The sequence below is a fragment of the Ruegeria sp. CE8 genome, assembly GCF_056537465.1.
The window spans coordinates 114,269-171,939 of the sequence record NZ_JBQFRP010000012.1 but is presented as its reverse complement, the minus strand read 5'-3'; the positions used below and the strand labels follow the sequence as shown (position 1 = coordinate 171,939).

The 57,671-nt window shown below is 52.9% G+C and carries 56 protein-coding genes (2 of these 56 running past the window's edge); 23 read left to right on the top strand and 33 right to left on the bottom strand.

The features are described from left to right. From ACR0AA_RS18595 to ACR0AA_RS18555, 9 genes are all read right to left on the bottom strand, one after another. Window positions 1-723, bottom strand: partial view of a hypothetical protein gene (locus ACR0AA_RS18595; protein WP_480756673.1) — the 5' portion only. 48 nt of this gene lie to the left of the window's left edge; only the first 723 of its 771 coding nucleotides appear in the window; the start codon lies at window positions 721-723; its stop codon lies beyond the left edge, outside the window. A 73-nt stretch (window positions 724-796) separates the two neighbouring features. After that, the gene (locus ACR0AA_RS18590) at window positions 797-1,312 is read right to left on the bottom strand and encodes a DUF805 domain-containing protein (protein WP_480756648.1); all 516 of its coding nucleotides are present in this window, start codon (window positions 1,310-1,312) and stop codon (window positions 797-799) included. A 730-nt stretch (window positions 1,313-2,042) separates the two neighbouring features. Further along, a complete protein-coding gene (locus ACR0AA_RS18585; protein ID WP_480756671.1) occupies window positions 2,043-2,627 on the bottom strand; it encodes a hypothetical protein in 585 nt (194 codons plus the stop codon). Window positions 2,628-2,889: 262 nt separating this feature from the next. Beyond that, the gene (locus ACR0AA_RS18580) at window positions 2,890-3,390 is read right to left on the bottom strand and encodes a CIA30 family protein (RefSeq protein ID WP_480665988.1); all 501 of its coding nucleotides are present in this window, start codon (window positions 3,388-3,390) and stop codon (window positions 2,890-2,892) included. Window positions 3,391-3,455: 65 nt separating this feature from the next. Next, window positions 3,456-3,908, bottom strand: coding sequence for a TspO/MBR family protein (locus tag ACR0AA_RS18575; RefSeq protein ID WP_480756669.1), 453 nt, complete (start codon window positions 3,906-3,908; stop codon window positions 3,456-3,458). 13 nt (window positions 3,909-3,921) lie between these two features. Further along, a complete protein-coding gene (locus ACR0AA_RS18570) occupies window positions 3,922-4,425 on the bottom strand; it encodes an aggregation factor core (RefSeq protein ID WP_480665986.1) in 504 nt (167 codons plus the stop codon). 136 nt (window positions 4,426-4,561) lie between these two features. After that, a complete protein-coding gene (locus tag ACR0AA_RS18565) occupies window positions 4,562-4,945 on the bottom strand; it encodes a nuclear transport factor 2 family protein (RefSeq protein ID WP_480665990.1) in 384 nt (127 codons plus the stop codon). 144 nt (window positions 4,946-5,089) lie between these two features. Next, window positions 5,090-5,470, bottom strand: coding sequence for a VOC family protein (locus ACR0AA_RS18560; protein WP_480665985.1), 381 nt, complete (start codon window positions 5,468-5,470; stop codon window positions 5,090-5,092). After that, window positions 5,471-5,701, bottom strand: coding sequence for a zinc-binding dehydrogenase (locus tag ACR0AA_RS18555; protein WP_480665984.1), 231 nt, complete (start codon window positions 5,699-5,701; stop codon window positions 5,471-5,473). Here ACR0AA_RS18555 and ACR0AA_RS18550 point away from each other — a divergent pair. Continuing rightward, window positions 5,633-5,821 (top strand): hypothetical protein, encoded by a 189-nt coding sequence (locus tag ACR0AA_RS18550; protein ID WP_480665991.1) that lies wholly within the window; start codon window positions 5,633-5,635, stop codon window positions 5,819-5,821. The genes ACR0AA_RS18555 and ACR0AA_RS18550 overlap by 69 nt on opposite strands. Window positions 5,822-5,919: 98 nt before the next feature. On the opposite strand, the gene ACR0AA_RS18545 is transcribed toward ACR0AA_RS18550, so the two are convergent. From ACR0AA_RS18545 to ACR0AA_RS18530, 4 genes are all read right to left on the bottom strand, one after another. Next, window positions 5,920-6,717: a transporter family protein gene (locus tag ACR0AA_RS18545; RefSeq protein WP_480756666.1), complete on the bottom strand. Its 798-nt coding sequence runs from the start codon at window positions 6,715-6,717 to the stop codon at window positions 5,920-5,922. A 165-nt stretch (window positions 6,718-6,882) separates the two neighbouring features. Continuing rightward, entirely contained in the window at window positions 6,883-7,863 is a 981-nt protein-coding gene (locus ACR0AA_RS18540; protein ID WP_480665982.1) for a CobW family GTP-binding protein, read from the bottom strand. A 14-nt stretch (window positions 7,864-7,877) separates the two neighbouring features. Beyond that, window positions 7,878-9,344 (bottom strand): guanitoxin biosynthesis MBL fold metallo-hydrolase GntH, encoded by a 1,467-nt coding sequence (gene gntH, locus ACR0AA_RS18535; RefSeq protein ID WP_480665981.1) that lies wholly within the window; start codon window positions 9,342-9,344, stop codon window positions 7,878-7,880. Between the two features lie 25 nt (window positions 9,345-9,369). Continuing rightward, window positions 9,370-9,588, bottom strand: a complete 219-nt coding sequence (locus ACR0AA_RS18530) for a hypothetical protein (RefSeq protein ID WP_480756662.1) — start codon at window positions 9,586-9,588, stop codon at window positions 9,370-9,372. Between the two features lie 99 nt (window positions 9,589-9,687). Between ACR0AA_RS18530 and ACR0AA_RS18525 the strand changes: the two genes are divergently transcribed. After that, window positions 9,688-11,022 (top strand): tetratricopeptide repeat protein, encoded by a 1,335-nt coding sequence (locus tag ACR0AA_RS18525; RefSeq protein WP_480756660.1) that lies wholly within the window; start codon window positions 9,688-9,690, stop codon window positions 11,020-11,022. Window positions 11,023-11,848: 826 nt separating this feature from the next. Here the strand turns inward: ACR0AA_RS18525 and ACR0AA_RS18520 are convergent. From ACR0AA_RS18520 to ACR0AA_RS18510, 3 genes are read right to left on the bottom strand one after another with little or no spacing between them, the layout of a single operon-like run. After that, complete coding sequence (locus tag ACR0AA_RS18520) at window positions 11,849-12,973, bottom strand: ABC transporter permease (RefSeq protein ID WP_480665978.1); 1,125 nt, start codon at window positions 12,971-12,973, stop codon at window positions 11,849-11,851. Further along, window positions 12,974-15,673 (bottom strand): ribosome-associated ATPase/putative transporter RbbA, encoded by a 2,700-nt coding sequence (gene rbbA / locus ACR0AA_RS18515; RefSeq protein ID WP_480665977.1) that lies wholly within the window; start codon window positions 15,671-15,673, stop codon window positions 12,974-12,976. After that, window positions 15,670-16,665 (bottom strand): HlyD family secretion protein, encoded by a 996-nt coding sequence (locus tag ACR0AA_RS18510; protein WP_170575335.1) that lies wholly within the window; start codon window positions 16,663-16,665, stop codon window positions 15,670-15,672. Before ACR0AA_RS18510 ends, rbbA begins: the two co-directional genes overlap by 4 nt. Window positions 16,666-17,030: 365 nt before the next feature. Here ACR0AA_RS18510 and ACR0AA_RS18505 point away from each other — a divergent pair, with 365 nt between their 5' ends. The 3 genes from ACR0AA_RS18505 (at window position 17,031) to ACR0AA_RS18495 (ending at window position 20,340) form a co-directional block, all read left to right on the top strand. Continuing rightward, entirely contained in the window at window positions 17,031-18,011 is a 981-nt protein-coding gene (locus ACR0AA_RS18505) for a nuclear transport factor 2 family protein (protein ID WP_480665976.1), read from the top strand. Window positions 18,012-18,154: 143 nt separating this feature from the next. Beyond that, on the top strand, window positions 18,155-19,108 hold the full coding sequence (locus ACR0AA_RS18500) for an ornithine cyclodeaminase family protein (RefSeq protein ID WP_480665975.1): 954 nt from the start codon (window positions 18,155-18,157) through the stop codon (window positions 19,106-19,108). A 182-nt stretch (window positions 19,109-19,290) separates the two neighbouring features. Then, window positions 19,291-20,340 (top strand): GFA family protein, encoded by a 1,050-nt coding sequence (locus ACR0AA_RS18495; RefSeq protein ID WP_170389671.1) that lies wholly within the window; start codon window positions 19,291-19,293, stop codon window positions 20,338-20,340. A 172-nt stretch (window positions 20,341-20,512) separates the two neighbouring features. Here ACR0AA_RS18495 and ACR0AA_RS18490 read toward each other — a convergent pair whose 3' ends face one another. Then, window positions 20,513-21,376 (bottom strand): alpha/beta fold hydrolase, encoded by an 864-nt coding sequence (locus ACR0AA_RS18490; RefSeq protein ID WP_480756656.1) that lies wholly within the window; start codon window positions 21,374-21,376, stop codon window positions 20,513-20,515. 208 nt (window positions 21,377-21,584) lie between these two features. On the opposite strand from ACR0AA_RS18490, the gene ACR0AA_RS18485 reads away from it, so the two are divergent. Beyond that, window positions 21,585-22,544 carry an alpha/beta fold hydrolase gene (locus ACR0AA_RS18485; RefSeq protein WP_480756654.1) on the top strand — a complete coding sequence of 320 codons (960 nt, stop codon included), beginning with the start codon at window positions 21,585-21,587 and terminating at the stop codon, window positions 22,542-22,544. Between the two features lie 227 nt (window positions 22,545-22,771). On the opposite strand, the gene ACR0AA_RS18480 is transcribed toward ACR0AA_RS18485, so the two are convergent. Beyond that, window positions 22,772-24,496, bottom strand: coding sequence for an adenylate/guanylate cyclase domain-containing protein (locus tag ACR0AA_RS18480; RefSeq protein WP_480665972.1), 1,725 nt, complete (start codon window positions 24,494-24,496; stop codon window positions 22,772-22,774). A 458-nt stretch (window positions 24,497-24,954) separates the two neighbouring features. Here ACR0AA_RS18480 and ACR0AA_RS18475 point away from each other — a divergent pair, with 458 nt between their 5' ends. Together ACR0AA_RS18475 and ACR0AA_RS18470 are read left to right on the top strand one after the other, a co-directional pair. Continuing rightward, window positions 24,955-25,782: a sulfotransferase domain-containing protein gene (locus ACR0AA_RS18475; RefSeq protein WP_480665971.1), complete on the top strand. Its 828-nt coding sequence runs from the start codon at window positions 24,955-24,957 to the stop codon at window positions 25,780-25,782. A 266-nt stretch (window positions 25,783-26,048) separates the two neighbouring features. Beyond that, window positions 26,049-26,537 carry a RidA family protein gene (locus ACR0AA_RS18470; protein ID WP_170389686.1) on the top strand — a complete coding sequence of 163 codons (489 nt, stop codon included), beginning with the start codon at window positions 26,049-26,051 and terminating at the stop codon, window positions 26,535-26,537. A 200-nt stretch (window positions 26,538-26,737) separates the two neighbouring features. Here the strand turns inward: ACR0AA_RS18470 and ACR0AA_RS18465 are convergent, their stop codons facing one another. Together ACR0AA_RS18465 and ACR0AA_RS18460 are read right to left on the bottom strand one after the other, a co-directional pair. Beyond that, the gene (locus ACR0AA_RS18465; protein ID WP_480756650.1) at window positions 26,738-27,100 is read right to left on the bottom strand and encodes a hypothetical protein; all 363 of its coding nucleotides are present in this window, start codon (window positions 27,098-27,100) and stop codon (window positions 26,738-26,740) included. A 73-nt stretch (window positions 27,101-27,173) separates the two neighbouring features. Then, window positions 27,174-27,689, bottom strand: coding sequence for a DUF805 domain-containing protein (locus ACR0AA_RS18460; protein ID WP_480756648.1), 516 nt, complete (start codon window positions 27,687-27,689; stop codon window positions 27,174-27,176). Window positions 27,690-28,254: 565 nt separating this feature from the next. On the opposite strand from ACR0AA_RS18460, the gene ACR0AA_RS18455 reads away from it, so the two are divergent. From ACR0AA_RS18455 to ACR0AA_RS18420, 8 genes are all read left to right on the top strand, one after another. Further along, window positions 28,255-28,554, top strand: a complete 300-nt coding sequence (locus ACR0AA_RS18455) for a hypothetical protein (protein ID WP_170337109.1) — start codon at window positions 28,255-28,257, stop codon at window positions 28,552-28,554. Window positions 28,555-28,854: 300 nt separating this feature from the next. Further along, on the top strand, window positions 28,855-29,217 hold the full coding sequence (locus ACR0AA_RS18450) for a hypothetical protein (protein WP_170470484.1): 363 nt from the start codon (window positions 28,855-28,857) through the stop codon (window positions 29,215-29,217). A 55-nt stretch (window positions 29,218-29,272) separates the two neighbouring features. After that, on the top strand, window positions 29,273-29,887 hold the full coding sequence (locus ACR0AA_RS18445) for a hypothetical protein (RefSeq protein WP_170408626.1): 615 nt from the start codon (window positions 29,273-29,275) through the stop codon (window positions 29,885-29,887). A gap of 52 nt (window positions 29,888-29,939) precedes the next feature. Beyond that, window positions 29,940-30,245, top strand: coding sequence for a hypothetical protein (locus ACR0AA_RS18440; RefSeq protein ID WP_170418736.1), 306 nt, complete (start codon window positions 29,940-29,942; stop codon window positions 30,243-30,245). A 42-nt stretch (window positions 30,246-30,287) separates the two neighbouring features. Next, entirely contained in the window at window positions 30,288-30,461 is a 174-nt protein-coding gene (locus ACR0AA_RS18435; protein ID WP_157054209.1) for a hypothetical protein, read from the top strand. Between the two features lie 120 nt (window positions 30,462-30,581). Then, a complete protein-coding gene (locus tag ACR0AA_RS18430) occupies window positions 30,582-31,226 on the top strand; it encodes a protein-tyrosine phosphatase family protein (RefSeq protein WP_480756644.1) in 645 nt (214 codons plus the stop codon). A 19-nt stretch (window positions 31,227-31,245) separates the two neighbouring features. Next, entirely contained in the window at window positions 31,246-32,679 is a 1,434-nt protein-coding gene (locus ACR0AA_RS18425) for a hypothetical protein (RefSeq protein WP_480756641.1), read from the top strand. A 61-nt stretch (window positions 32,680-32,740) separates the two neighbouring features. After that, the gene (locus ACR0AA_RS18420) at window positions 32,741-33,610 is read left to right on the top strand and encodes a metallophosphoesterase family protein (RefSeq protein WP_480756638.1); all 870 of its coding nucleotides are present in this window, start codon (window positions 32,741-32,743) and stop codon (window positions 33,608-33,610) included. On the opposite strand, the gene ACR0AA_RS18415 is transcribed toward ACR0AA_RS18420, so the two are convergent. Then, window positions 33,611-34,369 (bottom strand): DUF4956 domain-containing protein, encoded by a 759-nt coding sequence (locus ACR0AA_RS18415; RefSeq protein ID WP_010443773.1) that lies wholly within the window; start codon window positions 34,367-34,369, stop codon window positions 33,611-33,613. A 182-nt stretch (window positions 34,370-34,551) separates the two neighbouring features. On the opposite strand from ACR0AA_RS18415, the gene ACR0AA_RS18410 reads away from it, so the two are divergent. Beyond that, a complete protein-coding gene (locus ACR0AA_RS18410; protein ID WP_480756636.1) occupies window positions 34,552-35,484 on the top strand; it encodes an SdiA-regulated domain-containing protein in 933 nt (310 codons plus the stop codon). Window positions 35,485-35,572: 88 nt separating this feature from the next. On the opposite strand, the gene ACR0AA_RS18405 is transcribed toward ACR0AA_RS18410, so the two are convergent. Beyond that, the gene (locus ACR0AA_RS18405; protein WP_480756634.1) at window positions 35,573-37,651 is read right to left on the bottom strand and encodes an autotransporter family protein; all 2,079 of its coding nucleotides are present in this window, start codon (window positions 37,649-37,651) and stop codon (window positions 35,573-35,575) included. A 1,007-nt stretch (window positions 37,652-38,658) separates the two neighbouring features. Continuing rightward, the gene (locus ACR0AA_RS18400) at window positions 38,659-38,856 is read right to left on the bottom strand and encodes a DUF3955 domain-containing protein (RefSeq protein WP_170607917.1); all 198 of its coding nucleotides are present in this window, start codon (window positions 38,854-38,856) and stop codon (window positions 38,659-38,661) included. Between the two features lie 84 nt (window positions 38,857-38,940). Here ACR0AA_RS18400 and ACR0AA_RS18395 point away from each other — a divergent pair, with 84 nt between their 5' ends. Next, the gene (locus ACR0AA_RS18395) at window positions 38,941-39,756 is read left to right on the top strand and encodes a 2-keto-4-pentenoate hydratase (RefSeq protein WP_480756630.1); all 816 of its coding nucleotides are present in this window, start codon (window positions 38,941-38,943) and stop codon (window positions 39,754-39,756) included. Window positions 39,757-40,085: 329 nt separating this feature from the next. Here the strand turns inward: ACR0AA_RS18395 and ACR0AA_RS18390 are convergent, their stop codons facing one another. Next, window positions 40,086-41,042 carry a helix-turn-helix domain-containing protein gene (locus tag ACR0AA_RS18390; RefSeq protein ID WP_170483685.1) on the bottom strand — a complete coding sequence of 319 codons (957 nt, stop codon included), beginning with the start codon at window positions 41,040-41,042 and terminating at the stop codon, window positions 40,086-40,088. 276 nt (window positions 41,043-41,318) lie between these two features. Between ACR0AA_RS18390 and ACR0AA_RS18385 the strand changes: the two genes are divergently transcribed. Next, the gene (locus tag ACR0AA_RS18385) at window positions 41,319-42,992 is read left to right on the top strand and encodes a sulfatase-like hydrolase/transferase (RefSeq protein ID WP_170806690.1); all 1,674 of its coding nucleotides are present in this window, start codon (window positions 41,319-41,321) and stop codon (window positions 42,990-42,992) included. 46 nt (window positions 42,993-43,038) lie between these two features. Further along, window positions 43,039-43,815, top strand: coding sequence for a hypothetical protein (locus ACR0AA_RS18380; protein WP_480756625.1), 777 nt, complete (start codon window positions 43,039-43,041; stop codon window positions 43,813-43,815). Between the two features lie 663 nt (window positions 43,816-44,478). Here ACR0AA_RS18380 and ACR0AA_RS18375 read toward each other — a convergent pair. The 3 genes from ACR0AA_RS18375 to ACR0AA_RS18365 all read right to left on the bottom strand — a co-directional run bounded on the left by ACR0AA_RS18375 (window position 44,479) and on the right by ACR0AA_RS18365 (window position 48,029). After that, window positions 44,479-44,808, bottom strand: a complete 330-nt coding sequence (locus ACR0AA_RS18375; protein ID WP_480756706.1) for a GNAT family N-acetyltransferase — start codon at window positions 44,806-44,808, stop codon at window positions 44,479-44,481. A 105-nt stretch (window positions 44,809-44,913) separates the two neighbouring features. After that, the gene (gene gyrB / locus ACR0AA_RS18370; RefSeq protein WP_480665417.1) at window positions 44,914-47,331 is read right to left on the bottom strand and encodes a DNA topoisomerase (ATP-hydrolyzing) subunit B; all 2,418 of its coding nucleotides are present in this window, start codon (window positions 47,329-47,331) and stop codon (window positions 44,914-44,916) included. A gap of 125 nt (window positions 47,332-47,456) precedes the next feature. Beyond that, entirely contained in the window at window positions 47,457-48,029 is a 573-nt protein-coding gene (locus tag ACR0AA_RS18365; protein ID WP_480665418.1) for a TetR/AcrR family transcriptional regulator, read from the bottom strand. Between the two features lie 99 nt (window positions 48,030-48,128). Here ACR0AA_RS18365 and ACR0AA_RS18360 point away from each other — a divergent pair, with 99 nt between their 5' ends. After that, the gene (locus tag ACR0AA_RS18360; RefSeq protein ID WP_480665419.1) at window positions 48,129-48,695 is read left to right on the top strand and encodes a carboxymuconolactone decarboxylase family protein; all 567 of its coding nucleotides are present in this window, start codon (window positions 48,129-48,131) and stop codon (window positions 48,693-48,695) included. On the opposite strand, the gene recF is transcribed toward ACR0AA_RS18360, so the two are convergent. From recF to mutM, 6 genes are all read right to left on the bottom strand, one after another. Then, on the bottom strand, window positions 48,692-49,789 hold the full coding sequence (recF, locus tag ACR0AA_RS18355) for a DNA replication/repair protein RecF (protein ID WP_480665420.1): 1,098 nt from the start codon (window positions 49,787-49,789) through the stop codon (window positions 48,692-48,694). The genes ACR0AA_RS18360 and recF overlap by 4 nt on opposite strands. 59 nt (window positions 49,790-49,848) lie before the next feature. After that, on the bottom strand, window positions 49,849-50,970 hold the full coding sequence (gene dnaN, locus ACR0AA_RS18350) for a DNA polymerase III subunit beta (protein ID WP_480665421.1): 1,122 nt from the start codon (window positions 50,968-50,970) through the stop codon (window positions 49,849-49,851). Window positions 50,971-51,198: 228 nt separating this feature from the next. Next, window positions 51,199-52,584 carry a chromosomal replication initiator protein DnaA gene (gene dnaA, locus ACR0AA_RS18345; protein WP_480756621.1) on the bottom strand — a complete coding sequence of 462 codons (1,386 nt, stop codon included), beginning with the start codon at window positions 52,582-52,584 and terminating at the stop codon, window positions 51,199-51,201. Window positions 52,585-53,136: 552 nt separating this feature from the next. Next, window positions 53,137-53,400: a 30S ribosomal protein S20 gene (gene rpsT, locus ACR0AA_RS18340; protein ID WP_480756618.1), complete on the bottom strand. Its 264-nt coding sequence runs from the start codon at window positions 53,398-53,400 to the stop codon at window positions 53,137-53,139. A 230-nt stretch (window positions 53,401-53,630) separates the two neighbouring features. Beyond that, window positions 53,631-54,407: an enoyl-CoA hydratase gene (locus ACR0AA_RS18335; protein ID WP_480665424.1), complete on the bottom strand. Its 777-nt coding sequence runs from the start codon at window positions 54,405-54,407 to the stop codon at window positions 53,631-53,633. 66 nt (window positions 54,408-54,473) lie between these two features. Then, entirely contained in the window at window positions 54,474-55,325 is an 852-nt protein-coding gene (gene mutM / locus ACR0AA_RS18330) for a bifunctional DNA-formamidopyrimidine glycosylase/DNA-(apurinic or apyrimidinic site) lyase (RefSeq protein WP_480665425.1), read from the bottom strand. Window positions 55,326-55,411: 86 nt separating this feature from the next. Here mutM and ubiE point away from each other — a divergent pair, with 86 nt between their 5' ends. Together ubiE and ubiB are read left to right on the top strand one after the other, a co-directional pair. After that, window positions 55,412-56,164, top strand: coding sequence for a bifunctional demethylmenaquinone methyltransferase/2-methoxy-6-polyprenyl-1,4-benzoquinol methylase UbiE (gene ubiE, locus ACR0AA_RS18325; protein ID WP_480665426.1), 753 nt, complete (start codon window positions 55,412-55,414; stop codon window positions 56,162-56,164). Then, window positions 56,164-57,671, top strand: partial view of a 2-polyprenylphenol 6-hydroxylase gene (ubiB, locus tag ACR0AA_RS18320; protein WP_480665427.1) — the 5' portion only. 22 nt of this gene lie beyond the right edge of the window; 1,508 of the gene's 1,530 nt are visible here — the first part of the coding sequence; its start codon is at window positions 56,164-56,166; the stop codon falls past the right edge of the window. Before ubiE ends, ubiB begins: the two co-directional genes overlap by 1 nt.

The window sequence follows — 57,671 nt, the reverse complement described above, 5'->3', positions numbered from 1 at the left end:
CGAGCCTTCGCTAAAAATCAGAAACTCGGACCTGTCTTCCCCAAGCAGGGCGACGACAAATCCGGCCGGCGGCTCAGAGTTTCCGAAGTAGCTGTAGGCCGTCATGGCTCTGATCGACTCGCCGTTAACCGTTACTCTTGCGTCCCACTCTCCCTCCGGTTTTTCCAAAATTACAGGTTCGATCACGCGCTCTATCGCCCCGCCACCACAATAGACGATGCCTTCGGGCGCTTCGTAGGAAGCACCCTGGCTAGTATCTGAAGCGCAGGCGGAACGAAGGGATCGAATTGCCGCGCCGGAACCTTTCAAGTCAAAGATTCCATAGCTGATATCTTGATCAACCATCGACAGGTTTACCGATGCATTGGCCGAGAGCTGGTCTAGTACAAAACCATAGTCCTGCTGACTATTGAAACTGACCTCGACGGGATAATTGTCGACGATCTGCAAGGAAGCGTTTTCTGCGCCAACCTGAAATGCCCCAACTTCGGTGGTGCCGTTCTTCAAGAAACGAATGGAGAGCCCCTGCTTGTCCACAATGTCCTGGCTGTCCTCATATCCAGCCGGAGCAAAGCGCATACGTTTACACTGAAGTTCCAGCGTCATGTTTCCGGTTTGATTAAATGCATTGGGATTAGGCCCGGAGTTGAACGACCATTCCGCCGATGCTGTAGTTGCCATTGCCATCATTAGCGTTCCAATGGAAATCGTCTTGAAACTCATTTTTTCTCTCCATGGAGTTACGGTTCGCACTGTCGTTCAGCGGAGATTCCAACCAATTGCCCGGACAGCCAGGTCAAGAAACAGGTTCGCCGTATTCGTTTGCGCCTTCTTGGGAAGGTCGTGTCAGCCACCAGATCATCAGGACAGACAGAACCAATTGAAGAATTGAGACAACAACAATACCGGTTACGCCCAAGACTGCCGCGGGTCCTCGTAATGCATCGGGGTTTTCGGTCCCTTGCTCCAATACCGAGAAGAACGCCACCCCACCCAGCATAACAAAAAGCGTTGTAATGCTGAGCGCCATCGGCAGCAGCAAATACCAGCCAGGTCGTCCTGTATCATGCAGCCTCCGCCAACCGGCGGCCAGCATGGGTATGACAACGGCCAGTTGGAAAACAGAGGACAGAACCCGAGATCCCTGCCCTGTTTCGGGGTTGGTCCCGAATATGATCGTATCCAGCACAGCTAAAGCAGCGCTCGCGACAACCACAAACAAGAAGAACCACCAGTATTCTGAGCGTAAAGCCCGACCGGAGAACTGGAAGTATTTCGAGAAACACGTTTTAACTGCTTCGCCAAATCCCATATTTCACTCCATTCTTTCTTTGCGGCCTCAAATCGCTTCGCCGTTCAGGGGAACACACTCGCCCCTAAGGATGCTCCCTCTTACCTTTTTGTTTGAGCGCAGAGGCCTATCGTACGAGAGCGTAGAGAAATTTACGCGCGGAAAAAATATTGATTTATTAGAAATTAGATTCAAACATGCGAATTCGACACAACTTTATTTTACCTCCGTTATTGTCGTTGCTGCTCGCTGTGCCGAGCCCTTCCGACTGCTGGAGTGAGTGCTGGCGGTCGGAAGGCACTTTACAATGATTGAGCGCTGGGAGGACGCGATGCTCAGACTAAACGTACTCGCCCTCTGTCCAGAGTTTGCTCTAGCATTTGCTAGTGACGTCATTCGGCCTTCACACGTTATTGTCGGCCCCGATAGTCAACGACAAATCGTTCCGCCGACCAAGCCCCCCGCGGCAAGTTTTGGGAATGGTAGTCACAGGATCAAGGTATGTTCAATTGGCTGCCCAGAAACGAGAGCTTCAAACAAGCGCATCCAATTTGATTAATTTCAGCGAACCCAGAGGGAGAAGAAAATGACCAACAAGATGGTGATGGTTGCGGGCGCAACTTGTTTCGCACTGCTTGCGGCCTGCGACGATACGAGTACATCCAGTGCGTCCGCCGAACTCACACCCGCTCAGCAGGCGTGTTTGCGAGATGTAGCCAACACAACGAACAATTCGCAAGTCGTGGTGCTCTCATCCGCGTTTAGCGAGGCGGGAACACAAGTCACTGTAGGCGTTGGTGAGGATCGTGCTCCTTGGAATTGTATTGCCTACAGTGATGGAGCAACAGCTGGTATCGAGTTCCTGGGCGACGAAGGCGCATTGTGACCTGTCTTCTGCGTAGCCGAAACGGCTGCGCAGCACTGGCTCGCTCTTCGGATAGTTCGACTTGGTTTGTAGAACCACCATCATCGTATTCGCTATCCTGTACCTGTTGGCGTTGGTTGCGTTCTTAACGGGCACATTTGGCTGGTTGGGGCAGGAACGAGACCCTTTGTCCGGGGTGTTCCTTCTGCCGTTGGGACTACCTTGGATACTTGTAACGGACTTGATCTCGGAGTCGGCCAAACCGTGGTTCGCGGCGATTGCACCGGTTCTCAACCTGTTAGCATTGGTCTTGATTTGCAGATGGGGACGCGGATTGCGCCAGTAGTGGTGGCTGAACTCTTTCTCACCAAAAGGGAGGAAAACATGGGAAAAGTGATCTTGGGAACGCACCAGTGCCAAAAAAAATGATAGGGTCAGGGCAACAAGGCCCAAAGCTACAATCCCCTTCATGATACTCACTCCTTTAGATGAGCTTCATGTGGGAGTTGTCTTTTGCTGAGTGTATTTTGCTTTGGCTAAGTTTTTTAACTGAAGACTGCCTGTGGAGTTGCCTCTTCGGAACGCCGTACGCTGCAAACGTTCGCTAAGAAAAGACAGGTTCAGCACCCAAAATGAAGGAACTGCACATCCGCGTTCAGGCATTGGCACAACTCGATCTCAAGCGGTGTCAAGCAGACCTATCTGAATATCACAGCCCTTTCTTGGGAGGCCTTCAGAAGAAACCAATCTCACTGACATCTACACGGGCCTCGTGATCGCGCCCGTAGGCTACAACTCCAACTGAAGTGATTTTGTCAGCATCGGGAATAGCGCGCAACATGGCACCTGAAGCCTTGAAGCCTGACAGAGGTAGATAGACTTCGGTCCATTCGTCAGAAGTTGCGAACTCGGCCTGATAGTATTGCCACGGTAGCACCGTGCCACGTGTTCGAAGGTGAACGAAGTATTGCTCACCGTTCCCCCGCACCAGCAGCCTGACGCCTGATACACTTGCATCTGGCCCGCCCGGCAACTTGCGTCGGAACTGGATGAAGCCGCCGTTGTTTTCTGTGCTGACGGTTCCGGTCAACCGAGCGAATGCATCATCACCTTCCGAACGAAACTGCACCTCCCCTGAAGAAACTCCTCCCATGACGGCGTCGGCAACGTAGTCCCAACGCGTCTCCGGAGACTTGGAGAAGTCTTCTGCAAGATTTTCATCAGCCTGTGCCATTGTAGATCCGATGATTACAAGACCTGAAACAAGCCGAGCGAAGTTTCCAAACATTGCGTTCTTTCTCAGTTCAATATCGCGATAGAAAGGTTCAAGGCCGTGGCAAAAGCCACCCACGCCAAGTAAGGCAAGAAGGCCAGTGCTGAGACTCGATCAGTGTACCGGACCTCCGCGATGAACAAGACAATCACAATCAGCAACGCGACAATGACCACAAGGGCAAACCACGGCAGCTGCATTACGAAAAAGGTTGGGGACCACAAAAAGTTCAGACCCATCTGCGCCTTCCACAGCTTCATGGCGGTCGAGCTTCGGTCTGTTTCGAACTGACGCCAACCTACCATGGCGATCAAGACATAAAGCACCGTCCAGACCGGGCCAAAAATCAAATTTGGTGGATTGAAAGCCGGTTTAGATAGCTGCGCATACCAATCACCGGGTGCGGTCAGTGTCCCGATCAGGATGCCGCCTCCCAATACGAGCGCAAGAAAAGCTATGCGGATCAACCAATTCGACATTGTAGGATAGCTTTCAGCAGTCCTTGGTTGTCACTTTAACAAGTGCTTCGGAAGAGAAGGTCGCCGTACTGGTCTCATCCGCATCGGTATATGATACAGTGGCCCCTTCGATCTCCGATCCCGTTACGGTGATTTCGCGTTGCCCGATAGTGTCATCTACATCGATGTTAAAGGCGAGTTTGTCCCCGGCTGCGAGGGAGGCGATCTCAAGTTCTATTGAATTTTGCCCGTCCACGACCGAAGGAAATTGACGCAGAGCATCCGCACCCTCAACGAATTCGAGAGGTTGGAATACCTCCACGCCGGCACCCTTTTCGGTAACGTCGAAAATCAGACGTCCAGCAGATTGCGAAAAGTCAATTTTGAGGGTCGAGGCTTGTACTTCGCAAGCTCCGACATTTGTCAGAACAAAACGGTCCTTGGGTGCGCCTTCTACGAAGCGAATTTGAACACCAGCTTGAAGCGAAGTGGCTGCAAATAATCCAAGAGTCGCCGCTAAAATACTCTTCGGGAGCATATTTATCTCCTTCCTAATGGGTTCTTGATAGATACGCTACGGCGGGTTTCTTGGATCAGACTTATGCCCTTTGACTTTCGTGGTTTACCCGACAGGACCTTTCGAAATTCCATGTACCGCTATCAGAACGGCTAAGTCAAAACATGCCGTTTTCATTCTCGCTGTTTGCCGGAACCTCCTGAAGAACGTCCCAGTGCTCGACAATCTTCCCATCGACATCCAGGCGAAAAATATCGATCCCTGCGTACTCGAGACCATCGGGCCAGATTTGGTGGCAATGCAGAACAACGTGGTCGTATTCAGCAAACGCACGTTTGATATCCACACGCTTTCCCGGATATTCGGCGGCCATCCGTTCGAAATATTCGACAAAGGCTTGCTTGCCGTCGCCAACATGTGGGTTGTGCTGCGTATAGGTTTCACCAACAAAGGTCGCTATGGCTTCCGCAGGCCGACACTCATTGAACATCATTTCGTAGAAAGCAATGACATTTTTTTTGTTGGTTTCGAGGTCCAGGATGCTGATCTCCAATTCGACGTTTGTACCGCCCAAAAATGTCGGTCCGCGTAATTCTTGGAAGCAACCCGGTAGTGATCTCGATCACTAATCGGCAAGAATTTACGAGCTTAGTTTTGCGTTCCGACTATTTCGAGTGTTTGTCCCTTACTCGATTTCTTCAAAGTCTATGTGAATGTGATTTCCATCAGGATCGGCCACATGGATTTGGACCATTCGAGCCCCTGGGACGTCAGTTTTGCGATACTGGATCTGACTCGAGATCAGCTTTTCCTCGAATGCGCCCAACCCAGTGGCTGAGAGCGCAAAATGCTCGAGCTTGAGCTTCACCTCGGAGCCGACATTGGGCGTTCCTTCATGACCCACAAGGTGGACCACCGCGTGATAACCCGCATACAACCATGCTCCGGGGAACGGAAAATCGGGGCGGGCCCCAGGTTTCAAACCCAGGACCTCTTCGTACCAAGTAACCATCTCTGGCAACCTAGTCGTCACGATATTCACATGATCCAGCCGCTCAATTCTCATCTAGAATCCCTCAAGCACGAGCTTTCCTTTGGCCTTGCCACTTTTAAGGATAGCATGCGCTTTCATTAAGTTTGCAGCATTGATTGTACCAAGTGTATCGGTCGCTGTGGATATGATCTTTCCATCGTCTATCAACCCGGCGACCTGATTCAGGATTTCGCTTTGGCGATTTATATCTCCAGTTCCAAAAAGCGACCGAGTGTAGACGACGCTACCGTTGCTATTGCTCAATTGCTGTGCCTGGTCCCCGAAGACTCGATTACCGGGATTCACGAGCGGGCCAACTACGCAGATTCTCCAGAGACGCAACGCTATTTCGAGGGGTTGCGCTTGGCCGGCCTGCCCGAGTGACAGGTTGAGGGTCAGAAATCATTTCAAAGGCAACGGCGGTTCTTGGAGTAGTTCTGACGCAGACCACAGTAAGCGATATTTTCCGAGGAATGGCTCAACTATTTGGGAAACAGAAAGGTAGCCACAAGTCTCGCGCCCCAACCTTTTGGCCCGGTATCAGGGCCGTCGGCCCAGTAGCGTATTCCTCCGCCTACGCTGATAAGCTGATCTCCAATCTGGGTAACCCTGGTGACAACGCCGTTGATTGGCACAGACCATTGATCGTTTTCCCAGTCGTAGGTGGACTCGGTGTTTAATGTAAACGTCCACGCATTCGAATTTGTGTAGGAAATAAATGGCTGTAAGAACGTCTGGTTGATGTCAGTATCACCATCAATGTCCCAGATGTGATTTGTCAGGCCACCATATGTCCACGGACCCTGCTGTTTGAGTGCCACGCCGGTAACTCCAGCACCCCACTCTCCGAGACCTAAGCTGTTATCTGTCGACGTCGGCAGCAGAAAAACGGGTCCAGCCCCCCAGATCCAACCGCCCGAACTTGGTTTTTTGGGCGAAAGAAATAAGCTTTGAACAGTATCTCCTAGCCCAGTCTCAGATCCAGAACCCGGTAGGCCACCATCTATGGAGGCAATTGGAAGAATTGTTCGGGATATGAGGTTCCAATCGTCCGCAAGATCAAATGGAACAACCGGTTGCACGTTTAATATCCAACGCGAACCATTTCTGTCGGCACCCAAATTCTGATCATAGTTCAGCTGGAATGGCACACTAATGAGAGCGGCCACTGGGTTAGCAAGTTGCTTTGCTAGTTCTTCTTCCTGGGACTCTGCCCACGCAGTACAAGAAAGGGCACCAATCCCGGCAAGTATGGAGCAGCATAGCAACCTTAGGTTCATAGGCGGTCTCCTTTCAGCCGGCCGTTTTCTCATGGGTAGCTTGCACTTGAGATCGCCAGGTTGGCAATGACGTCAATGGCTCACTCACAGTCCGCCGCCGCCGAACTGGATGAAATTATCCAGCACGGTTCACTTATAGCCAAAATACTTGATCGAACCTGGCTTTCAGACTGTCTCCATAAGCGTGTCCGAAAGCACATCCTCTGAGAGCGCCCCCGGTGCGCCTATAGCGACAAGCCTTGTTTCGGGTTTGCGGTCACCCCAAGCACCATCCCGTGCGATGTCCATACGTTTTCCAACCACTTGAACAAGAATGCGATGATCTGGATCCTCCTCGCTAAAAACAAAACCCTTGAGACGATAAACGTCGCCCGGAAGCTTCCGAATTGCACTCCGGAGGGAAGACAGGCTTATTGGGCGTTCAGCTTTCATCATAGTTGTTGAGAAGCTGTCTGAGTGATCAGAGTGATGACAACCACAATTTGGTCCATGTTCATGGTGATCAGGTATTTCCGTTTCGAGTTGTTCGGCGGCAAAGCGACCAACAGAAAGAAGTATGTCGAGTGGGACGTCTGCGTTTACAGCTTCGACCAGACGATATCGACGGAAGCGAGACCCGAGCCAATCGTGCACCTTCTGAATTGTGGCCCTGTCGACAAGATCAACCTTGTTCAGAATTACCATGTCCGAAAATGCAATTTGACGGAGCTTAAGTTCCATTTGTTCCGGCGCGGCAAATAACTGTTCCGCATCGACAAGACACATGAGGCTGTCTAAGCGGATCATGTCCCGGAACCGTTGATCCGTGAACGTCATCGCGATTGACGATGGGTCCGACACACCACTTGCTTCAAGGACGATGTATTCCGGTTTCTCAGGTCGGGCGAGAACGGCTTCCACCGTTTCGATCAAGTCATCTCGTATCGAGCAGCACACGCAACCATTCGCGAGGCTCATAACGTCATCTTCGAGGCCAACCACCAGGTCGGCGTCTACGTTTATGGATCCAAAGTCATTTACAAGAACCGCAACCCGCAACCCGTGATTGCCAGTGAGGATGCGGTTCAGAAGCGTTGTCTTACCGGCGCCTAAAAAACCGGTAAGGATCGTTACGGGGATCGCAGAAGTCGAACCAAATTCAATCATTGTTCGATCTCCTCTCAGTCTTCATCACGCGGGCCGATTACATCCGAAACTTTGATGGTAAAGTCCTGCGGCCAGTCTCCGCCGGGTGCTCGGAAAACGTCAGTTGGGTAATACTCGCGTGGATCGATCTCCATATCTCGATACTTCTGGTCTTGCTGATCTGCGCGGGTGAGCCTTGGGTTCGGCAAAGTAACTTCCTCTGGAAGCTCGATGCGCCCAGCCTCTGCTGCTGCAGCCAGTTCACGGAATGGCGGGACAGTGCCAGACTTTCCGGGCAATGCGGCTTTCCTGTACCAAATCGCATCCTTAGTTACGTTGACGACGGCCACATCGAGACCCCATTGGAACAGACCGTCGTAGTGGGCGCGAATACCCGCCAGCATTTCAGCGTCGATGTCTTCGTCTTGTGTGTAGTGTGTCACCATTCCCAAACGCGGCCTTGCGTCAGCAAAGAGCTTACCCACTGCATAGTGAGAGGTGTGATGCGTATCGATTGTGTAATTGAACAATTCCTGTGGGATACCGTATTTATAGGTCATCAACTGACCAATATCCTGTCCCGACATTTCGGTTACAAAGACATCAACACCTTCGCCGTATTTCCGTGATAGTTCATCCGGGCGACCATCGCCTGTCCATACAAAGCTCAGACCATTCCAATCGAGCCGATACCCAACTGCCCCGTCCTTGGCATGGCTACGAGGCCAGGATCGAACAGTCACGCCATCTTCGTCATAAACGATGCCGCCTTCCTGACGGAAGTCGAATTCATTGACTTCGATCTCGTAGCCGTCCCCAATCGGAAACACATCAAAGGCCTCCAGATGCCATTTGAGCATCTGTTGCATGCCTTTCACCATTCCGGCTGTGCCAAGTTCGGGTGTCCGACCAGAGGGACCATGGATGCGTAGTGGCGTGTAACCACCCGACCAGGCACGGAATGGGTAAATATAGGGAATATCGGCATAGTGGTCGACATGCAGGTGAGAGATGAAGATGTCGTTGATCAGCTGCCCCGGCACTTGCATGGCAATGATATTGCGTACACAACCGGATCCAAAATCGAAGAAGAACCTTTTTCCGTTACCCAGCTCGACCATAATACAGGTGCCCGCCTGATCTTCGCGCGGCGGATATGGCGTTGAGCCACAGAATGAGATTCGCATCTCATCTGGCCCCAACTCTTCACTGAGTGGAAAATAGTTTGCGTTAGAACCGGTCATGTACTTCGTCGGGCGGAAATACTCTGGCAGAGAGATGCCCCCTGCGGGCCGACCACCGTACGGATTCTTAAGAGATTCACCGAGTGGGCCGTCAACTTGGTGCGCCTCGGCACTTCCTGCCGCAAACCCAGCTGCCCCCGTTGCAGCCGCTCCAGTGGCCAAGCCCTTTAGAACACTCCGCCGCGATGGGTCTTCAATTTGGTCTTTCGTCTGAACCTGTTTGTCGTCCTGGTCTTTTCTATTGTCTTCCTTGGTCATGGATTGGCCCTCAGTTAGAAGTATCTCACAGGTTGCGCTTCAACATCCGGCGAAGCTCGTTGATGAGTTCAGATTTGATGTGGGCCCATTCGGCGCGCTCTGAGGCCATGATCGATGCGTCTTTCGAAAACGTAGATGCTTTCTTCAGGTCTTCGATGACCTCGCCGAGTAGCGCGTCCGTTTCGATGCGCCTCGACAGCACATCGGAAAGTTCTCGAATTTCTTCAATCAGGTCCACCGTCAATGGAAAAATCCCGACGCCCACTATCTATTCTCAAATCAAGATGAGTGCGGTTGACCGCAAAGGCCAAGTGAGTCACCGTGAGTTGGGGGTGAGTTGACATTGAACAAATCCAACGATTTGCTAATAAATCAACATGTTGAACGGCCTTCTCCGGAGCTCATCCGGGAGGCTCTGAGTCGAATTGTATCAAGCGACGGGTTTAAAGCTTCACCCCGACTCACGCAATTTCTCACCTATATCGTCGAAGAATCTCTGTCTGGTCGAAGCGCTCAGATTCGAGGCAAAGCTATCGCTGTTGAGGTCTATGGGCGGCGCATAGACGGTACTGGTGGTCAAAACCTGGTTCGCGTTGAGGCTAGGCGACTGCGTCGTCTTTTGCATCGGTTCTACGAAGATCACTGGGACGGCAATGGAGTTCGCATTTTTGTTGACCCCGGCGGATACAAGCCGCGGTTTTCATACGAACCTACAATCGAAGACCGCACATCAAGTGCACTGAAGGTCGACAATCCAGTTGGCCGTTGGCGTTCGCGGCAACTGCTGCCTGCTGGACTGGTTGTTCTTGCATTAGTCGCTGCGCTTGGCATCTGGATGAGCCAGGATAACAGGGAGGTTGTGCCAACGACTCAATCCATCGAGAAAGCAGAACGTGCAGCACTGGGAGAGCATTCGTTGACAAGACTCCAGGCGGCCAACCTTGCGGACCAAGCCCGAGGCATGTTTTTTCCCGTTTTTGATGTCAAACGTCAGAAAATAGCACTGGGAATGTTCCAGCACGCGATGGAACTCGACCCGGCCCTGTCTGACGGTTATGCCGGATCAGCGCAGGTCCTGGCGATCCTGGCGGTGTTGTCGCCGGATGAAGCACAAAGGGATGATTTTTTCAACCAAGCCTCAGAAATGTCTGGAAAAGCGCTAGAGTTGTCCCCTGCTAATGCGTGGGCAAATGGCGCAAATGGTTGGGTGCTGGCTGTCAAAGACCAGCCAAACGAGGCATTGAAATACGCAAGGATGTCGGTCGAACTAGCGCCGAATGATGGCCATATTCTCGACCTTGCAGGTATCACCGCCATCTTGGCTAACGCCCCGGAACTTGCTGCCGAGGTTAGCAACCCGGAGAGACCCAAATCAGGATCTGGTAGGTTTGGTGCGAGAAACATCTGGGGTGTTTCTCAACTCATGCTCGGGAACTACGAAAATGTTGTTGAAGCCTTTCAGGGCGCACCAGCTGCCGGAGCGCCTGTCAGTGCTCCTTCGCTTTTATTCCAGGCCGTTGCGCACGATCAGTTGAGAAATTCAGAAGAAGCACAACGTCTTGTTACTGAAATGAAAAAGACATGGCCCGAGTTTCCGTCCGAGTTTCTCGCCGACAGGATTTTTCGCAACGACGTCGATACGCGGAAAATAATTCTGGAGACGCTGAGTAGATACTGACGAAACCTATTGCGGCTATTGCCTATTTTAAGTTCAGACATTTGCCACCAGACTTGCGAAAATCGGAACTGATACCAAAAGTAGCGCGAGAATCCAGAATGCCGTCGCCAGTTTCGATGTCCCAGATATGAAACCAATCAACGCTGGCCCCGTACCCTGGGAGCCGGGCTGCCATGGCAAACGTTTTATGAAGCTTCCCACGCTTTCTGCCTGGCAGGTTTACTGATTCCGGGCGCGACCGGGCTTGCTGAATAGACTGCCTACAAGAAAATGCCCCGCAACTGCCGGCGGGGCATCATGACCGAAAACCAACAAGGACTCAAAACGCAGACCGCAGAACTATGGGCGGATACCGCAAAACTATGGGGTATCCGCAGTGCTATGGGGAATCCTACAAAGATGTAGGTACGCGCATAACGCTGCATTCCTATCATTGAGTTTATTCAGAAATATCTGGGTGTCGTCGCCCATAATTTTGCACAGCAATTGCGCATAAGTTTGCACGATTTGCTCATAAGTTTGCACTGTTCACCATACGCGCTCCATTGTCGATTGACTTAGCGTAGCTCGATCAACTTGAACGCATCAAAACTCAATCTAAAGTGCATTTTTGGCTGGAATAATTCAACCCAAGGCCGAACAACGCACCTCAATTGCAAGGTTGTGGTAGATGCCTTTCAACGTAGTGCGGCCAGGTCGGCCTTCTCGCAGGCAGCCAACTAGTACTTTGGCGACACAAAAAGATTGTAGGGACGCGCATTTCCAAACTTTCTTCAGAGGCAGATCAGCTAGCGCTCCAATCTGTCACAGCCAACAAGTTGGATTGCTAGCTGATCTGAGCAAGAGAACGCCGAAAAAGCCGTAGGCTCATTAGTAACAAAGCAATTCCCAACAACGTCATCCAAACGAATTCCGGCCAGACAATCTCAATACCAGCGCCTTTGAAAACAATAGCCTGACTTGCTGACATGTAGTGGCGTGACGGCAGAACCAAAGTACCTGCCTGCAACCACGCCGGCTGCCCTTCAATTGGGGTCTCTCCACCTGAAAGCATTAGCATTGGCAGCACAATCAACATGACCAGAAGCGCGAACTGCGCCATTGAGCGTGCAATGGTTGCTAGAAACACCCCAAGCGCCGTCGCAGTAAAAAGAAACAACGCCGTGCCAACCAAAAACAACATCTTGGATCCAGCGATACTAATACCCAGAGAACCCTGCATCACAAAGGTTAGTGAAAGACCAGCCGCGACCAAAACCACTGCTGCATTCGCCCAAATTTTGGCAATGGCAATGTCAAATGGAGCAAGAGGCATGGCAAGGAGATGTTCAATAGTCCCGTGCTCTCGTTCTCTAATCATTGCCGCTCCGGTCAATATAGTTGTGAGCCACATGATCTGGCCGATCAAAGCAACGATACCAGCAAAACGCACAGTATCTCTATTTGGGTTGAAGGCGCTTCTAAGAATGACACTGATTGAGGGAGCATCTACTAGATCGATACCAATTGCATAGCGATGTATTTCAGCGCTCAAGATACTGGTGATGTAGTTTGCACCAATTCCGGCCTGTTCCATAGCGGTTGCGTCAATAAGAACTTGAATCTCCGGACTGCGCCCCGCGCGCAGGTCCTTCTCGAATCCAGGGGGCACAGCCACAACGAAAATAAAGCGCCCAGCGTCCATGTAGGCAGGTCCTTTTCCGGGTTCGATTTGGACGACCGGTTGGAACTCTGGTGGGAAAAACGCTGTGGCAAGTGCTCGAGAAAGCGGCGAGTCGTCTTCATCCGCAAACGCTATCGAGGCATTGTTTACAGAACTTGCCACTCCGGTTGCTTCCATGATCGGGGCCAGCGTGAAAGACCAAACCAACAATGCCATCATCACCCAATCACGGCGCAGGCTCATCACTTCCTTCAAGCCTAGCCAGAATATGCAGTACAAGCGCTGCATTCACTTCTCCTGCGCTCGAAGACATAGGGCTGCGATCAGCGTCAGAACTGGTCCGAAGCAGGCGAGGGCCAGAATGTCCGGCGCAAGGGCCTCCCAACCCAAACCTTTAGTGAAGGCACCGACGTTTAGGTGTAGGAAATATGAGGAAGGCCAAAGTGAGCCCACCACTTGTGCGCCTCCTTCAAGCGTTGAAACAGGTTGCAACAGGCCTGAGAACTGGATTGTTGGGACAACTGAGGCGATGGCAGTTGCAAATGTGGCGGCCACCTGACTGGATGTCATTGTAGCGATCAATAACCCGTAGGATGTTGTTGCCCAAACGTAAAGAAGGGCACCAACAGCCAAAGGGAAAGGATTTCCTTTTAACGGCACCCCAAAAAGAAAAACGGTCATTCCGGCCAAAAGCAGAAAATTTGCGTAGGCGATCAATATGTACGGAATTTGTTTTCCGACTAGAAATTCAAGCCGCGTGGTTGGTGTCACGTAGAAATTGACAACTGACCCCAGCTCTCGTTCCCTTGCTACGCTTACGGCAGTCAAAACAGCTGGCAGCATAATCAGTAAGATAGCAGGCATTGCCGGAGCCATCGCGGCGATGCTTTCAAAGCTCTGATTGTAGCGAAACCGGGGTTCGATCCTGGCGATATCTATCTGGCTTTTGCCGTTGTTAAGGGTATATTCCGCGAGAAATGATTGGTGCAATCCGGAAACATAGCCTTCAACCGTCTCACCCTTAAATGGGATAGCACCGTCCACAGTCGCAAGTATCTGGGTCGGTTCACCCGTACTCATCTTTCGGTCAAAGTCAGGTGGCAACTCAACAACCAGAGAGACCTCACCTGCTACTAGACGGTCGCGCCCTTCGCTGGCGCTTTGCAGCGGCGATGTGGCTTTAAAATAGGACGATCCGGCGAATTCAGCCGAATAAGCACGACTCTCCGGCCCCTGAGACAGGTCAAGTACCGCGAATTCAAGCTCATCGACATCCAGCGTAATTCCAAAGCAAAAAACCAACATTAGGATAGCAGAACCCAGAAACGCGAAAGCCAGACGCACCGGGTCGCGAGCTACTTCAACGGTTTCGCGCCGCGCATATGCCAAGACACGAGAAAACGCTCCTCCCCCGGCGTGGGATTTGGTCCTAAAACCCACCTCTGGCGCGACAACAGAGACCGGTTTTTCTGCTGCTTCCAATATCGAAATGAAGGCGCCTTCAAGGTTTTCCGCCCCTTCAACAGCGATTAGTTCAGCCGGAGTACCTTCGGCTAGAACTCTACCAGCATGCATAAAAGAAACGCGATCACAGCGTTCCGCCTCACCCATGAAATGAGTGGACACAAAGATCGTAACCGACTCGGTTCGAGAGAGCTCAATCAGCAAGTCCCAGAAGGAATCGCGCGCCTCTGGATCCACACCGGATGTTGGTTCGTCGAGTATTAGCACTCGCGGACGGTGGATCACAGCTACGGCTAGCGACAGTCGCTGTTTGATCCCCAGGGGCAGTGCCGTCGCCAAGGTATGACGGTGCTCCTCGAGCCCAAAGCGCTCAGTGAGTTCCGAAACACGTTGTTCTCGGTCGGCAATTGCAAATATCCGCGCGTGCAATTGTAGGTTCTGATGGACCGACAACTCGCCATACAAGGAAAAGGCCTGGCTCATGTAGCCTATTTCACGCCTCATTTTTCGGTCATATGCATCGACAGGGTTGCCAAACAGCAGTGCTTCACCTGAGCTGGATGGTAACAAGCCAGTCAACATCTTCATTGTCGTGGACTTGCCGCAACCGTTTGATCCTAGAAACCCGAATATCTCTCCGCGATTGATTGTGAAGTCGACGTTGTCTACGGCCGTGAAATCACCAAAGCGTCGTGTCAGTCCACGCGCAACTATCACTGGGCTTGCTTCGATCTTCCCATTCGTTTTGTTTTTCCCCGCCGGTTCGACAGGCAACTCCCGTGCTCTCAGACGCCGATATGCAATTTCGAGGTCGACATCACTCCCTTTCAATTCGGCGGGCTTCCCATGAAAGATGACTTGACCCGCGTCCATCGCGACAATTCGTTCAAAACCGTCGGCTTCTTCCATATACGCCGTTGAAACCAATACCGACAGTTCGGGGCTTTTTGCTCGGATTGCATCAATCAAAGCCCAGAACTGCCGACGCGACAACGGGTCGACCCCGGTCGTTGGCTCATCCAAAACCAAAAGTTTGGGGTCATGGATTAACGCACAGCAAAGACCTAGTTTTTGTTTCATCCCACCCGAGAGCTTGCCCATCAGACGGTCTTCAAACTGCGCAAGCCCTGTCGCAGCCAATAGCGCTGCGATACGATCATCCCGCTCTGAATGCCCTTGAGCAAAGAGACCTGAGAAGAACTCAAGGTTCTCGCGTACAGACAGCTCCGGATACAGGTTTCGACCCAGCCCTTGCGGCATGAACGCGATGGCTGGGCAAATGCTGTGTCGATGACCAGAATCGCCAATCGGGCCGCCTAAAACGTCGATATTGCCGGATTGCAGTTTCTTTGCGCCGGTGATCAAACCAAGCAGTGTAGACTTTCCCACCCCATCCGGCCCGATAAAGCCAACAAGCTGGCCGCCTGGCAGTTCTAACGAAACAGAATCCAATGCGACATGCTTGCGATAATGGTGCGTAACACCTGAAATGTGAATATCGCAGGCGTCATCCTCTACTCTCATTCGAACAACTCTTCTGGGATGCGTTGTTCAAGCGCCTCAGGCCAAGCAGCGGCTGGGTTTAGCCGGATCACCGCGACACCGCGCAGACCGGTTTTGACGTGCTCAATCCGACTTTCAACCAAGTCTATTGGGATACGGACGCGAACGCGAAAAACCAGTTGCTCTCGCTCATCCAGGGTTTCGACCTGTTTGGGGGTGAATTGTGCCTCGGGAGAAACAAAGCTCACGTATGCAGGTATCGCATATTCCGGCAAAGCGTCGAGCACGATGCGAGCCTCAGCTCCAATGGGCAAAAGTCCGGCTTCACGCGCCGGAAGAAAAACTTCCATGTAAACATTCTCAAGGCCAAGAATAGTCAGGATTGGTTCGCCCGCGCCAACCACCTCTCCGGGTTCTGCAAGCCGGTAAAGCACGCGTCCGGGCAAAGGTGCCACTAGAGCGCTGTCTTCAATCTGTGCCTCAATCCTGCGAGCTTCCGCCTCAGCGGCAGCAATACGGCTTTCCGCGGTTGCAACTCGGGCTTTGGCGGCGCCCAATACTGCTGTAGCAACCTTATGAGTGGTATCGCGATCTTCAAAAATAGTTTTGGAGATGTTTTGTCCTGCCAGCAACGCCGTGGCACGATCAAGCTCTTGCTCGGCCCTGCGCTGTTCGCTTTCGCGTTGCACAACGAGCGCTTCTGCTTCGGCCCTTGTCTGATTTGCCAAGGCTACCTCGGCTCTAGCCCGGTCCAGGGCGGCAGATAGCTCATCTATGTCCATTTCGGCCAGGATTTGACCGGCTGCAACCATACTGCCCTCTGTTGCCGTTACCTTCGCAACCCGACCTGCATTAGTTGGTGCTATTTCGACTTGTTCCGCTTCAACCCGCCCGTTTCCTTGCACAAATCCGACCGGCAATTCATCGCCATCCTCGGCAACAACGACATACAGCAACGCACCAGCAATTACTAAACCAGCCAAAATAAGAAAAACCGATAGGTTTTTGGTCATAGCGTTTCACCTGAAACGGGGTTTCTGGCGCAGAGTTTAGTGTCTCAAAAGACTCAAAGCCTTGTTTTGGATCAAAACCGATCCGGGCACCTCAGTTCCAAGCAGTTGTTTGTATGAACACTGGTTTGGGTGTTGCAGGTTCTTTCGCGGTGGGTTGGAAGAAGTAGACGTGAAGCGCTTTTGTTATCAGTTTGGTATTGAAACGGGTTGTCTTTATGGCCGCCCCGGCTTGGCCTACACTGACAGGACCTCAGAAATCGAGATTTCGAGAAAGGTTCTGCCATGATACGCTTCTATAGAAACTGGACGTGCGAAGGTCATGTTTTTCGAGGTAGTTTTCTGGCTATCGACGCGACGGTTTTGGCATGAGAGATACGATCAGCCCCTCTTCGGAACTCGCCGCTATAGTGGCACGATGGATCAACGCCTACGGTCGGGGCGATGGAGAGACGGTGGCACATCTATTTTCTGACGACGCCGCCCTGTCATACTTTGGCTCAGCACACGGCGAGGCTTGGAAAGGCGATGCGCTGCGTCGCGGTATGGAGCAATACATCGGTGAGGTTCCACGGTTCAAGTGGCACCCAAAAGACCTGAGAGGATTTGAATGCGGATCACTCGGTTGGGTCGAATGGGAAGCAAGCATTGAGGGTATTGAAACAGGACAGATCGCGCACCTACGTTCTACGGTCATTCTGAAACTCGACAAAGGATCCTGGAAGATTGTGCACGTTCACAATTCTCTACCGGTCAACAACGTAGAGGGATTTGGGTATGAGGCCAGAGGCTTTGAGGAACTGCTTGATGCCGCCCTCTCTACACCCCACGAACTCGGCCAAAGTGGTATAGCGACCATCATGTTCACCGATATCGCGGACAGCACAAAAATCGCTGAGGCTATAGGCGATACGCTTTGGAGCGACGCCCTCGGAAGACATCTGCGACTTGTCGAAACGCAGATCGTCGGGAGTGGTGGACGTACGGTGAAATCACTGGGAGACGGGGTGATGTCGTCTTTTGCTTCCGCAAGGGCAGCATTGCTGGCAGCTCAAAATATTCAACAGGCGAACGCGGCGGAAACAAACGAGCCAAAGTTGCGGGTTCGCATCGGCTTGCATACCGGCGAAGTGATTACTTCTGATGCCGATCACTTCGGGACCGTTGTCAACAAGGCCGCACGAATAGCCGCTCTCGCTGCACCAAGTGATATCCGCGTCTCGGATGCCACACGGATCATGGTGGGCGGATCACAGGATTTTCAGTTTGCCGAGCAAATGACTGTTCCGCTTAAAGGTCTCGAAGGAGAGCATACAATTTTCAAACTCAACTGGCTTGAGATAACTTGAGACCGTAAGCATGAAAACAGAAATCCCAATGCAACGAATAATGTACTCGAGTGAAGTCCCAATCTAGACACCCAAAGCTTATGTTAACACGCAATTTAAAAGCCTAATCGGGAAGCCGGGTTGCAAAGCGGAGCGGCGCCAACATGACTTCTGAAAGCAAAATAACTTATCTTTCTGACAAAGACTTGGAAGGTTTAGGTATCCAACCTTCGGAAGTTGCCGACGCGATTGAATCTGCGCTGATAGCCAAGGCAAGTAAGCAGCTTCATACGTCCCCCAAGACAGCCATTTTGCCCGGGGATGGACGGTACGCAATGTCGACCTTGGCAGTAGGAGATGATGGGTTCATCGTGACCAAACAGGTAACGGTGTGTCCGAACAATCCGGCAAAGGGACTCCCTGCGATTAACGGCGCTATCATGGTAATGGACGGGCAAACCGGGGTTCTCCGGGCAGTCTTAGGGGCAAATTGGGTAACGGCTGTTAGAACAGCGGCACTGTCAGTCGTCGCCGCGCGTCGACTTGCTGATCCAAATGCTGAGACAGTGGCTTTTGTTGGGGCCGGCGTGCAAGCTCACTCCCATTTGGTTGCGTTTTCCGAGGTTTTCCCCTTGAAAAGCATTCGTGTGTTCGGACGCGGCAAAGCGAATGTCGACAAGCTTTGTCGCCGGGCTCGGGACATGGGCCTCGAGGCCCAAACAGCCGCCAATGCCAAGGACGCCTTGCGTGATGCCGATCTGGTAGTGACATCAATAACTTTGGACTATTCCATCGAACCTTTTCTGGATGCCCGATGGCTAAAGCCGACTGCCTTCGCCGCCATTACAGATGCCTGCATTCCGTGGCTTCCAGAGGGTATGACCGCTTTCAAAACTGTTATTGTTGACGACCGAAAACAGGAATCTGAAAGCGACAAACCAATGCTGCCCTATCAGAAAGTAACAGGGGACTTGACGGAAATTGTCTCGGGAGCAGTCGATACCACTTTAAGCGAGAAACCGGCTGCATTCGCTTTCAGAGGGATTTCTTTGGGAGATTACGCAACAGCGGTACTCGCAGTTCGTCGGGCCGCCGAGGTACGAGCTCGGCAAAAGTAGGAATCTTTCGGCTTTGGGCTCGGCGCTGCCATTTTCTGCGATGAGCATGATTGACCGCTCGCAGCCCCGAACGGTCTTTGAAAGCTGGAAGTTAACACCTCAGCCACCGTGGCTCGCTCTGACCGGTTTTATGCTAAAGTAAGCAGGCACCAATTGGAGATCATTAGCTCGGAGCGACGGAGATGGAACGCAAATTAGCGGCCATTTTGGCCACCGATATAGTCGGTTTCGCGGGATTGGTATCACGCGATGAGAGCGGAACACTAGCTAAGTTGGTTCGACTAGAACGTGAAATCATCGGCATGCAGGTGGAAGCAAACCGGGGTCGTGTTTTCAAGTCTACTGGCGATGGGTTTTTGGCTGAGTTTTCGAGTGTCTTTGAAGCGGTCAATTGTGCAATCAACATTCAAAGAGCGTGTGCGCGCGAAGTACGCCAATCGAACAGTGACGACCCACTCATTTTACGCGTCGGAGTTTCGCTCGGTGATGTCGTTGTACACGGCGACGATATTCTCGGAGACGGCGTAAATACTGCCGCACGGCTTGAGGCAATAGCGGAACCAGGTGGAATCGCGGTTTCAGGAGAAGTAATGGCGCAAATAGCGGGCAAGATAGATCTTCCGCTGGCGGATTGCGGTCACAAAAGACTCAAGAGCACTGATACTCCAATACATGTCTACATGACCGTTTCAGAACCTGGAGAGGAAGGGGGTTTTCTGGATTTTGATGAAGATGAATTGGCCAAAACCTTAGTGACAGGTGGCTGCATCTGTGGGTTGGTCCGGTATGAAATAAACGCACCCGCCATAAGCACAGGGTATTGCCATTGTAGTTGTTGCAGAAAATTTTCTGGTTCAGCAGTGAATGCATGGGCAGCCTTTCCCGCTTCTGCTGTTCGATTTCTCACCGAGGAACCTCGATACTTCGCAACTACGCCGATAGCAAATCGTGGCTTTTGTGCCAGATGCGGGGCAAGTCTAACTTATAAGCTCGTGAAGCCACGAGAAACGGCCTATCTGGTCCTGCATACTTCGAGCCTCGACCAACCAGAAAACTTTGCTCCTTCGGTCCACTCTGGAATAGAAAGCAAAATGCCATGGTTTGATATTTTGGATGACTTACCTCGCACAAGGTCTTCGGACTCTAGAGTTTTGCAAGAAGCATGGTCAAGTGTCGGTCTACCAGACCCTGAAACTTGGGGACCTTTGGCTAAGCCGCCTGTAGTGTTTTAGTGATCGAGCGATTTCTGCTTTATCCGCAAAGAGAACATTCCTAGCGTTTGAGAAAATGACAACATCGAGCCCAATGCGGGCGCCCATAAGACGTTAGCGAGGCTGCACAGCGACCGACCGCTCGGAGTCCAGATCGGTCGGTCGCTTTTTCTAGATTTCCAGTGTCCCCGGCTCATGATCTACTGATCGGCTTGATGTCCATTGAAGCCATGTCGCGGCGGTCAACAGTTCTAATATGCGACAGCACCTCCACCTCGAAACTTTCCTTGAAGGTAAAGGGCCCCAAATGGCCGGCACCTTTCAGAACCTTTAGCTCAGCAAGCTTACCTTGGGTTGCCAGAATTTCTGCGATGCGCTTCGTGTGCGCATGAGTCTCCGATCCGAGCATGATCGTAAAGGGAATTCCTTCATGAAAAATATTTTCTGGATCAGGTTCATTCAGAAGCGCATCGAAATCGCTTGGGGCTTTGTGAACCCAATTAATCATAGCGCACCTGCGTTCACGGCTCAGGGCTTGCCAAGAGCCAAGTCCTCCCCAAAAATCGGTAAAAACCTGTGCGCTAAACTCTTCGCATCCCTCTTCTATGCCAGTTCGTATTGCGTTTGTGAGGCTTACAATCTCGGAACACAATGAACCGTCAGCCGCGTTTCCGGCTTTCAGTAGGCTGAACAAAGTTGGTTCATAGAGACAAAGTGATCGAACAAGGTCGGGTCGAGCTCTGGCGATATGCAACGCCAGCGCTCCTCCATACGAGTGTCCAATCAAGTGAGCGGGTCTGCCAAGCTTCTCAATCTCAGTGATGATCGAAGCAGCTTCGTGTTCCAATGTGAACGGCCCGTCGGGGATTTTATGACCCCGAGACAGGGTTCCAATTAGGTCGGGCGCTATTGTTTTGGTTTCATCGCTCATCCGGGCAAACAGAGTGCGCCACTGGCTTCCGTCAGCACCGGAACAATGTAGCCCCACGCAGGGAGCGGGCGAAATTTGGGACCGGGACGGCGAAGCGTGTAGTGATGCGTCAAATTGTTTATTCATGTGATGACCTCCAATCTGAATTTCACAATGGTGTCACTCATCTGTCCTTCAACCTATCGGACACATGTCCCGGCTAGACTCAAAACGACGGGAAATTGTTGGGACATTTGCCCCAAATTGACTAAAAAAGGACATGCGAACCGTTAGATACACTTCCTCAAGCGATGGTACGTCGCTGGCGTGGAGCAAATCCGGAAACGGCCTGCCCATGGTAAAGGCGGCTAATTGGCTTACGCATCTCAGTTATGATCTCGACAGTCCAATTTGGTCTCACTGGATCGAAATGTTAGAAAGTCAATTCACCCTTGTTCGATATGATGAGCGAGGCTGCGGATTATCTGACAAGCGAGTTGAGAATCTGGGTATTGATTACTGGGTTGATGATCTCGAAGCTGTAATCGACGCCTCCGAAATAGGTGAACCATTTTATCTTCTGGGTATTTCTCAGGGTGCCGCGACTTCTATCGCGTATTCGCTCATGTATCCCGACAGGGTCGCTGGGATGATACTTGTTGGCGGCTATGCAAGGGGCAGTAACCACCGCGGATCGGTTGCCGCCAAAAACTACAGGACTGTTATCGATGTATTTCGCCTGGGTTGGGAGACTGATAACCCGGCGTTTCAAGATGTATTTACATCAAGATTTCTACCTGGTGCGCCAGTCGAACAGCGCTCTTGGTTTACAAATCTTTGCCAAAAAACCGTTTTGCCTGAGACAGGGGCCGACCTGCTTATGGCGCGCGCTGACGTTAATGTTGAAAGTCTATTGCCAAAGGTTTCAGTTCCAACACTGGTGATCCATTCAAGGGATGATCAGGTTATTCCGTTTGAAGAAGGGCAACGTCTCGCTCAGAAAATTCCCGGAGCGACAATGTCTGCTTTAGAGGGAAAAAATCACATTATCCAACGCGATGAACCTGCCTGGCGCGCTTTTTCCAAGAGCTTGCTTGAATTTACATCTTCCGGTCAAACGATGGACTTTAACGATTTGACAAAGCGCGAGCAGGACGTGCTGAGACTCATCTGCCAAGCAATGAGTGGTAAAGAAATTGCTAGAAGTCTTCAAATGAGTGAAAAAACCGTTCGAAACCACACAAGTAAAATCTACGCCAAACTTGAACTGCAAAACAGACAGCATGCAATTCGCACGTATGGGCATCTGTTCTGATCAGAGCATGATACTGCAAACCTATTAATCTGATCTAACGTGGCAATGGTAGCTCTGTCCGCAGAGCAATCGTTCACACCGAGCGCCGCGAAGGTTCGATTGCCGCTCGCCGCTATTCACTTCAACAACTGTTCGCAGACCAAATTGGGTATTCTTCCAGCGGCAAAAATATGTTTCCACATGTTGCATGCTTGCTATGACTTGCCGCTGGTCTACAACTGGTGTCGTCAATCAGGAATGCCTGCGGCTGCCAGCATTTTATAGTAAGCGTCATAGATTTCTGGTTTTGCGATAGAGATACGAGCGCGCATATGCCGGAACATTGAAACGCTAAAATCGGGTTCCCGCGACATGTGAATACCTGCGAGCTCTCTAGCTCGGCTCCCATTGCCGAGAGCCATTTCCGCCACAAGTTCGTTCAGGCGAAAGACAGTCACAGTATTATGAAATGCACGCATTTTTTGGGCAGTTTCTCTTAGATCGCGCCAGTTCCCTTCCGCGATTTGCGACAGGCTGATACCCATGTGGACCCGGTAGTTTAGTGGGTCATTCGGGTTAAGTCGGAGCGCCTCCCTTGCATGTGCCTGTGCCGTTTGTGCTTGGCCCATCAGGCCATGCAGTACGCAACTGGATCCCCAGGCTGAAACGCAATTTGGGCTTCTCTCGACGACTTGATCCACAAGTGACAAACCGTACTCTGTATCCTCCGAAAGAAACGCGAGTACGTAACCGGCATATGCTTGCGCCTCTAGGTCAAGATGTGATGCCGCCAGAGCCTCATGTGCCAGCTGAATTGCGCAATCAAATCGGGCCTCGTTTGGACGCGTATCCGGGTTCCATAGCAAAGTGCGGATCCAGCCTCGAAGAGCGCTTGCCAATGGGTACTCACTTGAGAGTGAAAGAGCTTTTGACAAATGGTCGTCTGCTTCAGTGAAATTGAACCTGTAGATCAAGGACTGCGCACGTAGGAAGTGATCATAGGCTCCAAGGGTGTCAGGGCGCTTGTGAGCAGCACGGTCTATTTCAGCTTGTCGGATACCTGGCGCAATCGAAGCAACGACAGCCTCGGTAATCTGGTCCTGAAGCGCAAAAACATCATCGAGCTTGCCATCGTATCGATCCGCCCAAACATGAGAGCCGGTTTCAGCATCAATCAGCTGACCCGTGACACGCAACCGGTCACCAGCGCCGCGAACGGACCCTTCCAATATATAGCGGACACCAAGCTCACGGCCGATACGACGCACATCAACCGAAAGCCCTTTGTAAGAAAAAGAAGAGTTTCGGGCGACCACGAATATCCAGGGCACTCTGGATAAGCTGGTGATGATGTCTTCGGTAATACCTTCTGCAAAGTAATCCCGTTCAGCGTCAGGCGACAGATTGTCAAAAGCCAACACCGCCACTGAAGGCCTGTCAGGACGGGATTGAGTTAACGGGGATTCAGTAGCAAATGCTGTTTGTACTGAGTAAGCAGTTACTGGGCGTGTGATATTCTTCAGATATTGCGGCCCCAATTCGGTGAACGATACATCCACCTTACCCACAAGGTCTTCGTAAACCCGACCTGAAACGATGATCCCTCCGGGAGGAGCAAGACCTTCCAGCCGGGCCGCGATGTTGACGCCGTCACCAAGAACATCACCGTCGTCGTCAAAAACATCGCCCGCGTGAATTCCCATACGGAATTGCATTTCCGGACTTTGCCCGCGCGCCCCGTTCCGCTCAGCCATCTGTCGTTGCATCGTTTCCGCACATGCCAGCGCATCTACAACCGAGGAAAACTCTGCAAGAAAACCATCACCGGTTCTTTTGAATAGGCGTCCGCCATTCAAACCGACATGCGGCTCCAGCGCCCTAAAGTGGCCCCTATATGTGTGCAATGCGGCTTCCTCGTTAGCACTGACAAGCGCGCTATAGCCAACAACATCAGCCACGAGTATGGCAGCCAAGTACCGCTCCAAACCAAATCCTCCCGCGTATCCATTGTGAAGGAGAGTCAAAGGGATATTAGGGGTTTCGCGCATAAATCGCGATCATTAATCAATGAACATCAGTGACCTAATAACGACACACAAGCTTTTTGCTTTTGGGTAAATTAGGCGGAAGCGGACCTCGAAAAACCGAACTTTGTAATTTCGACTTTGCACCGCAGCACACACACTGGAGCAAGTTGCCGCGAATGACTGCCTTAAAGGCAAAACGAGCTTCTAGCCGCGAATGCAAGGTTTTGGCTTGGCACTTTGAAAAGCCTTCCTACTCGGGTGCCATTAAAATTCTAGGTTCGGCACCGCACGCTTGCTATCGTTTCATTAAGGGTCCATTGGCGGAAATCAGAATGACGATAAGGGCGTCTTCAAGAAAGGCATTCGAGTACAGAACACGTCTCACCGACAATCGGATTTGGGACATGTTCGCGCTGCGCCAAGGAGACGTGATTGTTGCAACACCGCCAAAGTGCGGAACAACATGGACGCAGGCCCTTGTGCTGTCGCTCTTGTTTGAAAAGCCTGGTATGGACAAGGTCATGGATGACCTGTCGGTTTGGCTCGACCCTGCGTTTCGAGATCAACTCCCCATAGCTCGAATGTTCGAAGCTCAAAGCCACAGAAGATGCATCAAGACCCATACGCCATTTGACGGCATCCCTTTCGATCCAAATTGTACCTACATCGCGGTGTACAGACACCCAATCGACGCACATTTTTCGATGCGCCGACATGTGGCAAACCTGAAGGAAGACCTGATCCAAGACAGGTTCCCGGATGAGCCGACAGCTTCATTCGCCCTTTTTCTTGGTGAGACCGTTCGAGAGGCGATGGCCGATGGAATCACCCTTGAAGCCATCGTTCATCACTTCAAGTCCTTCAAGTCAAACATCCAATATCCCAACATACACATTTTCCACTACGCCGATATGCGGCGCGATTTACTCTCTCATACCAGAAAGCTAGCTTCCGTACTCGACCTCAAAATTGACGATGAAATGTTGGCCGCAATTGCGGAAAGTATGCAGTTCGAGAACATGCAAGCTAATGCGCGCGCGAGTGCCAAAGAAAAAACACAACGGTCCACGACCTTCAAAGACCCGTCAGCCTTCTTCGATAGCGCAAGTAGTCGCAAGTGGGAGGGCAAGCTGTCAGACGAAGACCTTCTTGCGTTTCACAAACGTCTTGCAGAGTTGCTTCCGGAAGCCGACGCGCGATGGCTTCAGTCTGGCGGAGAGCTTCCTGTTTAGGACCTCGCTTTCTTAGTAAAGATTGCCGCTTCGGGACCGTCTCGGCCATCTGAGACTTTTTGCCGGATGACCCGTAACCACGATGAGCGGTCATTCATGCCCGCGAACGCGGCCAGGGTTTGCCCTAACCAATAACAGCCGTTCGCCGCGGTTTCGCCAGATGACTCGAATGCGGACGAAGCGGACACTTCAAAGTTTGGTGGTCGAGGCCAACCTTGGGCATGGTTTGTGGTAAGATCCATGCATGTCCTGCGAGGGAGAGTACCATGATCGACGCAGAACAGCGATTGATAGACCACAACATCATTTTACCAGCGCCGCTGAAATTGCCTGTTGGTATGGTGTTGCCATTTCCGTGGATAAACGTTCGGGGCGACCGGGCGTTCATATCTGGTCATGGACCACAAGAAACAGACGGTACTCCGGCCGGGCCATTTGGAGCAGTCGGAGATAATGTGTCTGTGGAAGAGGGCTACGCCTCAGCACGCAAAGTCGGGCTTTCTATTCTCGGCAGTCTAAAGCGCGAACTTGGCAGTCTAAACCGAATAACGGGGTGGTGCCGAGTTCATGGGATGATCAATTGCAAATCTGGCTTCAGCGATACGCCTGCGGTTCTCAACGGGTTCACGGATTTGATCATTGACGTCTTTGGAGAAGAGATTGGCCGCCATTCACGTACCGCGGTCGGGGTAGCAGGTCTACCAATCAACTTCCCAATTGAAATCGAAGCAGAGGTTATTGTCTCAAGGGCCTAGAATACACGTGGATCCGGAACGACATACTAGGAAAAAAACAAGCAGCAATGTCGCTGCGCCAGCCGGAAGTACTGTATGGAAGATGGCATTTGGGTGAGCCAGAAAGGAGACTTCATGATTAAGTTTATGCCTAAGTTTCTGATTGTAACGGCGCTTTGTACGATCCATTACTCTCAAGTAGCCCTCGCGCAAAGTCACACTCACGACGCTGAGAGCTGGTCTAGTACAAAACCATAGTCCTGCTGACTATTGAAACTGACCTCGACGGGATAATTGTCGACGATCTGCAAGGAAGCGTTTTCTGCGCCAACCTGAAATGCCCCAACTTCGGTGGTGCCGTTCTTCAAGAAACGAATGGAGAGCCCCTGCTTGTCCACAATGTCCTGGCTGTCCTCATATCCAGCCGGAGCAAAGCGCATACGTTTACACTGAAGTTCCAGCGTCATGTTTCCGGTTTGATTAAATGCATTGGGATTAGGCCCGGAGTTGAACGACCATTCCGCCGATGCTGTAGTTGCCATTGCCATCATTAGCGTTCCAATGGAAATCGTCTTGAAACTCATTTTTTCTCTCCATGGAGTTACGGTTCGCACTGTCGTTCAGCGGAGATTCCAACCAATTGCCCGGACAGCCAGGTCAAGAAACAGGTTCGCCGTATTCGTTTGCGCCTTCTTGGGAAGGTCGTGTCAGCCACCAGATCATCAGGACAGACAGAACCAATTGAAGAATTGAGACAACAACAATACCGGTTACGCCCAAGACTGCCGCGGGTCCTCGTAATGCATCGGGGTTTTCGGTCCCTTGCTCCAATACCGAGAAGAACGCCACCCCACCCAGCATAACAAAAAGCGTTGTAATGCTGAGCGCCATCGGCAGCAGCAAATACCAGCCAGGTCGTCCTGTATCATGCAGCCTCCGCCAACCGGCGGCCAGCATGGGTATGACAACGGCCAGTTGGAAAACAGAGGACAGAACCCGAGATCCCTGCCCTGTTTCGGGGTTGGTCCCGAATATGATCGTATCCAGCACAGCTAAAGCAGCGCTCGCGACAACCACAAACAAGAAGAACCACCAGTATTCTGAGCGTAAAGCCCGACCGGAGAACTGGAAGTATTTCGAGAAACACGTTTTAACTGCTTCGCCAAATCCCATATTTCACTCCATTCTTTCTTTGCGGCCTCAAATCGCTTCGCCGTTCAGGGGAACACACTCGCCCCTAAGGATGCTCCCTCTTACCTTTTTGTTTGAGCGCAGAGGCCTATCGTACGAGAGCGTAGAGAAATTTACGCGCGGAAAAAATATTGATTTATTAGAAATTAGATTCAAACATGCGAATTCGACACAACTTTATTTTACCTCCGTTATTGTCGTTGCTGCTCGCTGTGCCGAGCCCTTCCGACTGCTGGAGTGAGTGCTGGCGGTCGGAAGGCACTTTACAATGATTGAGCGCTGGGAGGACGCGATGCTCAGACTAAACGTACTCGCCCTCTGTCCAGAGTTTGCTCTAGCATTTGCTAGTGACGTCATTCGGCCTTCACACGTTATTGTCGGCCCCGATAGTCAACGAAATATCTTCCCGCCGACCAAGCCCCCCGCGGCAAGTTTTGGGAATGGTAGTCACAGGATCAAGGTATGTTCAATTGGCTGCACAGACGCGGGAGCTTCAAACAAGCGCATCCAATTTCACTAATTTCAAGGGAACCAGAGGGAGAAGAAAATGTCTAACAAGATGGTGATGATTGCAGGCGCGACATGTTTCGCACTGCTTGCGGCCTGCGACGATACGAGTACATCAAGCGCGTCCGCCGAGCTCACGCCGGCTCAGCAGGCGTGTTTGCGAGATGTAGCTAACACGACGAACAATTCGCAAGTCGTGGTGCTCTCATCCGCGTTTAGCGAGGCGGGAACACAGGTCACAGTCGGCGTTGGCGAGGATCGTGCTCCTTGGAATTGCATTGCTTACAGTGATGGCGCGACAGCTGGTATCGAGTTCCTGGGCGACGAAGGCGCATTGTGACCTGTCTGCTGCGTAGCTGAAAACGGCTGCGCAGCACTGGCTTGATCAGCTGAGGCTCGACTTGGTTTGTAGAACCACCATCATCGTATTCGCGGTCATGTACCTATTGGCGTTGGTTGCATTCTTGACGGGCACATTTGGCTGGTTGGGACAGGAACGAGACCCTTTGTCCGGAGTGTTCCTGCTGCCGTTGGGACTACCTTGGATACTTGTGGCGGACTTATTTTCGGATTCCGCCAAGCCGTGGTTCGCGGCGATTGCTCCGGCGCTCAACCTGTTAGCGCTGGTTTTGATTTGCAGATGGGCACGCAGATTGCGCCAGTAGTGGTGGCTGAACTCTTTCTCACCAAAAGGGAGGAAAACATGGGAAAAGTAATCTTGGGAATTGTGATCGGGCTCGTCCTCGGCGTGGTTGGGGCGATGACCTTGGGTGGCGGGGCCGCGGTGGGTGTCGGCGTTGCGACAGGCTTGTCCGCCGGTGTCTGCACCACATTGAAAGGAGCACAAGCTGAGAACCTTATCACCGCCGAGCAAGCGGATCAGATCCTCAACCGCGTAAATTCCGAAATGGCGTCACTGCAAGGAATTGAAACGACGGACGAGATCGTCGGCAGCGCGCAGGCATGCGATGAATTTCTGTCAAAGTTACGAGACGCGAAGTGAGGTTCCGCTTTGTACGGAACAAAACTCTAAGGATCAGCCAGCAAGGGACCATCTGATGAAATTCGCTGTACTCAAATTCCTCGCACCGATGTTCGCAATCGCAGGCACGGCTTCTTTTGCAATGTCTGAAGCAGACGACGCGTGTATCGATCATTTGCGACAGGTTGGAGGACCAGACGGTCAATCAGGTACGATTGAAAGCTCAGAGTTCTCAGAAGCGGGCACGCTCGTCATGCTACGAGACGCAGGCGGAACACTTTGGCGCTGCATCGCGTACAAGGATGGTAGCATCGGCGAGATGTCGGTTGTCGAAGCGATGGATGATGGCGGTGGAGCCATGGCAGGCGCCGCCGGGTCTACTGGTAGCCAACGTGTCAAATTCGATGCTGGTTCCACCGGCGCCGAACTCGTTGGTGAACTCGCGCCCGGAGCGTCACAGCAATATGTTCTCGGGGCAAAAAACGAACAGTTTCTTTACGTCCGCGTTGCTCCGCGAAATGGCTCCTTAGACTACGTTATTCGTAACCCCGATGGTTCTGAACTGTTGGGATTAATGTCGGCGGACAAGGAGTATCGAGGGCAGCTTTGGCAATCTGGTGATCATGTTGTGGAGGTTATCAATCGCAGCAACTCTTCCGTCGGCTACAACGTAATTTTCGGAATTGAATAGGTGATCGACCAGAAGCCCTTGAACACGTTCCCAAAACAGCCAGGAAAAACACATGAGAACCAATGTCCTAATGGTGATCGGCGCGGTATGTATTTCTGCACTTGCAGCATGCGAAGAGAGTGGCGGATCGGTGGATGCAAGTGCACCAACTGTGGGCAGCTCTAGCGATCTTTCGCCATTTGAAGGGGCAAGAGCGGGCCAAGCTGAAATGGGCATCCAAAGTCTCGGATTTGAACTCATCCGAAGCGAAGGGCTGACCTCGTACTGGTTTAACAAGGATACAGGTGCATGTGCTCAGATCACGACGTCTGAGGGAAGGTACTCAGATGTAGCTATGCTGCCATCAGGTGACTGCTGACAAATTTCCATCAATCCCAAATCCAAGAGAAGGAGCCCAAACTTGCAATTCGACCTGGCACACGCGGCGGTCATCGTTGTCGCCTTAATCATCACTAACCTGGCATTGAAATCGGCTGGCGTGATCAACGAAGAAAACAAGCACCAATGGAACTGGAAAGTTGTTCTAGCCTACTTCGTAGTCGTCGTTATCATCAATCTCGTGTGGCCCATCTAAAGTTTCACAGCGGAAAGCTATTTGCCCACTTGATATGGTTGTCATGAACTAGCCTTTCCGAGAGACTATCAGGTCGCAAGAGTTTGAGCATTAAAGGTTCAAGAATAGAAAGGATTTGGCATGCGGTTTTTGGCGTCCCTCATATTCATTGGTGTTCTCGCAACCGCTGCGAATTCTGACGTGACCAGTCGAAATGGCGGTCCAAGCAAAAGTCAAATGCTTTCAAAGGGTGGTGACGGAGGCATTGATGGTGTCGCTTTCTTTCGCCCAGTCTTAAGCGGAGTGTTGTATCGATCCGGTTTCAAGGGCGGCGACAAGGATCGAACTGGCCTAAGTGAAGGTCAACGCGAAACTCTGTGCGGCGAAGGGTTTTCAACCGGGTTTTATGCCGACTTCGGCAAAAACACTGAATACGGTCGCACCAGCTGCGGAAACGGATCCTTTGACTATCAGAGCGCCAGATCCTCTCGACCCGATGCTGTCATGGCGTCCATACACGAGGTGATTAAAAACCCTGGAAAGGGCCCTGTTCTGGTGCACTGCATGTGGGGCGTTCATTCCTCAGGTGCATTGTCGGCGATGGCGCTCGTTCAGTTTTGCGATTGGACAGAAGAAAGGGCCAAGGAATATTGGAATGATGCCCGAAACGGAGCCCCTTGTTCAGGCGGGTGCGACCAGTGGATTGACTCAAAATTTTCCAACTTCAGTGTCGACCCAAAATTGAAGATCTCCAACGAGCAACAGGCAGCGATTTGCCCCAAATGATATTGGGAGGACTATCCAAATGAAGTTCAATCTTCTGGGGTCACTTGCTTTAATTGCACCCACTGTCTTGTGGGCGAACGACGATGTTCTCGGTGAAGCCACGACATTTGATAGTCCCAACGGCGTTACTGAACGCTGTATTCGGATCGAAAAAGTTCCAACGGGCGAGTATAAGAAAAGCGATCTTGAGGAAGAAACGGCCTATTGCGAGATCGATTTCTATGCCTCCGAAATTGCTATTTGCCCAAAAACCTGGAGCACCAGCCCAGGAATGGCAGTCTACGATATTTCGGAAGGACCTTACGTGGGGAACCGTTCTGAATTCGAGAGAAACGCTTGCAAAGAGGGGAAGGCGGCAAAAGATCTGGCTAAGGACAGGGTGGCTAAATTCAAGTCCACCATGAACCAAAAAGGCACCAGTGGAACCTTTTCCACGTCTTCACTGCTTTACTATCATTTCTCCAGATATTTCGACGCGACTGTAAAAGTTCCAGTCGCCGTTTGGCGTAGCATGGACGCCCAGGCGCATTTTTCCGAGGTCGCCGAGCCTGGCCTTGCGATTTCTGGTGGCTCTCATGGCGGGCGCATGAACCACGAAGGCTGGCGGGTCTTCGCAGCTGCGGATGCTGACCCGAACTCATACCAGCCAACCGACGATCTGTTCACCGCAGATCGAACGCAAATATTCGGTGTGCTGCTTGATAGCCCTGGGCATCGATACGGCTCGGAAATCAACGGCACCCGTAAATCTGGTTGGGGAAAAGGTCAGAACCGCGATTTTCAGGAAACTCCTGCTTTCTTGGCTTTGCGTTCTTCAAAACCCTTGCCAGAGGCCATTGTAGAGGGCGTTGGAGAAGGTCGAAGAGACCGGATGATCAACAAGGATCTCGGTCCCGATGTCAGCGACCAACAGATGGCATTTTGGATGCAAGAACTTACCGAGATTGTACTCCTCGATTTCATCTTTAGCCAGCAGGACCGCGTAGGAAACATAGACTTTACACCCTATTGGTATTGGGTCGAAGACGGAAAGCTGAAGCATAAGAAAGCCAAGCACCATGAGCCAAACGATGGAGACGTTCCCGACGACGCATTATTGATCCGTCGCAGCAATCTAAACGACAACGATGCTGGTGGGCGTGTCGAATACGCCAACTTCGCGAAATCTACTCAAATGCTGGAGAAAATGCGGCACTTCTCTCCAAGTACGTATCGGCGCTTGGTTGCATTGAATAGTGACCTTCAGTCCCAAGGCCCGGTCTATGACTGGTTGTCGCAAAGCTTTGGATTGTCAGACAGTCAGATTGCACAAGTTGTCAAAAACACTGCGCTGGCAACGTCCATCCTCCAGAGCAATTGTTCTAGTGGTGATTTGATGTTCGACTTGGATCCTGTCGCATTCTTTTTGAGAAACGACACCGAGGTAGAGGTTGTGGATTGTAATGACCCGTAAGCGTTCTGCCCTTGTTGCGGTGATCATTTGGACCACTCTGCTCGCCAGCAAAGGGGCGGCATTGGATGTCATCGTCATATCGGATTTGAACGGAAGCTACGGTTCGGTAAGATACGATACCCGCGTCGACAAGGCGATTGAGCGCATAATCGAGATTGATCCAGATCTGGTTATTTCGACCGGAGATATGGTTGCGGGACAGCGCATTCCCAACTTGTCCGACAAACAGGTCAGGGAGATGTGGAAGGCGTTTCACGAGGCCGTATCAGATCCTTTAGAGGCTGCCGGCATTCCATTTGCAGTCACGCCAGGAAACCATGATGCCTCTGCGTACCGTGGGTTCGAGCGCGAAAGAAAAATATACGCAGAGGAATGGGTTCCGAGAAAACCAGACGTCGATTTCCTGGTTTCGGATGACTACCCGTTCTTCTACGCGTTTGAGATGCAGGGCGTAACGTTTGCATCTTTGGATGCTACGACCTTGGGGCCGCTATCCGGTGATCAGCAGGACCGACTTGTAGAACTGGGTGCAAATGGAAACCCGATTGTCACTTTCAGTCACCTCCCACTTTGGCCGTTCGCGATCCAGCGCGAACGCGAAATCATCGGTGACCCAACACTTGAAAAAATCTATTTGGAAAGCGGTGTCGTTCTGCATCTGTCAGGCCACCATCATGCCTTCTATCCCGGTTGGAAAGACGGGGTAGCTTACGTTTCTCAAGCTTGTTTGGGAGGTGGCCCGCGACGGCTTATTGGCTCAAAAGCCAGATCACCTCACAGCTTCACACATGTAACGTTCCAGCCAAACGGAGAGTTTGGGATAGCAGTATATCGAGGGCCTGATTTCGAAAGGTCGGTAAACTTCAAGTCGCTCCCGAAAGAGATCAGATCCCCGAACGCGGTGTTGAAACGTTTAGACCTTGTTAAATGACTAGAGGTTGAGTTTCAGTTCAACTTTTTCAGGAACCAGATCGTTTATCATCTCTTCTATCCGAGCTTCTGAAAGTCCACCCGAGGTGATGAACAGCAATGAAACGCGAGATTTTCCGGGGACGTGGTGTTTTCTGACCAGCTTCCATCCAGCGTCTGCGGCCATAGCTTCAATGGCGCCGCTGACATTCAACGAGTGCTCTTCGTCTGAGGCCTTGAGGGAAATCTCTACACCCTTGTTTCGTCCACCGAGCCAAATAAAACACCAACATACAACCGCCACCAGTGTGGCCATCAGCGGCAAGCCCAGACCGACCGCAAGACCAAGAACGGTCACGATTATCATTTCGACAGTGTCCACCGGATCATCGAGATTGGAGCGGAACCTGAGCAACGCGCCGATGCCAAAGATAACGAAACCGATCATTGAACCGTGCTGAACTACTAGAAAACCAACCGCCATGCCGATAAGCGCATACAGGAAGAAAAGCCTTGGCATAACTATGTCGCGGACGCTTCTACGGGCTTTACGTCTCACCGGATGATAGACGATCAAGCCAGCCAGAATGATCGTGACGATCACATCGAGAGTAAAGAAATACAGTTCCTGTTTGCCGCGAAACTGCGTCCACCGGCGTTCGATAACGATTTCCGACCCCGAAGCCCCGGCCAGCATCGTCGCAGGGTCGACTTGTGACACCGCAGCACCTGGCAACAGCAGCATCAACAACACGGTCACAAATGTGAGGGTCGTATTCAACTTGTCTTCCTTCCTGCTCTCGCCAAAGGCTTACGCTTAACCAAAGGCACATCGTGCCCTATTCAATTCAATCGCAACAGGCGGGATCAGGTAAAGAGATTACAGTGCATTCTTCGGACATCGTATCCGAACTGTGATACGAACGCTGATACAGGGATGTAGTCCAAGCGCGAGAGAATCCAATGACAGAAAACAGAGTGTTTTCGTCAAAAGCTGAAATTTCACGGTGTTTCTGCAAACTTAGACGACTCGCTTTTACGGCCAGCTTGGTTGCGGCAGCCTTCTTGCCTTGGACCGATTTTGCCTACGCCGAAAGTGCTGGTTTGGTTCTGGTCGATAAATTCAAGGTGGCAGACAAATCAGAGGGATTTTCAGAGCCTTCCGGTTTGGCAATGTCTAACGCTGAAGGCTTCTTGTGGTCTGTAAGTGATGCCGAACCTAAACTGCACCTACTCGGAGTCGACGGGGTATTAGGAAACTCTTTCAAGTTGCCAGCATTGGCAGGATCAGATTTGGAGGGCGTCGCATCACGAAAAGATGGGACTGTTTTAGTACTTCAGGAAACTGATCGATCAATTCTAGTCGTTCACCCGACTGACCCCATTCAACTAACTACAATCCCTCTTACATCACTCAAAGGCTACTCGGACGCCGCCGCATTACTCGTCGACAACCCTTTGAACAAGGGACCCGAAGGCATCGCCGTTGACCCGGAATCTGGGCGGGTGTCTGTTGGCATTGAGGGACAACCAAGGTTGTTAATGGTGTTATCGCCAGAGCTAGACGAAATTATTGAGATCATTCCTTTAGCCCGCGATGCAGGTTTTATCTCCGAGCGTGTAGATGATGATGAACTGGATTTGAGTGGCCTGGCATGGTCCCGGTCCTCGCGTTCTCTTTGGATTGTGAGTGACAAAGGCCGTCAGATCTTCGTCTACAATCCAAAATCCAAGTCAGTAAAGTCTATCAGTTTGACGTTCACAGAAGATGGCCAACAAAAGGAAGTTAAACATCCCGAAGGAATCGCTCTCGATGAGACCAAAGGGCTTCTCTACATCCTGACAGACGACGCCAAGAAATCACGGCTTTATGTTTTTAATATCCCCAAATTTTGATCGCTAGAGAATGAAGCTCACATCGCCACAATAGCTGACGCAAGTTGTTGCAGCTAGCTTACCACTCCTCTTCGTTGGTCCACCCCAATCAGAACCGAACACTTAAGTTTGCACCGAGGCCATGCTCTTGGCCGTTGGAGCGAACTGAATAGCCATATCCTGCCGTTAGTCTGGCCAGATCAGAGATCTGATACCCTAGCCCCAGACCAACTACAAAGCCATTTGCTCCTCGGTTTTGTCCGACTTGTGTAAATGTTCCGAACAATGGACTTGTAACTGTGATTTCGTGCTCACTATCCTTGTTGGCAAAGAAGTCATATTCATACCGGGCGAAGGCGATTGGGGTTAGCAAACCATTCTCTGTCAAGAAGTCGCGTTGATAATCAACTCCAATGGAAGCAACCAGAGACTCTGCGTTCGCTTTTTCAATCGAGTAGTTGAAATCACCACCGCCCGTCTCTGTGCCTGAACCTTGTTGAATACGCCCGTAGTTCAATCCAAAAACCGTGGAAACCCTTGCACCGCTGTCCAGGTTAAACAGCTTCCGTGCTTGGATACCCGCATGGATGCCCTCTTGGTCCAAATCAGACTTTGCCTCGCCTCCCGTAAAGCCATCAACAGAAGGGTTATTTCGCTTGGCGTCGGTTTCACCAAACATGTAACCGACCAGCCCGGAGAACTCCCAAGTTCCGGTTGTTGTGCGCCCATAGACGCCCACATGATAGCTGTCGGTCGAAAAGTCCTGATCGACTTGATCGTGTTCATCCATGGAGGATGTCCCAAAACCTGCGTACACGCCGACCACACCTCTATCGGTGCTTGCGACATCCGCTCCGACCAAAATCGTGCCCAGCGAATAGTCGAATGTCCCAAGGCCATTGCTTCCATCAACGTCCCCGCTCACATAGGCCGTGTCGATCCACCAGCGCCGATCAGAGCAGTCTATTGCGCCGCTCGGGCTCTGGGCCGAGTCGATGTCGCCTTCTGCAACGGGTTGATCCGCATTGCTGAAGCCAACCGCTTGATACTTGCGGCAGTCAGCATGGCTCAGCACAGTGTTGGTTATCAGGTCAAGTTGCTCAAGCCCAACGGTCAAATTGGAGGAATAGGGTTCTGCGTGCACACGATTAAACCCAGCCAAACCTGAATTGGTAAGCGTGTTAACGGTGTTACCCAAGGTCGAGCCATTAGTCAGATTAGTTCCAGGTGACGTGTTTGTGGTGTTAGCCACCGCACCAGCAAGGTTGCTTGCATTGGGAGATCCAACAACTGATGGGTGTTGTGGTAAACTCGAGACGGGGAGGGTCGAAAACGCTATGTCGATTCTACCGTCCGCGGTTGGCGTGTTTGAGATACTCAGACTGGATAGGGCGGGCAGAGATCCTCCGGCAACAAGAGTTGGGGAGTTTCCATCGAAACGCGAGGCTTGAAAAACCGTGTAGTCGTTGCCAGCAGCATAGTCCTGCGCAGTCAGGCCGGGACGAGCGGCTTCGACTTGTATAGTGGCGCGGTTAATCCCTGTAACGGGCCCGCTGGATGACACCAAATCGGCTTTCTGACCGGCCGTCGGATCGACTTCACTTAAGATCCTTGACCCAGTTTCAAATGCGATACCGCCACTATTGTTAAGCGTACCAATTGAAAAGCCCGGCGAAAGCACCCCTCCGTTCTTAACTGTGAAGTTGAATGCGTTCACGGTTCCCGTTCCGGCCAGCGTGCCAAAATTCTCAAAGTTTACGGTGTTCAAATTGCTTGCTGCATCGAGCCGAACGGTCGTGCCCGCCGCTATCGCCATGTCACTGGTTGAAGAAATCGAACTATTCGTCAGTGTGAAATCAGAAGCCTCGGCAACCCGGGTTTGGATATAGTACGCCCCGAAAACCACTTCGGTAGCCCCCATAACGGTAAGGTTGTCGTAGGTTAACGGTCGGTCTGACTGGAAGTAAACTTCAGTGGGGTCGATATTCGCGCCGTTGAACGGAACGAACGTCATTGATCTGCCGGAACCAATCGAAGTTCCAATGAGGTTCACTCTGAGCTTCCCGTTGATGTTTGTTGCCAACGCTTCCCGGGATACAAAGTCTCCGCTGCCTGCGGCGACATCAACATTCAGAAGAGTTAAAACTGAAGCATTGCTTGGAACGGTATTTTGGCCAGGAACATACAACTCAATTTCACCTGAGGACGTGATAGAGGAGTTACCAATTGTAAGTCCTGTTATGGGTCCGTTTGGGATCGGCAGACACGTGCGTTCCGTGGTTGAGATTGTTTGATTGATGCGAGTGCTTTCAGACCCAGAAGAGTACTCAACTCGAGGAGAACCCAATTCCACGCAGGCTTGTGAGCTTTGGGCTTGTACTTTGGTTGGCGACATCAAATAAGCCAAGATTAAGAATGAGATATTCGCAAGAGTGATGCGCTGAGCAATTCGACTTAGTGGGAACGGCCTATTGTTTGTCACCAACTTTCTCCTCTCGCGGTACAAGCGAAGCTACCTCAACTTAGGACTTGAAAAACAAAGTTTATCTTTTTGGATTTTTTGTTGTGGCATATGAGCAAGCTCACAACACGGGAAGGTCTGCGCAATGCAGACCTGCTCGTGTATTTACTGCGAGGCAAGACAAGCCGGGTTTTACATTCCGACCATATCCACCTTTGCGTAGAAGCAATCGTAAAAGGTCAAGCCTTGAAACGATTTTCCCGAGCTTGATGGGCGCTGAACAGCGCCATTGAGTATAGGCATGGATCATTGGATTTCGGAGTCGATAGCTAAGATCAATGCAGATGCTCACCGCTCCGCCGATACGCACCTTTTCAAGCTAGTAGGCCAAAACTTCTGGACCGAGATTGATCTGATCGAGGGCGCGTCCCTTATTTGGAAACTCGACGAAACCAATTTGAAGTTTGAGTTTCAGAGTTTGCCAATTTTCGACAAGATCTGAAAGCTGGTTGACTGACACCAAGAGAATGAAACAATAAACTGAGCAATGACACGGAGAACGAAGATACTGTTGGCGTTCACCGTATTGACGGTGGGGTTATGCATGTTCCTAGCGGGACGTGCGGTCGAACGTTACCAATATGAGGAGGCCTGCCTAGACTTGGGCGGAGGTCGCCATCCTGGAGATTACCCGATTTGCGTTTTGGAACAGCGTTCTAACTGACGGACGCGTCTCAGTCACGCCGCGATTGGAACAAAGAAGCTACGAGCACAACGACGCCGATTGCTGCGAGAATGAAAGTCAGCGGCAAAAAGAAGCTTTCTTGCAGAACGCCGTTTGGGTCGACACCGCCATAAAACAGGTGCTCTGAAAGCCCACTTAGTGCTGCAAGGAAAAGGATGACGATACCAAAAAGGCGAAGTTTGGTCATGTCAGGTCTCCTAGGGAATGGACCAATAGTTAGCACCGTTCTTCATACCTGTGAATTGAGGAACCTAGTTCTTCAATACCTTGATTGCATCGCGATCCAGCCGTTGGCGCGTATAATGCGAATATGACAAGAGATATTGAATCTAACGCTCAGACAATCTCTGATGCCATTGCCTCTGCCCAGCAGATATCTCCACTGTCTTCAGAGGCAGGGCAGCTAACGCTGGCTGACGCTTATTCGATTGCAAGTCGCGTCCGAGAACTTCAGGGCAAAAAGAGAGTTGGCCGGAAGGTCGGCTTCACGAACCGCGCGATTTGGCCTGTTTATGGTGTAGATCAACCCATTTGGGGAGAGGTCCACGCAGATGGGCTGTTTTCGACTGATCAGCCGGTAAACTTGGCAAGGTATTCAGAACCGAGAATCGAGCCAGAAATCGTACTAGGTCTTGGCTATACGCCGACGGCTGAAATGAACAATGAGCAGTTGGCAGGTTGCGTGGATTGGGTTGCCCCGGGATTTGAAATTGTTCAATCGATTTATCCCAACTGGAAATTCTCGGTCGAAGACTCAATCGCAGCACAAGGATTGCACGGCTGCCTTGTTCTTGGCGACAAAATCGAGGCGACGCATGATGTCTTGACCGGCTTGGCCGAAGTGCCTCTAGCATTGTTCAAGGGCACCGAGGCTATCGAGTCCGGCAAGGGTGAAAACGCGCTCGGTGGCCCAATTGAAGTCCTGGCTCATCTTGTTTCTCTGCTCTCAGACGCCGACCGGCTTCAAGGAGGCGAGCTAGTCACAACTGGTACTTTGACAGACGCATGGCCAGTGTTTCCGGGCGAACAATGGTCAGCGGGCTTTGGTGGTGTCATGGACACCGAGCTGTCGGTGCGATTTACATGAGGCTGTAATAGAGTTGTGACGCCTACTTCACCAAAGAAAAGTTACCCTCAATAGCTGGGCGCGATAGTCTTCCACTGATTTCATCAATTCTGGAATGCAAATTATACGATGCTATCCAAATCAGATTACATGATGTTTCTCAGGCACCCCGCCTGGCTATGGATCAAGAAACACGCCAGGCATCTGCTGCCGCCGATTGACCCTTCATTGCAAGCACGTTTTGACGAGGGGCACGCGTTTGAGCCATAGCCACTGAACTCTGACAGTGGCTACACAACTACAATTGCTTAACACAAACTTTGCGCCAAAGACTTTTGCCAAGCTCTGTTTCAGTTCATTTTGCCGGACAACGTTTGTGTCGGCAGTTGTCCAAAGAGTGCTCTGTAGTCTCGCGCGAACTGACCCATGTGCCAAAATCCGTAAGCGTTTGCGATGTCCGATATACTCTCCTCTGGCGAGCAGGATACCAGTTCATGGCGCACAGCACCGAGACGGGCTCTTAGATAAAACTGCTTGGGGCTCACCCCATATGTTTCCTGAAACGCGCGACGAAGAGTGCATGCGGATACCTGAATATCTGCACATACTTCACCGATTGACACGTTATCCATCAAATGGGCCCGCATGAACTCAACGGCTTGTTGTGCTAAACGGGTTCTATTTTTACTGTTTCGCCGATCACTCCATTTTTCGCCTACCACCAGCATTTCCAGAAGCTCTAAGATCATATCACTCTCTTCACTATCAGAGCTTGGTCCGGCCGCTGATCCAATTAGAAAGCGCGCTTTGTTTTTGACTAAGGAATGAAGCTTGCCAGCGTCGCTAACGAAAGATCTTAAAGCGTCATTTCGCGCGGTGCTGATATCAAGACCGCAATCGTCGGCGATCCGTTGAGCCCTTCGGATGTCGATGGCAAAGGTCAGGCCTGTGAGCGTTGAATTGCTCACGCCTTCAAAAGGGTCTCCGCTACCAAAATTCATCAGAGCGGTGTCTGAGGGTGAGCCGTTAAGCCAAGTCCGTACACTCCCTTTGTCTGGTAAGCCAAACGCTAGAATGTCAGAGCGAGAAACACCGGTTTGGTACACAGCCTTATCAAACGACAAATCGATCATTTGAAGGTCAAGACCTGCCCAAACGGATACCGAAGAGTTCATAGTTCCCTCTTCAATTTGGCGTAGCTCGACATCCCATTGGGACAGCTCGCGGAATTGCGAAGGGTCCTGCAAAAAAAGTGTGTTTGGGGCGCAGGTTTTTTTGGGGGCTGATCGTTTTTTGATGTCGTCCATTCCGCCCCGCAGGTAGTTTTCATGAAATGTTATTCGAATATGTAGGCTTGGAAAATTGCAAGACAAAGCAGACAAATCGAGAGGGAAGAGGTTCGGACGCCCATCGTTGCCTGATGATACTGCGCGCACCGAACGCGTCGTAACGCTGCTAACCAAAAGCGAAAAAGAGTTGTTGCGCTCACAGGCTGAAGACAGCGAACTCTCCCTTTCAACCTTTTGCCATCATCTGATCCTTGAAGGTCTGAAAACAAGTAAATCATGAAACAGGGGTATCTCATGAAATCAAAACTGTTCCTCTCCGCGCTGGTCTTTGCCGGCTCCGCTATCACGGCGGCAGCTAAGGACAGCAATATCGTGCATGATGCGGAATACTATGTGCTGAAGCAACAAAACGAAGCCGTTTGGGTCGAGAACGACGCACAGGTTGACCAACTGCTGGCCGATTTTCGTGAGAAAAACGGAGGGAACCCTCCAAACATCTTCTACATCCTTATTGACGATATGGGTTTTGGCGACATGGGTATGCCCGAGATGAACGCGATACGCGGGTATTCGACGCCCAATATCAACGCGCTCGCAGAGGAAAGCATGCGGTTTGCGCGCATGTATACCGAGCCGTCCTGCACACCGTCGCGGGTCGCCTTCATGACGGGTCGCCAGCCGTATCGCAATGGGATGGGCGATACCGCCGTCGATATTTCAGGTTTTGGCCTTGCCGATGAAGAAGTCACAATTGCCGAAGTTCTGAAATCCGTAGGCTACAACACCTCGCATGTTGGCAAATGGCACATGGGCGACATTCAGGAATCCTGGCCTACTTATCAGGGCTTTGACTACGCCGCGTTCCCCATCCATCAGCAGGGCCAGTTGGCCATCTTCAACGAAGATGCAGCCAAGGAAGAAATCACCATGGCCATAGGGGAAGACAACTACAACTCCAAATACACGCTGGATGATTGGTTTCGCCCTGATCCGGGACACATGATTACCGGCCTTGAAGCTGTCATTGGCGGGGAGGTCCGCGAAGTCCATATGGAACCGGGTGAGAAATGGACCCAGGACAAATATAATGAAATGAACATCCGCTATCAGGCACAGGCGATGGAACAGTTGCGCCTGCTAGCAGAACGGGATGAACCGTTCTTCCTGCAATACTGGCCGCTTGTCCCTCTGTCGACAACGCGCACGACGAGAGAGGCGTTCACGACACCCAACGGCGGTACATTCGTTGAAAGCATGGAAGAGCTGGATGAATGGATAGGGGTCATTCTGAACGAAGTCGATGCGCTGGGGCTCAGGGACAATACCCTGATCGTTTTGATGGGCGACAACGGTCACTTCACCAAATATGCCCCCGGCAGTGGGTTTTCGCCGCTGGTCTTCCGCGGCGGCAAGGCCGATACGTCTGAAGGAGGCGTTCGGGTGGACGCGTTTGCCCGCCTGCCCGGCTTGATCGAGGGAGACTCGATTGTATCTGACATTATTCATATCTCTGATTTGTTCACGTCAATTGCGCGTATCGGCGGAGCGATGGATGCCATCCCCCGCGACCGGATCATTGACGGTGTCGATCAGACGTCCCTGATGTTTATTGGCGATACGCATGGGCGCAGGGATCATGTACTGATCTACTCGATCAATTCGCTGAAAGAGGTGGTAAAGGAACACATCAAACTCAAAGTTCCGGCCAAAGGTGAAAATGCTATCGTGGCCAAGTTCTACAACCTGTTCCGCGACCCCCGCGAAGAACAGAGCGTATCGACCGAGATCGGAGCATGGGCTGGACATGAGTTTAACCGTATTATTGCCCGCCACCTGAAATTCAAGGAAATGTACCCCGATCAACCGGCCGCGACCGGACGTCCCTATGAAGGTATCGTGAACCTTCGTCCTGAAACCGTCGCAGCGGTGGATGCCTTTGTAGCCAAGCGGGACATTCAGCCCGACTAAAACAAAAAGTACTGCAAGCCCCGCATCAACAAATGATGTGCTTGATGTGGGGCTCGGCACCCACAACAAAGTTTCTGGAAACAATATGAAATTCCAAGCGCTTGTACTTGTAGTGGCAACTGGCATTGTCTCGACCCCAGCAATTGCCGATGAAAACGCTTCAAACCCTTTGGCCGCAGTCAATAACACGGACATCCGGTATCAGTATTTTGATTTGGGCAACGGTGCCGACAAGCAGGACGCCTTTATAGATGGCGCATACATGCTGCGGCCTGATCTGAAACTGAAATATGAGTTGCACTACAACTCAACGGATGTGACCGGAACGCGTTTCACTGACTTTGAGAAATTGAGCCTCAAAGCGATCTATTTCCCTTCTCAGAGACCGCTCAACGACACATGGGCCATCAAGTCGGCCATTGGCCTGGAGTGGATACTGGACTTTGGCGACCCAGAAAAAGGGATCGGAACCGGGTCCGATCAAATTGCGCCTTTTGGCGGGTTCGCCTTTGCAAACACAAAATCAGGGCTGACGCTGATCCCACTGCTCCAGCATTTTGCTTCATACAATGGCCCGACGGACATAAACCAAACCGCGATGCGGTTGATTGCGCTACAACCGTTTGGCGATGGGTACTGGGCCAAGGCTGATATCAAAGCACCATATGACTGGGAGAACGATGCTTGGCCAGCGACCGCTGAGTTCCAGATTGGTAAGAACCTCAGTCCTGGCATTGCAATTTATGCTGATTTCCTCATCGGTATAGGTTCCGACCGCCCCTACGATAAAGGTGCCGGCTTAGGTTTGCGTTTCAACTACTAGTTCACCTACACCCAACCTCGGCGAAGATCATATATGTCACAGTCCAGAACTCTGTTCAGCCATTTGTTTTCTGCGTCTATCTTGACCCTTCCTGGAACTGCCTTGAGCCAATCCCTGCCCGCTCCGGGTCGGTAGGAAATAAATTGGCGTCACGCCGCATCATTCTATCTGTTCACTCCGCTCTGAACTCGGGGAAGATCAACAGTCTCTGGGCGATCCGCTGAGTTGGATCTGGGTTCCAGAACGTCTAGTGCCGTGTTGCGATCCAGCAGCTAGTTCGGCATCAGACACCTTGCTGCACAGTCAGATCTCGTGAAGAGTAGCTGGACGATCCAACGGCAGTGCGTAGGTCTTCTTGGGGCAATTTGTGGAGAGTATAGATGCTGAGTGAGCCTAGGCCACCGGTTCTCCTATTGACGGGTACAAATGCGGCAGCCTGGACGATGGAGAATGTCCGGGCACCATTCGAGGCATCAGGATATACCTGCGAGAGCCTGTCCTATCGTTATCATGATCTTCCAAGCGGACCCGAACGCGACAGCAAGCTTATTGGATTGAGTATTGCAGATTACGTAGAGGATGCCCGGCAGGCGATCAAAAAAATCGGGGAGTGTCCGTCGTCAGACACCTTGAGTATGAATGCCGGGTTCCCGAACTTGTTCGCTAAACCAACGCAATTTTGAACTCAACCGTCTCATGCCCGCCAAGAGCTTTGTCAGCGATATAGCTTCTAACAAATTTTCCACCCGCTTTTTCGATGACACGCACGGATGCCTGATTGTCAGGGCTGGTCGTGATTTCAATGTAGCTCAACCCGATTGATTTTGCCTCTGGCAACATTGCAACCAGCGCGGCAGACGCCAATCCTTCCCCTCTTCGCCAAGGCACGACGGAATAGCCGATGTGACCAGAACAAGTAAGGGGCAATTCCTCCGTCCCCGGCTTCCATCGCAAACCTATGTGGCCGCAAAACTCATCATCCCATAAGGCGATTTACTTGCTCTCCTCTGCACTATTATCGTGAAACAGTGCAATCTTATGGGCAAATCGTGCAAACTTATGGGGTGCGTGAAGGTTTGTGCGCGTCCCTACAAGAGCCTAGAAATCCAAATTCTCGACGCTCAGGGCGTTTTTCTGGATGAATTCGCGGCGCGGTTCGACAACGTCACCCATCAGTTTGGTGAACAGATCATCCGCCTCAACCATGTCGTCCACACGCACCTGCAACAGTGTACGCGCGTCTGGGTCCAGAGTTGTTTCCCACAACTGATCGGGGTTCATTTCGCCCAGACCTTTGTAGCGCTGTAACGACAGGCCTTTTTCACCCTCTTCCAGAATGGCGCGCAATAGGTCCAGCGGACCGTGGATGGCTTGCGAACGGTCGCGGCGGATCAGTGTCGCCGGAGTGTTGTAGATCTCTTGCAAGCTTTGGGTAAAGCTGCCGGTCTTGCGCGCCTCGCCCGAGCGCAGCATTGGGCCATCCAGAGTACGCACCTCTTCAACGCCGCGCAGGATACGGGCAAGACGGATGCCGTGGTCCTGTGTGATCCGGCCATGCCAACCGCGCTCGTATTCCAGCGCGATTAGGTCGAGACGCGCGGCGACTTTATCGGCCACGCCTTGAAGGTCAGCATCCACCGCACCTGGGACAAAGGCTCCTGCAACGGCGGCCTGTTCCAGAATGTGACGCGGATAATGCGTCGGGAAGGCGTCCAGAACGCGTTTCAATTGGCGTGCTTCGTCCACAACGCGTGTCAGGTCCTGACCGATGATTTCTTCACCAGAACCGAGTTTCAGAACCGCCCCTTCGACTCCCTGGTTGACTAGGTATTCATCCATCGCCGCCTGATCTTTCAGATACACTTCAGACTTGCCACGCGACACTTTGTAAAGCGGCGGTTGCGCGATGTAGAGGTATCCGCCTTCGATCAATTCCGGCATCTGTCGATAGAAGAAGGTGAGCAGCAGCGTTCGGATATGCGCACCGTCGACGTCCGCATCCGTCATGATGACGATCTTATGGTAGCGCAGCTTTTCGATGTTGAATTCATCACGCCCAATACCGGTGCCTAGTGCCATGACGAGGTTGCCGATTTCCTGCGAAGACAGCATCCGGTCGAAGCGCGCGCGCTCGACATTCAGAATTTTGCCCTTGAGGGGCAAGATTGCCTGCGTTTGCCGATCGCGGCCAGTTTGTGCGGAGCCGCCAGCGGAGTCCCCCTCGACCAGAAAGACCTCGGTTTTTGTTGGATCTTTTTCCGAACAGTCCTTTAGCTTGCCTGCCAGGAAGTTCACATCCATCGCGGTTTTGCGCCGCGTCAACTCGCGGGCCTTGCGGGCAGCCTCACGGGCCAATGCCGCCTCAATGATCTTGCCAACGATGGTCTTAGCCTCATTCGGGTTCTCTTCGAACCATTCGGCCAGTTTTTCGTTCATCAGACCCTCAACCGCCGGTCGCACCTCGGAGCTGACCAGCTTGTCCTTGGTCTGGGATGAGAATTTCGGATCGGGCACTTTGACCGACAACACGCAGGTCAGACCTTCGCGCGCATCATCACCGGTAAAGCTGACCTTTTCTTTTTTTGCGATCCCACTGGACTGCGCATAGTTGTTGATCGTTCGGGTCAGCGCGCCGCGGAAGCCTGCCACATGCGTACCGCCATCCCGCTGAGGGATGTTATTGGTAAAGGGCAAGACCGTCTCGTGATAGCTGTCATTCCACCACATGGCGATTTCGACGCCGATATCATCCCGCTCACCCTTGATATAGATCGGCTCAGGCATGGCCGGGGTCTTGGATCGGTCAAGATATTTGACGAACTCCTTGACGCCGCCTTCGTAGAACAGTTCGGTCTCAAGCCGTTCAGCGGGGCGTTCGTCGATCAGGATGATCCTCACGCCCGAGTTCAGGAAGGCCAGTTCACGGAGACGCTTTTCCAGCGTCTCAAACGAGTATTCCAGGTTCGAAAAGGTATCGGTCGAGGCCAGAAAGCGCACCTCGGTTCCGGTCCGGTCACCGCATTCCGCGACAACTTTCAGATGCTCTGTTGTCTCGCCGCCTTCGAACCGTGCGACATGTTCTTTCCCATTACGCCAGACGCGCAATTCCAGCCAGTTCGACAGGGCATTCACCACCGAAACGCCCACGCCATGCAGACCACCGGATACTTTGTACGAGTTGCTGTCGAACTTACCGCCCGCGTGCAGCTGGGTCATGATGACTTCGGCGGCCGAGACACCTTCTTCGGGGTGGATATCCACCGGAATCCCGCGCCCGTTGTCGCTGACCGAAACGCTGGAATCGGCATGGATTTTGACCGTCACATGGTCGGCGTGACCAGCCAGCGCCTCGTCAATTCCGTTGTCGACAACCTCATACACCATGTGGTGCAGACCCGAGCCATCGTCGGTGTCACCGATATACATACCGGGGCGCTTGCGAACAGCCTCCAAGCCCTTGAGAACCTTGATGGAATCCGCGCCATATTCTTGTGGTGCCTGTGCGTCGTCGGACATGCCGTTAGTACCTATATTATTTTGGTAACTTATACGTTTTCTGGGGGGGAATGTCACGCGCTCCCCCCACATTTTGTGGTGGGCATGCGTGATTTTACCGGACTCGGCAGCTGACTGCCGAATCCTCACAACCGGTCGAGATCAGCAGCTATGTCCGCCGCAATCTCCTGCGCGTTTACATCGCTGCGTTCCGCAGACAATCGCAGACCTAAAAGATCGGATTGATAGCGTGTGGCCAACCGGTTCGGGTCGTGGTCTGGGGCTATGTCGCCCTGATCCTGCGCGCGTCGAAACAGGTCAGCGAAACAGGCCTTCATTTGGGCCATGTGCGCCCCGGCCTTTTTGGCCAGTGCGTGATCCTTTGCCTGAAGCTCCGCGTATGTTTTTGCCAGCATGCAGGCTTTTGCCGGGGCATTGCTGGCCTCGACGACCAAACGCGGCTGCGCCTTCAAGGCCTCGAGCGGACCCAATTGATCGGCAAGCGCACTCAGCCGCGCGACCCCTTCCTGTGCGTAGCGTTCCAAAGCTAAACCATACAGTGCGTCCTTAGACCCGAAAGCCGCATAAAAACTGCCGGGTTTCAGTTTCAGCTCGCGCTCCAGGTCCTTCAGCGACGTCCCGGCCCACCCCTGACGCCAAAAGATATCCCTGGCCTGGGCGATCAGAGCATCACGGTCATATTCGGGTTTGCGTGGCATTGTCTTCACCAATTCTTGAACGGTTGCTCAAATATATACTTGAGCGATCACTCAAGAAAGACTATTTCTGCCTCAATGCGCCAGAAAAGGAGTTTTCAAATGGCCAACTTCCCGTCCCACGATCTCGAATCCGCCCCTGAGGGATCCAAACCACTGCTGGAAAAATCGCAGGCCGCATTTGGCCGCCTGCCTGGCCTGCACAAGGTGATGGCGGAAAGCCCCCAGCACCTGGAAGGCTATCAGGTGCTGCACGGCCTGTTCATGCAGACCGATTTTGACAATGATGAGAAAACCGTCGTCTGGCAAACCATCAACGTGGAAAACGAGTGCCACTACTGCGTCCCTGCTCACACCGGTATCGCCAAGATGATGAAGGTTTCGGGCGACATCACCGAAGCACTGCGCAATGAAACCCCGCTGCCCAACGCAAAGCTGGAAGCGCTGCGCACATTTACGCTGCAAGTCATGGAATCTCGCGGCAACCCGACCGAAGAGCAGCTGCAGGCGTTCTTCGACGCAGGGTATGCGCACCGTGCGGTTCTGGATGTGGTTCTAGGCCTCGCGCAGAAAACCATGTCGAACTACGTCAACCACATGGCGAAAACGCCAGTCGACGAAGTTATGCGCGGCTTCCTTTGGGAACGTAAGGTAAGCGAACCTGCCTAAGAGCTTACGACCGAGCCCTCTTCGCCTTCGGAAACGATCAGCGTTTGGGCTCGGTCCCCCAGTTCCGCAAACAGTTCAGGCCCGGTGCCCGTCATCCAGGCCTGAGCACCCAAAGCACAAATCTCGTCATACAGCGCCGCGCGCCGCCCCGCGTCCAGATGCGCTGCAACCTCATCCAACAGCACAATCGGTGGCGCCCCCGCCATCCCGGCTAACGCCCTCGCGCTGGAGAGAATCAGAGAAACCAGCAGCGCCTTCTGTTCACCAGTCGAACAATCCCTTGCGGGCACGCCCTTGGCCGCAAACACCCCGTACAGATCCGACCGATGCGGACCAACCAAAGTCCTGCCCGCCGCCAGATCGCGAAAACGACTTTCACTCAAAGCCTCGCGCAGATCGTCCGCCGTTTCCGGCATCACACCTTCGGTTTGAACCAGTTCCAGATCTGCTGACGGAAAGGCGGTTTCGGCCTGATCCTGTGCGCTTCGCAGATAATCCAGCGCTGCCAACCGAGCCGAATGAATCCGATGGCCCATATCCGCCATCTGCCCTTCCAGAGCCGCGTACCAATGGGCATCGCGCACCTGTTCTTTCAACAGACGATTGCGTTCCCGCATTGATTTTTCGTAGGTCAGCGAGGCCTCGGCATGCGTTGGATCAAAACTCAGCGCGATCCGATCAAGGAACCGCCGCCGCCCTTCGGCGCCTTCGATCCACAACCGATCCATGGATGGGATTAACCAGACAACCCGCGCCAGCTTCCCAAGGTCAATCTGGCTGGACGTCTTGCCGTCAACCCGCACCAGACGAGCCGCGCCACCCTCGGACCATGTCTCGATCTCGTAATGCTTTTCCTGCGCCTGCAACAAGCCGGACAGTTTCCACCCCAGCGCCTCGGGCCGCCTCGTCATCTCGGCGGCGCTGGCGCGCCGCATCCCGCGACCGGGGGAAAACAGCGATACGGCTTCAAGGATGTTGGTCTTGCCCGCCCCGTTCGGACCATGAATGACCACCGGGCGGCCGTCCAATGACAACCGCGCCAGCTTGTGGGACCGGAAATGCGAGACCGTCAGTTCGGTCAGGGCCAAAGCCATGACCCCTCCCTTCGTCTTTTCAAAAATACTCCCGCCGGAGGCATCGCGCGTCAGCGCGATCAGACGCGCATCGGCATGACCACGTAAACCGCGCTCTGATCGTTACCTTCACGCATCAGCGTCGGATCACCGGCCGAATTGAATAGGAATACCGCGTTCTCGCGATCCACCTGCGACGCAATCTCCAGCAGATACTTGGCGTTGAACCCAATCTCCAGCCGCTCGTCATTATACGCCACAGCCAGTTCTTCTTCAGCCGCGCCGCTGTCAGGTGCATTCACCGAAAGCACCAACTTGTCAGCATCCAGCTGCAGCTTCACAGCGCGTGACCGCTCGGAAGACACTGTCGCAACGCGATCCACGGCCTGTGCGAATTCCGCGGCGTCCACTTCCAGCTGCCGCGTGTTGCCCTGTGGGATAACGCGCGTGTAGTCGGGGAAGGTGCCGTCGATGACTTTGGAGGTCAGCGTAATATCGGGCGTTGCAAAACGGACCTTGGTTTCGCTGACCGAGACGGCGATATCCATCTCGTCATCGTCCAGCAGTTTGCGCAGTTCACCCACGGTTTTGCGCGGCACGATCACGCCAGGCATGTCCGCCGCACCATCGGGCAGGTCCGCATCGATACGGGCCAGACGGTGACCATCGGTCGCTACACAGCGCAGGACCTTACCGCCTTCGGATCCGTCGGCGACATGCATGTAGACACCGTTCAGGTAGTACCGCGTCTCTTCGGTCGAAATGGCGAATTTCGATTTGTCGAACAGTCGGCGAAGCAGTGCGGCCGAGGCGGTGAAGTTCGACTGGTATTCCGAGGACGCCATCACCGGGAAATCTTCTTTCGGTAGGGTCGCCAGAGAGAAATTCGACCGGCCCGCTTCAACCGTCAAACGACCGGCCGCGCTGTCGGCGGTCAGCGTAACAAGCGCTCCGTCCGGCAGTTTGCGGACGATTTCGTGCAGCGTCGTTGCGGCAACCGTTGTAGCCCCTGCCTTTTCGACCTGAGCAGGCGCCTTGTCGACAACCTCGATATCTAGATCGGTCGCGCGAAACAGCGCCTGGTCGCCTTCGGCCTCAATTAACACGTTGGCAAGTATGGGAATGGTGTTGCGACGTTCGACAACAGATTGGGCCTGGGAAACGGCCTTGAGAAGGGTGCCGCGTTCGATGCTGATCTTCATACCCTTAATTCCTCTGACTTGCGTGCCGAAATGGGTGGGGACTGGCACGTTAGCGGTTCCACCCTGAGGCACAAGGATTTTTTATGGTTTTCTGGGTCGGAATGCCCAAAGGGTCAAGGGGCGCGTGGCCAGTCGAGCACAGTTCCTGTGCAACCGTGGACAATAGCGCACAAAAAACGCCCCGGGCGTGAGGGTCCGGGGCGTTTCCTGAGTGGTAGGGGATGAAACTCAGGCTTCCAGCGACCGACGCAGCATTTCCACGTCCTCCGCGATCTGACCATCCGTGGTCTTCAGTTCTTCGATGCGCTTGACGCCATGCATGACGGTGGTGTGGTCGCGACCACCAAAGCGGCGACCAATCTCGGGCAAGGACCGGCTGGTCAGCTGTTTGCACAGATACATCGCAACCTGACGCGGACGGGCATAAGATCGCAGACGCTTGGGACCGATGATGTCCGACAGCCGGATGTTGTAATAGTCCGAAACCTTGCGCTGAATCTCTTCGACGGTGATCTTGCGCTCGGACGCGCGCAGCACATCGGCCAGACAATCCTGCGTCAGCTCCATGTCGATCTCGCGACCCACCAGCGAAGCAAAAGCGAACAGCCGGGTCAGCGCACCCTCAAGGACACGGACGTTGGTCGAGATGCGATGGGCCAGGAATTCCAGGACGCCATCTGCAATAGTCAGGTCAGGATACGTGCTGCTGTATTGCTGTACCTTGTTCTGCAGGATGCCCAGACGCAGTTCGTAGTCGGTCGGATGCAGGTCAACGACCAGACCGCATTGCAGGCGGGATTTTACACGATCCTCAAGATCCTTGATCTCACCGGGCGCGCGGTCGGCCGAGATGATGATCTGTTTGTTCTGATCCACCAGCGCGTTGAACGTGTGGAAGAATTCTTCCTGAGTCGAATCCTTGCCTGCGATGAACTGCACGTCATCGACCATCAGAACATCGACCGAGCGGAACAGGTGTTTGAAATCCATCATCCGACGTTCGCGCAGGGCCTGTACGAACCGGTACATGAATTGTTCCGCCGACAGGTAGAGCACATTCAGCTCAGGGCGCTTGGTTTTCAGTTCCCAGGCGATCGCATGCATCAGGTGTGTCTTACCCAGACCAACACCGCCATACAGAACCAGCGGATTGAACGTCACCGGACCGCCCTCGGATACGCGGCGCGCAGCAGCATGGGCCAGTTCGTTAGGCTTGCCGACAACAAAGCTGTCAAAGGTAAAGCGGGCATCCAGAGGTGCCGCTTGCAGGGATTCCAGCGCATCATTGGCAGAATCGACCTGCGGCGCTGGGGCTGCATCCGGCGTCACGGTTGGCTCGGGCACGGATTCGACCTTGGGACGCGCCGGTGAGTTGGCGGCGACGCGAAAGGCCAGGCGCTGCACCGATTCCCCTGCGGTGTTCATCTCATACAGGATGAGATCCGCAAAGTTTTGACTAACATAGTTGCCCATGAAATTGGTCGGTACCGAAAACACTGCCACCCCGTCCTGCAACTCTTGGAATTCAAGAGGCTCGATCCAGGTCGTGTAGTTGTTTCGGCCGATCGCTCTGAGCAACTTGTTACGTAGTAGTCCCCATTTCTCTTGTGTCATTAAGCGCCTCACGCATCCCATTCTTTATTGGCCTGTCGGCCTTATTACTATGTTCCGGTCGCCCGGTTTGAGCACTCAAACGCACAGGGATACCCTTCACCAAACTGCAAAAGTTTGGCGGGTTTTTTTGTCGAATGCCTGCACTGCCAAGTCCGCCGGCATTCCATATCAGGAACGCCCTTGAATCAGGGTTGCGCATCGCAATCTCATTTTCGACAGGGCTTGGTTCCTTGGTTACCCAAAGACCATAGCAGATCAGCAAACTAAATTCGTCCAGTTGCCAACATTCGTCCCTGACCTCCCTGATGCCCGTCAGTTCGGTCGCTGGAACAGCCTGTCCCCCCAAGCGAGTGAATCGCTGTATCAGTGGTAACAAGAGGCTGCGGTTCCCGGCAACGAAACTCTGATGTTGACTCGCGTCTTTGGCCGAAAGAATCTCTCAGATTTGTGAAGGCGCGGCATTCAGGCAACAGCAAAAAAAAAGCGCCACGAATTGTGACGCTTTTTTGGCAATTGAGCTTTAGATAGTTGACCCAAGGTCAACTCGGAGTCTTAGCCCAGCGCTTTTACACGAGCCGACAAGCGCGACATTTTACGCGACGCGGTGTTCTTGTGGAAAACGCCTTTTGTAACGCCGCGCATCAGTTCGGGCTGAGCTACGCGTAGAGCTGCGGTTGCAGCGTCTTTGTCGCCGGATGCGATCGCTTCTTCTACTTTACGCAGGTAGGTACGGATGCGCGAACGACGTGCTTTGTTGATTGCGAAACGCTTCTCGTTCTGACGAGCGCGCTTTTTAGCCTGGGGCGAATTTGCCATGTGTCTCTGACCTTTGGTTCGGTACGTTATCTAGGGAAGCGCGCCACGGAATATCCGCACCGGATCAGAAATCACGAGTGTGAGTCGGGCCAAGCGGGCCGCACGCGCATGTATAGCGGCGCTTACTACCCAAGTTGGCCAGATTTGCCAAGCCGATTCTTTTGAGACACATGGCAGGTATTAAAAAGGCGGGCAAAGACCCGCCTGTTCCTATCCGATCAGGGCACCGCTTATTTGTCGCGGAACTGAGCAGCCCGTTTTTCCAGGAACGCGGCCATGCCTTCCTTCTGATCCTCGGTCGCAAACATCGAGTGGAACACGCGACGTTCAAACAGCATCCCTTCGCTGAGCGGCAGCTCATAGCTGCGGTTCACGGCCTCTTTGGCCGCCATTGTGCTCAGCTGGGACTTCTCGGCGATCTTCTGGGCCGCACCCATCGCCTCGTCCATCAGCTTTTTGGCGGGAACGACGCGGCTGACAAGGCCAGAACGCTCCGCCTCTTCGGCGTCCATGAAGCGGCCGGTCAGGTTCATGTCCATGGATTTGGACTTACCGACAAAGCGGGTCAGACGCTGGCTGCCGCCCAGCCCTGCAATAACGCCAAGGTTGATCTCGGGTTGACCGAACTTGGCCGTATCGGCAGCGATGATGAAGTCGCACAGCATCGCCAACTCGCACCCGCCACCCAGCGCATAGCCTGCAACGGCCGCGATGATCGGCTTGCGGATCGCGCAGACACGGTCATTCAGATCACCAAACAGGTTCGAGCTGTAGACGTCCACAAAGCTCATCTCGGACATTTCCTTGATGTCCGCACCTGCCGCGAACGCCTTGTCCGAACCGGTAATGACAATGCAGCGCACTTTGTCATTGGTATCCGCATCTTCCAATGCGGTGCACAGTTCCTGAGCCAGCTGTGAATTCAGCGCATTCAGCGCGTCGGGTCTGTCGAGCTTGATAAGGGCGACGTGGTCTTCGATTTCGACGATGATCGTCTCAAAAGCCATGAGGTGAAAGCTTCCGGTTGTTCCGTTCAGGTACGATTCCTTATCACGCGAATTCGCTGGATCAAGTTATCTTTGGCATTGCGCACAATAGAAGGATGAGCGACCGGACTGGGTGATTCTCTTGATCGGGGCACCGCAGCCCTCGGTCCGGCACGGCTCATCCTCGCGGCCATACACGTCGAAGCTGTGCTGAAAATATCCAAGTTCTCCATCGGCTTGGCGGAAATCGCGCAGGGATGAGCCACCCGCTTCGATGGCGTCCTGCAGCACTTTTCTGATGATGGGAACCAAAGCTGCAACGCGCGTTGAAGAAATCTGCCCGGCTTTGCGACGTGGCGACACTCGGCCGCGATAAAGCGCCTCACAGACGTAGATATTCCCTAATCCAGCAACGATTCCCTGATCCAGAAGCGCAGATTTGACCGGAGTGTTCTTGCCGCGAAACGCATCAATCAGGTGTTGCTCGTGAAAATCGTTACCCAGGGGCTCGGGCCCAAGAACCGAAAGCAGCTTGTGATCATCCGCCGTGGCCGTTTGCAACAGGTCCATTGCACCGAACCGGCGTGGATCATTGAATGTAACCCGCGCGCCATTGGCCATGTGAAAGACCACATGGTCATGTTTTTCCGGCATCGGATGTTCATGCACGAATTGCCCCAGCGGATCTCCGGATACGGTCATCCGGCCTGACATCCCGAGGTGAATCAGCAATGTTTCACCGCTGCTGAGATCGGCAAGAATGTACTTCGACCGCCGGCGCAATCGCTGAACCGTCTGCCCGGTCAACCGCTCGGCCATCCGATCAGGGAAGGGCCAGCGCAGATCGGGGCGATTCACGTCGGCACGTTCGATCACCACACCCTCCATCGCGGGGCTCAGGCCGCGTCTTACTGTCTCGACCTCGGGCAATTCGGGCATTTGAGGGCTCCTAATTCAAAGGGCCGCATTGTGCCCCGGTTCCAGAGCCCTATAACAGAGGCGAAATTCGACAAACGGCAAGGCAAATGTCCGACAACAGCGACAAGACCACTCATTTCGGGTTTGAAACCGTGCGCGAGGCAGAAAAGGCCGGGCGCGTGCAGGGCGTGTTCAACTCGGTCGCCTCGAAATACGACGTGATGAACGATGTCATGTCGATGGGCATTCACCGGGTCTGGAAAGACGCGATGATGGACTGGCTTGCGCCGCGCCCCGGTCAACGCCTGCTGGATGTGGCGGGTGGCACCGGAGACATCTCGTTCCGGTTCCTGAAACGCGCAGGCTATGGCCATGCCACGGTTCTGGACCTGACCGAACCCATGCTGATCGAAGGCCGCCAACGCGCCGAAGCCGACCAGATGGTCGACAGCCTAAACTGGGTGGTTGGCGATGCCATGTCGCTGCCCTTCGACGACAACACGTTTGACGTCTACACGATTTCATTCGGCATCCGGAACGTGACTCGCCCGCAAGAGGCACTGAATGAGGCATTTCGAGTCCTGAAACCCGGTGGCCGCCTGATGGTGTTGGAGTTCAGCCAGCTGCCCAATGACGGGTTGCAAAAGCTCTATGACCTCTACAGCTTCAACGTCATCCCGCGCATGGGCAAGTTGATCGCCAATGACTATGACAGCTATCAGTACCTGGTCGAATCGATCCGTAAGTTCCCCGATCAGGAAACTTTCCTGGGAATGGTGCGGGCCGCAGGTTTTGAAAACGCCAAGTACCGCAACCTGAGCATGGGCATCGCCGCGCTGCATTCCGGCTGGAAAATCTGATGCGCGGCCCTCACAACATCATTCGCCTGATCCGGACAGGCGCCACTCTCGAGCGCACAGGCGCCATGAACGTTGTGCTGGACGCGTTCGAGGCTCCTCGCACGATACGTTTTTTGGCGCATGCCTTGGGCAAGCCGTTCCAATGGCTGGGCTATAAAGGCGATCCCGACATGCCGCCCGCCACTCGGGCACTGACGGCGCTGGGACCTGCCTATATTAAGTTTGGCCAAGTTCTGTCGACCCGGCCCGACGTGGTCGGCAATGAACTGGCCGAACAGCTGCGCGTGTTGCAGGACAAACTGCCTCCATTCTCACGGGCCGAAGCGATGGCCGAAGTCGAAAAGGAACTGGGCCAGCCGGTTTCCGAGATGTTCAGCGAGTTCAGCGACCCCATCGCTGCGGCCTCGATTGCTCAGGTCCATAAGGCCAAACTGGTCAGCACCGGCGAGGACGTGGCCGTCAAGGTCCTGCGTCCGGGAATCGAGCGCGCCTTCCGCAAGGATGTCGACGCGTTCTATTTCGCCGCCCGCATCGTTCAGTTGTTCGCGCCCGGCGCGCGTCGCTTGCGGCCGATGGAGGTAATTGAACATTTCGACGGGGTCGTACGTGGCGAATTGGACCTTCGTCTGGAAAGCGCTGCCGCGTCTGAATATGCGGCCAACACAAAGAATGATACCGGGTTCTGGCTGCCGCCTGTGGTCTGGTCCCTGTCGGCCCGCCGCGTGATGACGCTTAGCTGGGCCGACGGTATTCCGCTGGGTGACAACGCCGCGTTGGACGCTGCCGGGCATAATCGCCCCGACTTGGCGGAACGCGTCCTGCGCCTGTTCCTGTTGCACGCGCTGCGCGATGGGTTTTTCCACGCCGACATGCATCAGGGGAACCTGAAGGTCGCGGCAAACGGTGACATCATTGCCTACGACTACGGCATCATGGGCCATATCGACGAATACACCCGCCGCGTTTACGCCGAGATCCTCTTTGGCTTTATCCGTCGCGACTACAAACGCGTGGCCGAGGTGCATTTCGAAGCGGGCTACGTCCCGGCAAATCAGGATGTCGATGAATTCGCCCGCGCTCTGCGCGCGGTCGGTGAGCCCATCTTTGGCATGGACGCGACCCATATCTCAATGGGCCGCCTGCTGAACTACCTGTTCGAAGTGACCGAACGGTTTGGCATGGAAACCCGGACCGAGTTGATCCTGCTGCAACGCACAATGGTGGTTGTCGAAGGTGTCGCGCGGTCACTGGATTCGCACATCAACATCTGGGAAGTCGCCCGACCGGTTGTCGAGGATTACATCAAGCAATCCATCGGCCCCCGCGCGGCTCTGCGGGATTTTGGCAAAACGGCCATGGTATTGGCCCGCTTTGGCCCCCGCTTGCCTGCTTTGGTGGAGAATGCGCTGATCGCTCAGACGCAGAAAGACGATGCCCAGAACAAAGGAATTTCGGCAACCATTCTGCCCGCAACCATCGGGGCCGCCGCCGGAGCCGCAATTGTTCT

Coding starts and splice junctions, on each gene's coding strand:
- ACR0AA_RS18590 (WP_480756648.1), bottom strand. CDS start 1,312: ATGGGATTTGGCGAAGCAGTTAAAACGTGTTTCTCGAAATACTTCCAG.
- ACR0AA_RS18585 (WP_480756671.1), bottom strand. CDS start 2,627: ATGAAGGGGATTGTAGCTTTGGGCCTTGTTGCCCTGACCCTATCATTT.
- ACR0AA_RS18580 (WP_480665988.1), bottom strand. CDS start 3,390: ATGGCACAGGCTGATGAAAATCTTGCAGAAGACTTCTCCAAGTCTCCG.
- ACR0AA_RS18575 (WP_480756669.1), bottom strand. CDS start 3,908: ATGTCGAATTGGTTGATCCGCATAGCTTTTCTTGCGCTCGTATTGGGA.
- ACR0AA_RS18570 (WP_480665986.1), bottom strand. CDS start 4,425: ATGCTCCCGAAGAGTATTTTAGCGGCGACTCTTGGATTATTTGCAGCC.
- ACR0AA_RS18560 (WP_480665985.1), bottom strand. CDS start 5,470: ATGAGAATTGAGCGGCTGGATCATGTGAATATCGTGACGACTAGGTTG.
- ACR0AA_RS18545 (WP_480756666.1), bottom strand. CDS start 6,717: ATGAACCTAAGGTTGCTATGCTGCTCCATACTTGCCGGGATTGGTGCC.
- ACR0AA_RS18540 (WP_480665982.1), bottom strand. CDS start 7,863: ATGATTGAATTTGGTTCGACTTCTGCGATCCCCGTAACGATCCTTACC.
- gntH (WP_480665981.1), bottom strand. CDS start 9,344: ATGACCAAGGAAGACAATAGAAAAGACCAGGACGACAAACAGGTTCAG.
- ACR0AA_RS18520 (WP_480665978.1), bottom strand. CDS start 12,973: ATGCAGCGCTTGTACTGCATATTCTGGCTAGGCTTGAAGGAAGTGATG.
- rbbA (WP_480665977.1), bottom strand. CDS start 15,673: ATGAGAGTAGAGGATGACGCCTGCGATATTCACATTTCAGGTGTTACG.
- ACR0AA_RS18510 (WP_170575335.1), bottom strand. CDS start 16,665: ATGACCAAAAACCTATCGGTTTTTCTTATTTTGGCTGGTTTAGTAATT.
- ACR0AA_RS18505 (WP_480665976.1), top strand. CDS start 17,031: ATGAGAGATACGATCAGCCCCTCTTCGGAACTCGCCGCTATAGTGGCA.
- ACR0AA_RS18500 (WP_480665975.1), top strand. CDS start 18,155: ATGACTTCTGAAAGCAAAATAACTTATCTTTCTGACAAAGACTTGGAA.
- ACR0AA_RS18495 (WP_170389671.1), top strand. CDS start 19,291: ATGGAACGCAAATTAGCGGCCATTTTGGCCACCGATATAGTCGGTTTC.
- ACR0AA_RS18490 (WP_480756656.1), bottom strand. CDS start 21,376: ATGAATAAACAATTTGACGCATCACTACACGCTTCGCCGTCCCGGTCC.
- ACR0AA_RS18485 (WP_480756654.1), top strand. CDS start 21,585: ATGGTAAAGGCGGCTAATTGGCTTACGCATCTCAGTTATGATCTCGAC.
- ACR0AA_RS18475 (WP_480665971.1), top strand. CDS start 24,955: ATGTTCGCGCTGCGCCAAGGAGACGTGATTGTTGCAACACCGCCAAAG.
- ACR0AA_RS18470 (WP_170389686.1), top strand. CDS start 26,049: ATGATCGACGCAGAACAGCGATTGATAGACCACAACATCATTTTACCA.
- ACR0AA_RS18465 (WP_480756650.1), bottom strand. CDS start 27,100: ATGAGTTTCAAGACGATTTCCATTGGAACGCTAATGATGGCAATGGCA.
- ACR0AA_RS18460 (WP_480756648.1), bottom strand. CDS start 27,689: ATGGGATTTGGCGAAGCAGTTAAAACGTGTTTCTCGAAATACTTCCAG.
- ACR0AA_RS18455 (WP_170337109.1), top strand. CDS start 28,255: ATGTCTAACAAGATGGTGATGATTGCAGGCGCGACATGTTTCGCACTG.
- ACR0AA_RS18450 (WP_170470484.1), top strand. CDS start 28,855: ATGGGCACGCAGATTGCGCCAGTAGTGGTGGCTGAACTCTTTCTCACC.
- ACR0AA_RS18445 (WP_170408626.1), top strand. CDS start 29,273: ATGAAATTCGCTGTACTCAAATTCCTCGCACCGATGTTCGCAATCGCA.
- ACR0AA_RS18440 (WP_170418736.1), top strand. CDS start 29,940: ATGAGAACCAATGTCCTAATGGTGATCGGCGCGGTATGTATTTCTGCA.
- ACR0AA_RS18430 (WP_480756644.1), top strand. CDS start 30,582: ATGCGGTTTTTGGCGTCCCTCATATTCATTGGTGTTCTCGCAACCGCT.
- ACR0AA_RS18425 (WP_480756641.1), top strand. CDS start 31,246: ATGAAGTTCAATCTTCTGGGGTCACTTGCTTTAATTGCACCCACTGTC.
- ACR0AA_RS18410 (WP_480756636.1), top strand. CDS start 34,552: ATGACAGAAAACAGAGTGTTTTCGTCAAAAGCTGAAATTTCACGGTGT.
- ACR0AA_RS18400 (WP_170607917.1), bottom strand. CDS start 38,856: ATGACCAAACTTCGCCTTTTTGGTATCGTCATCCTTTTCCTTGCAGCA.
- ACR0AA_RS18390 (WP_170483685.1), bottom strand. CDS start 41,042: ATGGACGACATCAAAAAACGATCAGCCCCCAAAAAAACCTGCGCCCCA.
- ACR0AA_RS18385 (WP_170806690.1), top strand. CDS start 41,319: ATGAAATCAAAACTGTTCCTCTCCGCGCTGGTCTTTGCCGGCTCCGCT.
- gyrB (WP_480665417.1), bottom strand. CDS start 47,331: ATGTCCGACGACGCACAGGCACCACAAGAATATGGCGCGGATTCCATC.
- ACR0AA_RS18365 (WP_480665418.1), bottom strand. CDS start 48,029: ATGCCACGCAAACCCGAATATGACCGTGATGCTCTGATCGCCCAGGCC.
- ACR0AA_RS18360 (WP_480665419.1), top strand. CDS start 48,129: ATGGCCAACTTCCCGTCCCACGATCTCGAATCCGCCCCTGAGGGATCC.
- recF (WP_480665420.1), bottom strand. CDS start 49,789: ATGGCTTTGGCCCTGACCGAACTGACGGTCTCGCATTTCCGGTCCCAC.
- dnaN (WP_480665421.1), bottom strand. CDS start 50,970: ATGAAGATCAGCATCGAACGCGGCACCCTTCTCAAGGCCGTTTCCCAG.
- dnaA (WP_480756621.1), bottom strand. CDS start 52,584: ATGACACAAGAGAAATGGGGACTACTACGTAACAAGTTGCTCAGAGCG.
- rpsT (WP_480756618.1), bottom strand. CDS start 53,400: ATGGCAAATTCGCCCCAGGCTAAAAAGCGCGCTCGTCAGAACGAGAAG.
- ACR0AA_RS18335 (WP_480665424.1), bottom strand. CDS start 54,407: ATGGCTTTTGAGACGATCATCGTCGAAATCGAAGACCACGTCGCCCTT.
- mutM (WP_480665425.1), bottom strand. CDS start 55,325: ATGCCCGAATTGCCCGAGGTCGAGACAGTAAGACGCGGCCTGAGCCCC.
- ubiE (WP_480665426.1), top strand. CDS start 55,412: ATGTCCGACAACAGCGACAAGACCACTCATTTCGGGTTTGAAACCGTG.